This window comes from uncultured Roseobacter sp. (assembly GCF_947496515.1).
GTDB lineage: Bacteria > Pseudomonadota > Alphaproteobacteria > Rhodobacterales > Rhodobacteraceae > Roseobacter.
Window position 1 is genome coordinate 1 of record NZ_CANMDB010000011.1, and the last position, 57,671, is coordinate 57,671.

The window sequence follows — 57,671 nt, forward strand, 5'->3', positions numbered from 1 at the left end:
GAGCTTGAGTTGAACAAGGCCGCGCTCGAAGAAAAGCTGCAAAATCAGGGGCAACCACGCCGGTCGTTCGAGGAGGCGCTCGAACACACCCTGAAATTCCTCGCAAACCCCTGGAAAGCCTGGGAAAAAGGCAGCTTCGAACTACGCCGATCTATTCTCAAACTGGTGCTCACAGCCCCCCTTCACTACCACCGAAATGAGGGACCTCGAACACCAGAAATAGCGTTTCCGTTCAATGCCTTAGCGGAAAATTATGCTGAAAAATCAAATATGGTGCCCCCACACGGACTCGAACCGCGGACCTACTGATTACAAATCAGTTGCTCTACCAGCTGAGCTATAGGGGCACGACGCGTGATTTAGTGAGTTTGGAGGCGCCGCGCAAGAGGGGAAATGTGCCTGCGATTGGGTTTGAATACCGCGCACCGCCACGCTAGCGTGCGCCAATTAAACCCTATCCGGCGGAGCATCATGAAGCTGGTTTTCCACGCAGGCGCGCATCTTACCGAAGAAGACCGCCTTCTGAAATCGCTGTCGAACAACCGGGATGCCTTTGCGGAGCGTGGCGTGGATGTGCCAGACACCGATAGCTACCGGGAGCTGATCGGGCTGGCGATGCAGACGATGGAGGTCAGCGAACTGGCCGAGGATGCGCCCTTGGTGCTGCAGAATGCGATCCGCAACCTGCCGGAGGCGCGCCGCATGGTGCTGTCGGACGTGAATTTCATCGGCGGCGCCAGGATGATGGTCAAGCAGGGGGTGATCTACCCCGATGCAGAGGAGCGGTTGGCGGCGCTGATGCAGATGTTCCAGCCGGTGGATGCAGAGATTTTCATTGGCCTGCGTAACCCCGCGACATTTCTGCCGGCGGCGTACGCCCGCAGTCCCAGCGGTCAGGGCCGCGAGGTTCTGGGTAGAACGGAAGTCCGGCAGGTCCGCTGGTCAGAATTGATTGAGCGGATCCAGAAAGCGCTGCCAGATGTTGCCATCACGTTATGGTGCAACGAGGACGCCCCGCTGATCTGGCCTGCGCTGATCCGCACGATGGTGGGGCTGGGCGAGGAGGTTCCGATCACCGGTTCCTACGCGCTGCTGGAAGAGATCATGCAGCCTGAGGGTATTTCGCATTTTCGCGCGTATCTGGAGCAGAACCCCGATCTGGACGAGCTGCAGATCCGGCGCGCGAGCATGGCGTTTCTGGACCGTTACGCCGCGTCCGACGCCATCGAGGAAGAGATCGACATGCCGGGCTGGACCGACGCCCTGATCGAAGAGTTGAGCGGGATCTACGACCGGGATGTGCTGGCGCTGGCAGAAACACCGGGGGTGCGGGTGCTGCTGCCTTGAGCCGCGGCCGGATCGCTCAGAGGTGGACGGTTTCGCCGGTGCGGGCGGCTTCTTGCGCCGCCATGCCCATCCGCACGGCCCAGAGCCCGTCGTCAAAGCTGACCTCGGGGGCCTGCCTGGTGCCACGCACGACCTCCAGAAACCGCTGGTGCTGGTAAAAGGTGGAGCCATTGTGATCGCCTGCTTCCAGCAACGTCGGATCCACGGGGATCGGCTCTGACCGGGGGGCTTTGGGCGCGCGGGGGCTGATCTCCAGCAGCGGGGTCGGCGCGGGGCCGAGATCCGCGGGCCAGAAACGACCCGGGCCCGGCACGAATGCCTCGATCTTGCCCTGAGGCCCGAGGGCCGCGATCACCTCCTGATAGCGCGCACCTTCGGCGAACATGCACAGCTCCAGCATGGCGCGCGTGCCGCCCTCGAAGTCCACGATGACAAAGCCGTTGTCCAGGATGTCCGGTGCAGCACCGTCGTAGCGTTCATCCATGTGGTTCACGGATTGCGCGGCACTGGCCATGATCCGCAGTGGGCGCGTACCGATGATCAGCCGCATCAAGTCAAAGAAATGGCAGCATTTCTCGACGAAGGTGCCGCCGGTGCCCGCGTTGAACCGGTTCCAGTCACCGACTTTGGGCAGGAACGGAAAGCGATGCTCGCGGATGCTGAGCATACGGATGCCGCCGGTGACCTCTGCCGCCTGATCCAGCAGGGCGGCGATCGGCGGCATATAGCGGTACTCCATGGCGACCCAGATGGGCGCGGGATAGCTGGCGGCGATCTGTGTCAGCGGTGCGATGTCCGCAGGATCCGTCAGCAGGGGTTTCTCCATCAGCAGGGGCAGGGCGCGGGTTGCGGCAATCTCGGTCAGCTGCGCCGCGTGGCAGTGGTTTGGGCTGGAGACCACCAGACAGTCGAGCGCCGGATGCGCCAGCAACTCGGACACGGAGCCCACGAAGGCAGCACCCGGTGCGAGCGCCGCAGCGGCGGCGCGCATGCCCGCGTCAGGCTCGAGGATCACGGCGATCTCTGTCCCTGGCAGCAAGGCAATATTGCGAATATGCTCTTGCCCCATCATCCCGCAGCCGATCAGCCCGTAGCGCGTAGTCTTGGTCATCGTTCTTCCTTACCTCAACCGCTGGACGTAGACGGATTTTTCCGTATCGAACCATGTGCGGGAATATTCAACAGGGATCGGATCGGCGGCCCAGCTGAAGCGTTCGATATAACCGCAGGGGGTGCCGGGCGCGCCGAAATCCGCGGGCGTCCATCGGGGCAACCGGCCGATGCTCACGCGATCCTCGGCGCGGGTGATCCAGAAATTCAGGTGTTTGAAATAGGTCTGGTAGAGCGACTCGCTGATGCTCTGGGTGTCGAGCGCGCCCGCGCCCGCATCGAGCCAGATCTCCTCTACTGCGATTGGTACATCGTTGAGCGCCCTGCGGCGGCGGATGCGCGTGGCGGTTTGATGGGTCCCGAAGCTGGGCAGATCGGCGGGTTTGTCCATGGCCGTGACGCTCAGCACTTCTGCCGTGGGCAGGCCCCCGCCGTCGAGAAGCTCCAGCCGGAACATCGCGTAGACACCGGTCGGCTTTGAGGGTTGGCGCACGTAGTTGCCCGAGCCCTGAACGCGGGTCAGAAGACCCTGCCGGGTGAGCTCTGCCAGAGCTTTGCGCAGCGTGCCGATGGAGGTGCCCATGCGCGCGGCCATCTGCCTCTCCGGCGGCAGGCGTTCGCCGTCGAGCAACCTGCCTGCGTCGATGTCGCGGATGAGAAGCTCGCTCAACTGGATGTATTTCGGCAGCGCAGCGCTGCGGTCGGGTGGATGGGTCATGTGGCGCCCGGGCGTTACCCATGGGTAATTGATACACTATTGATCTATCATCTTGCGGGCGCTACACAAGGGCCAAACCGACATGCCGTCAAAAGGAAATCCATGACCGTCGTTCCCGTTACCTCCGCCGATCTCGACGCGGCTGAAATCTCCTGGTTTGCTGCGCTATGCTCGGATGACTACCAGTTCCTGGGCGTCCCTGACGGTGCGCTACGCTCAAGCTGGGCGCATTGCTCGGACATCGTGAAAACCGCCGAAGCGCAGGGCTTTCGCAACATCCTGTGCCCGTCGTCCTATCAGGTGGGGCAGGACACGCTGAGCTTTGTGGCGGGCTGTGCGCCCGTGACGGAAAAGATCAACCTGCTGGCCGCCGTGCGCTGCGGTGAGATGCAGCCCATCATGCTGGCGCGGACGCTGGCGACGCTGGATCACATGCTGGAGGGTCGGCTGACGGTGAACATCATCAGCTCCGACTTTCCGGGCGAAAAGGCCGAGAGCGGCTACCGCTACCAGCGCTCCCGCGAGGTGGTGGAGATCCTGAAACAGGCCTGGACCCGGGATGAGATCAACTACGAGGGCGAGGTCTACAATTTCACAGGGCTGACAACGGATCCCGCGAAACCCTATCAGACGGGCGGGCCGCTTTTGTATTTCGGGGGGTATTCGCCCGCGGCCCTCGACCTGTGTGCCGAGCATTGCGATGTCTACCTGATGTGGCCCGAGCCCAAGGAGCAGATCGCGGGCCGGATGCAGGCGGTGCACGAACGCGCTGCGGAAAAGGGCCGGACGCTCGATTACGGGCTGCGCGTCCATATGATCGTGCGCGACACCGAGGCCGAGGCCAAGGAATACGCGGACTACATCGTGTCCAAGCTGGACGACGAACACGGGCGCAAGATCCGCGAACGCGCGCTGGATGCGACCTCGCTCGGCGTGTCGCACCAGGCCAAGAACCGCGATGTGGCGGATGAGTTCGGCTATATCGAGCCGCATCTGTGGACGGGGGTGGGTCGTGCCCGGTCCGGCTGTGGTGCGGCGCTGGTGGGCTCCGCCGATCAGGTGTTGTCGGAGATCGAGGCCTACCAGAAAATGGGCATTCGCACCTTCATCTTCTCGGGTTACCCGCATGTGGACGAGGCCGAGCATTTCGGGCGGCTGGTGATGCCGCATCTCAAGACCTGCTCGCTGCCACATGCCTACGGACGCGTACCCGAACATGCGCCCGCAACGCCGCTTGCCGCCGGAGACCGCCGCTGATGGACCGCATAGACCTTTCCGATACGATGAGTTTCAGCCGCATCGTCTACGGCATGTGGCGGCTGGCCGAGGACAGCGATACCTCGCCCGCGCATGTGCGCGCCAAGATCGACGCCTGCCTTGCCCAGGGCATCACCACGATGGATCAGGCCGATATCTACGGTGGCTATGTGGCCGAAGAGTTGCTGGGGGCTGCGCTGAAGCAGAGCCCGGGCCTGCGGGATGAGCTGGAGATCGTGACCAAATGCGATATCGTCGCGCCCATCGGCAAATATGCCAAGGCGCGGGTCAAGCATTATGACACCTCCGCTGCGCATATCGAGGCCAGCGTCGAGGCCTCACTGAGTTACATGGGGATCGAGCAGATCGACCTGCTGCTCATCCACCGGCCAGACCCGCTGATGAACGCAGCGGAGACGGGCGCGGCGCTCGACGGTCTGATCGACAGCGGCAAGATCCGGGCGGCGGGCGTGTCGAATTTCCGCCCCTGGGACTGGGATCTGCTGCAATCGGCGATGCGGCACCGGCTGGTGACGAACCAGATCGAACTGAGCCTTGCGGCGCGCGACAGTTTCACCAACGGCGATCTGGCGCATCTACAGCAGCATGGCGTTCGCCCAATGGCCTGGTCACCTCTGGGGGGCGGCAGTCTGATGACGGAAGACAGCGCTCTGGGCCGACAGATTGCCGCCATTGCGACCGCTCAAGGTGTGGATCCGGCCGCCGTTGCCGTCGCCTGGTTGCTGGCGCATCCCGTGGGGATCCTGCCCGTCATGGGCACCAATACCCTGTCGCGGATTGCCAAGTTCTCGGACGCGCTATCTGTCGAGATGGATAGGCAGACTTGGTTCGAGCTTTTTGAGGCGGCGAACGGACAGGAGGTGCCATGATGGCAGATGGATCGCAGTACATGACACAGCTCACGAGCTTTGCACCCGGGCCCGACACGCAGCGCGAGTTTCGCACCGCTCTCGGCCAGTTCGCCACCGGCGTGACGGTGATCACCGCGGGCACGCCGCAGGGACCCATTGGCATGACGGCGAATTCCTTTTCCAGCATCTCCATGGATCCGCCGCTGGTGATGTGGAGCCCGGCCAAATCCTCGCGCCGCTACGCGCCTTTTGCCCAAGCCACGCATTTTGCCGTCCATGTGATGGGGATGGCGCAGGAGGGGATCGCCATGCGGTTTGCCAAGGCGGGCGATGCGTTTGACGGCCTCGACGTGACGCTGAACGCCCATGGCGTGCCGCTGCTGGACGGCTGTCTGGCGCGGTTCGAATGCAGCACGCACCGGATCGTGGATGCGGGGGATCACGCGATCATCCTGGGTCTCGTCGGCTGCGTGGCGCAGCGGTCGGGGGATCCGCTGGTTTTTTGCCAGGGCGCTTTCAGAGCGTTTGACAAAGAGGCCTAAAAGGCCAACGAATGAAGCGCGCGGGGAAAACCCGCACGCCGTGACCCGGAATACCCGGGCACAAGGGAGGAGGCTCCGTAATGGGAGCATTGCTGGCGGTCATGGTGCCGCTACGCCTGGTCAACGAGACCGCGCTCGCCATTGGGCGTGCCATTGGCATTGTTGCGGTTGCCGCCATGGTGTTGGCCATCCTGATCCAAGTTTTCTACCGCTATGTGCTCAACAGTGCGCTGCCCTGGCCCGATGAGGCCGCGCGCTTTTGCATGATGTGGATGACCGGCATGATGGCGCCGATTGCCTTTCGGCGCGGCGGCTTCGTGGCCATCGACACGCTGGTGCGGCTGCTGCCGGTGCGGATTGGCGCACTGCTGTCGCTGGCATTGCTGTTCGTGAGCCTCGGGGTGCTGGCTGTCGCGGTGCAGATCGGCTGGTCGGAAGTCACGGGGTTTGCGGGCCGCTTTGCGACAGCGTCGCTGTATTTGCCCACGGATCTGAGCTTTGAGAGCTGGTTCCGGGTGCCACGATCGTGGATGATGGCGTCGCTTCTCTACGGCATCATCGTGCTGATTTCGGTCAATATCGAGCTGATCCTGCGGTCCATCGTCAAGATGATGGGAGGCGCAGACCGCCTGCCGCCGATCACGCTCGAAGAGCAGTTGGGGGCGGAATAGATGCTGGTCTGGTTTCTGCCGCTGTTTCTGGTCTTTCTGATGATCGGCCTGCCGGTGTTCTTTGGTCTGCTCGCCGCCCCCGGTATCCTGTTGTGGCTGGCCGGGCAGGAGCGGGATATTACGCTGCTCTACCGCAATGTCTACAACGGGATGGACAGCTTTCCGCTGATGGCCATTCCGTTCTTCATGCTGGCCGGTGAGCTGATGAACCGCGGTGGCATCACCATGCGGCTGGTGGAATTCAGCCAGGCGATGATGGGGCATTTCCGCGGCGGGCTGGCGCATGTGAATATCCTGTCCTCGATGCTCTTTGCGGGGCTGTCGGGCTCGGCGGTGGCGGATACTTCTGCGCTTGGGTCTATGCTGATCCCGGCGATGGAAAAGCAGGGCTACACCCGGAAATTTGCCGCCGCGATCACCGCGGCCAGTTCGGTGATCGGGCCCATCATTCCGCCGTCGGGGATCATGATCATCTACGCCTATGTGATGGGCGAGAGTGTTGCCGCGCTCTTTCTGGCGGGGATCGTGCCGGGTGTGCTGGTGGGGGCGGGCCTGATGCTGATGGTCAAGCTGCAGGCGGACAAGTACGACTTTCCCGTCGCCACCAAGAAGCACACATGGGGCGAGCGGGGGCAGGCGAGCCTCAAGGCTTTCTTTCCGCTGATGACCCCGGTGATCATCCTCGGCGGCATCCTCGCAGGGGTCTTCACGCCCACAGAGGCCGCCGCGGTCGCGGTGGCCTATGCGCTGATCATCGGGCTTTTCGTGATGCGGACGCTGCGGATCGCTGACTTGCCGGATGTACTGAGCCGGGCGGGGATCACCTCTGCGGTGGTGCTTCTGCTGGTGGGGGCCGCGATGGCCTTCAAGACCGTGGTCAGCCTCAGCCACGCGCCCGAAGCCATGGCGGAATTCGTGCTGGCGCTGACCAGCAACCCGCTGATCCTGCTGTTCCTGATCAACCTGCTGCTTTTCGTGGTCGGCATGTTTCTCGACGCGGGACCCGCGATCATCATCCTGGGGCCTATTCTGGGGCCGATCTTTGTCAGCCTCGGGGTCGATCCGATCCACTTTGCCATCATCATGAGCGTGAACCTGACGGTGGGGCTGGCCACGCCGCCCATGGGGCTGGTGCTCTTCGTGGCCTCCTCCGTCTCGGGCGAGCGGGTGGAGACGATCTCCAAGGCCATTCTGCCGTTTCTGGCGGTCGAGATCGTGGTGATATTCCTGATCACCTATATCCCGGCCATTTCCATGACGATCCCGCGCCTGACGGGATTTGCAAACTAACCACACCACTTTTGCAAACTGACGAGACCATCCAATGGGAGGAAAGAAATGATACGTCAAACCCTGAAATCACTGACCGTGGCCGCGATGCTTGCGGGCACCGCGATGGCTGCCGCGGCGCAGGAATATACCCTGCGCGCCGCGGCGAATTCCAACGAGAACGATGAGGATTACGACGGGCTCGTGGTCTTCAAGAACTATGTGGAGGCGGCCTCCAACGGGGCCATCGAGGTGGAGCTCTTCATCGGCACGCAGCTCTGCGGTAACGGGGCGGAGTGTCTGCAGGGGGTCGCCGATGGCTCCATCGACATCTATATTTCCACTTCCGGCGGTGCCTCGGGCATCTTTCCTTACGTGCAGGTGCTGGACCTGCCCTATCTGATGGCCGATGACCGCATTGCGGAGCATGTGCTGTCGGGTGATTTCGTGCGCACCATGCGTCAGATGGCGCTGGAAGATTCGGGCGACGCGATCCGGCTGATGACCATCGGCAACACCGGCGGCTGGCGCAACTTTGCCAACACCAAGCGCCGGATTGCGGAGCCTTCGGATATGGAAGGGCTCAAGATCCGCACCGTGGTGGCGGACCTGCCGCAGGAGCTGGTGCGCGCGCTTGGCGCCTCGCCCACGCCGATCCCTTGGGCGGAGCTGTTTACCTCGTTCCAGACCGGTGTTGTCGAAGGCTCCAAGAACGGCATCACCGACATCATGGGCATGAAGTTCCCCGATGCGGGGCTGCAATATGTCACGCTGGACGGTCACGCCTACATGGGAGCGCTGTGGTGGATGAGCAACGAGACGTTCCAGTCCATGCCGGAGGACATGCGCCGCGTGGTGGTCGATGGGTTCTACGCGCTGCAGCAGGCAACCTTTGCCTCGCCCAAGCGCAAATCCATCGAAGCCTATGAGCAGTTCGTGGCCGATGGCGGTGACCTCTATGTGCCGACGCCTGAGCAGAAGGCGGCCTTCAAGGATGGCGCGGCTCCGGTGTTTGACTGGTTCAAGGCCAATGTGGCGCGCGGTGAGGAGATCTTTGACGCGCTGACCACAGCCGTGGCCGAGGCTGAAGCAGAGGTGAACGCGGCGCGGGATGCGGATTTGAACTGATCTTTGATCGGAGAAGTTGAGGGGCTGGGCCGGATGGTCCGGCCCCTTGCGTTTGGGATAAGGCATAGGGCAGCACCCGACCGCGGGTGGGGGTGAAGCCCCCGCCCGGGGGGGCGGTCGGGGGCTGCCCGGCCTATCAGCCGGGCGAGAAAGTTGGGCAAGTCTGTGCGGAAAGCTCGATTTGTTCAGGCTAGCTTGCCAGCGCTTTCGCGAGTGCATGATACGACGCCTTCGGCGTTCGCTTCAGCGTCTCGAAATCCACGTGGATCAGGCCAAAACGCTTCTCGTACCCGAGCGCCCATTCGTAATTGTCCATAAGCGACCAGAAGGTATAGCCCGCGAGCGGCACGCCGTCGGCAATGGCTTGCCGGGCAGCGGCCAGATGCGCGTCGAGGTAGTCGATGCGGGCCTGATCCGGCACATCGAGTGTATCGGGGTTGGCCATGCCGTTTTCCGTCACATAAAGCGGCAGGCCGCGGGTATAGGTCTCATGCACCCACGTGAGGAAATGGTGCAGGCCGTCGGGGTAGATTTCCCACCCCATCTGGGTCTTGGGCAGGGGGCCGGGCACCTCTTCATGTGCGGGCCACGGGCCGTCTGTGGGTGCGATGCGTTTGCAGGTGTAGTAGTTCAGCCCGACCCAGTCGAGCGGCTGGCCGATGAGGGCGAAGTCATCCTCCCACCCCTTGGGCATATGGGGGCCGAGGCCTTCCATCACGTCCTCCGGATAGGCCCCTTTGAAGAGCCCGCCCATGAAGAACCGGTTGTAATAGCCATCGTAGAGCCGCGCTGCGGCGGCGGCCTCTGGCGTGTCATCAACCGGATGGGCGTATTCGAAGTTGCAGACCGCACCGATGTTCTTGACACCGAGCGCGCGCATCGCCTGGACGGACCGCCCGTGGGCCGTCAGCACGTGGTGCATGGCATGCGCCGTTGCCCGGATGTCGCGCAGGCCCGGCGCCTGATGGCCCATGAAATGTGACAGCCAGCCCACGCACCAGGGCTCATTGACCGGTGCGGCGCTGAACACCCGGTCACCGATCCGTTCCATGACCACGGTGGTGAAATCGGCAAACCAGTGGGCGATGTCGGGGTTGCGCCAGCCGCCCAGATCGGCGAGCGGCACCGGCAGCTCCCAGTGATACAGCGTGACCATGGGGTTCAGCCCGCGTGCCAGCAACCCGTCCACCAGCCGGTCATAGAAATCGAGCCCGTCGGCGTTCGGCGTGCCGCGACCCTCCGGCAGCACGCGCGCCCAACTGGTCGAGAACCGGTAGGCATCGAGCCCCATGGCCTGCATCAGGTCGAGATCTTCTTCCCAGCGGTGATAGTGATCGCAGGCCACGGCACCATCCTCTGCCCGCACGACATTGCCGGGCGTGGCAGCGAAGGTATCCCAGTGGGTTGTGCCCGCGCCGCCAAAGCTGTGACCTTCGATCTGGTAGCTGGAGGTTGCCGCAGCGAATTGGAAACCGTTCGGGAAATCTGATCTTTTGAAGTGCATCTTGGTCCTCTTGGGAGACGGGCCGATCAGCGACCCTTTTGTGTCTTGAAGCGCCGCCGTAAGGGGCGTGGGCATTGGCGCGGTGGCTGAAACGAATTCCGTCTGTCGTTGCGACACGGATCTTGCCGTTGGTGGGTGGGTCGGCTCCTTGGGAACGGCGTGGGTGAAAGGCCGTCATATGCGTTTTGGGTATGTAACGACACATTCAGCCTGGGTCAGAGATGTAGCCCGAAGCCTACGGTGCCACCAAGGGGGCGTCAAAGGCCCATCGGAGTGCCAGTGAATGCTGCGCTGCAGCCTTTTGAAAGGTCATCGCATTTGCCAACCCTGAGTTGACAGGCAAGCACGTGTCAGCCACCTTCGGACCACCTCAAGCGCCGGACACGATTCTGATGCCTGAGCCAACAATTGCGAAAATGCCGACAAAGGCATGACCAAGGGAGGAACTCATGAAGGCACGTTTTTACGCGGGTGCTGCGGTGATTGGCCTGTGCGCCGGTATGGCTCAGGCCGATGGGCACCAGCCTTTCGCCGTGGGCGAAGGGCCGTTGAACTGGGACAGCTACAACGAATTTGCGGAAAAGTACGATCTGAGCGGCCAGACGGTGGAAATCACCGGGCCCTGGACCGGCGACGAAAAGGCGAAAGTGGATATCGCCTTCTCCTATTTTACCAGTGCGACCGGGGCGACCGTGAACTATTCCGGCTCTGACAGCTTCGAGCAGGACATCGTGATCTCCGCCCGCTCCGGCTCTGCGCCGAATATCGCCGTTTTCCCACAGCCCGGGCTTGCGGCGGATATGGCCAGCCAAGGGCTGCTGACGCCACTGGCCGAGGGGACGGCTGATTGGGTGCGCGAGAACTACGCGGCCGGTCAGTCCTGGGTCGATCTGGGCACCTACGCTGATCAGAACGGCGAAGACCAGATGTTCGGCATCTTTTACCGCGTCGATGTGAAGTCGCTGGTCTGGTATTCGCCCATCGCCTTTGACGAGTTGGGCTATGACATCCCCGAGACCATGGAAGAGCTCAAGGAACTGACCGACCTGATGGTCGAGGATGGCGAGACACCCTGGTGCATCGGTCTGGGATCCGGGGCGGCGACGGGCTGGCCCGCAACGGACTGGGTCGAAGAGATGATGCTGCGGACCCAGCCGCCCGAGGCGTATGATGCGTGGGTCGCCAATGAGATGAAGTTCGATGATCCCGCGGTTGTCGCGGCCATCGAGGAATTCGGGGCTTTCGCGCGGAATGACGACTATGTGGACGGCGGTGCCTCGGCTGTGGCCAACACCGATTTCCGCGACAGTCCCGCGGGTCTCTTTGCGATCCCGCCTGCGTGCTACATGCACCGTCAGGCGTCCTTCATCCCGGCCTTTTTCCCGGAAGATGTGGTGGTCGGCGAGGATGTGGATTTCTTCTACTTCCCGGCCTACGAGAGCAAGGATCTGGGCAAACCAGTGCTGGGCGCGGGCACCGTTCTGGCGATCACCGATCCGTCTGATGCGGCATCGGCGTTCATCGAGTGGATGAAAACGCCCATCGCGCATGAGCTGTGGATGGCCCAGGGCGGGTTCCTTACGGCGCATGCCGGGGTGAACACGGAGGCCTATCTCGATGACAATCTCAAGGCGCAGGGTGACATCCTGTTGAATGCCACGACCTTCCGCTTTGACGCATCGGACCTGATGCCGGGTGAGATCGGTGCCGGCGCCTTCTGGACCGGGATGGTGGAGTACGCCACCGGTGCCGACGCCGAAGAGGTTGCCAAGGGCATTCAGGATCGCTGGGACACGATCCAGTAAGCACCTAACCGATCATATCCCCCGGCGGCACACATCGCCGGGGGCACCGGCCACCACGCATCTTGGGAGGGAGTGTCATGTCGCCGCTGTTGCAAGGGGTTATCACGGTCATCGTCGGTGTCGGCGGATGTGTGGGATACTTCTTCTTATCCAACCTGATCCTCGACAAGGTCATTTTTCCACCGAAGGCCGATAACCCGGGGCGCAACATCAATCGCGCCAATCTGGTGCGGCCGTGGCTTTTCCTGTTTCCGGCGATGGCTGCTCTGGGGCTCTATCTTGTCTACCCGGTGGTGGGATCGTTCTGGCGGTCGCTTTTCAACCGCTCCGGCGATGAGTTCATCGGCTTCGGCAACTATACCACGATGTTCGCTGATCCCGGCTTTCAGACCGCCTTTGGCAACAACCTGCTCTGGGTGCTCTTTGTCCCTGCCGCTTCGACCTTCTTTGGCCTGCTGGTCGCACAGCTGACGGACCGGCTGAGCTGGGGGAACATTGCGAAATCGCTGATTTTCATGCCGATGGCGATCAGCTTTGTGGGCGCCTCGCTGATCTGGAAGTTCGTCTATGCGAATAACGCCGACATCGGGCTGATCAACGCCATCCGGGATTTCTTTGGCGCGGAAGAGCCGCTCGATGTGCTGCAGGTGCGGTTCTGGAACAACTTTTTCCTGATGTTCATCCTCGTGTGGATCCAGACCGGCTTTGCCATGGTGATCCTCTCTGCCGCCCTGCGCGGCATCCCCGAAGAGACCATCGAGGCGGCGATCATCGACGGGGCGAACCCGTTCCAGGTCTTTTTTAAGATCAAGGTGCCGCAGATCATGGGGACCATCGTCGTGGTCTGGACGACGATCACCATCCTGGTGCTTAAGGTCTTTGACATCGTCTACACCATGACGGGCGGCAACTTCGGCACCGATATCCTGCCAAGTTACATGATGAGTTACATGTTCCGCGACGACGGTCGCGCGACGGCGGTGGCCTTTGTCATCATGATCGTGGTGCTGCCGGTGATGATCTGGAACATACGCCAAGCACGCGCGGAGATGAAATAATGGACAATATTGCAGGGACAAAATCCTCTCTCAGCTGGGCGGTGAATCTGTCGGTGATCTTCCTCGTGGTGCTCTGGCTGGTTCCGACGCTGGGGCTGCTGGTCTCGTCTTTCCGGGATCGTGACCAGATCTCCGCCTCGGGCTGGTGGCTGTCGCCTTTCGCGGTTGAGCAGAACTTTCAGGCCAGCCTGCCTGCGGGTGAGGCGCGACGCGATGGCGATTTCTTCGTGATCGAGGGCAACCTCTTTTCGGGCGGGGAGGGGGAGATCCTGCGCTTTGGCGGCACCCGCTCCAATCCTACGGCCTTCGCACCGGGGGAGACGGGCGATCTGCGCCGCGACCGGTCGCTGACGGTTGAGGCCAACGGCGATTTCATCTACCGCACGCCGAGCGAGATCAGCCGCGATCCGAACGTTTATTACGCCACTGCGACGCCGCCCGATTTCTCGCTGGATAACTACCAGACGATCCTGTTTTCCAACAACATGGACGTGGCTTTCATCAACACGCTGACGGTCACGATCCCGGCGACGATCATTCCCATATTGATCGCGGCCTTTGCGGCCTATGCCTTGGCATGGATGGATTTTGCGGGCCGCGGGTTCCTGATCGCGATGGTGGTCGGGTTGCTTGTGGTGCCCTTGCAACTGGCGCTGGTGCCGCTCTTGCAGCTGCATAACAAGGTGGGGATCGGGCAGAGCTTTCTGGGGATCTGGATGGCGCATACCGGGTTCGGGCTGCCGCTGGCGATATATCTCTTGCGCAACTATATGGTCGGGTTGCCGCGTGACATCATCGAAAGCGCCAAGGTCGATGGCGCCACGGATTTTCAGGTCTTTACCAAGATCGTGTTGCCGCTCAGTTTTCCGGCTCTGGCCAGCTTTGCCATCTTTCAGTTCCTGTGGACGTGGAACGATCTGCTGGTGGCGAAGGTGTTCCTGCCGTCCAATTCCGAGTCCTGGGTGATGACCGTCAAGATTGCCGATGACCTTCTGGGCTCGCGCGGGGGCGACTGGGGCATTCTGGCCTCGGCGGCGTTCATCTCGATTGCGGTGCCGCTGATCGTGTTCTTTACCATGCAGCGGTATCTTGTGCGTGGTCTTCTGGCCGGGTCGGTCAAGTAAGCTTTTCAGGAATGAGATTGTCATGAACCAAATGGCACAGACCAAGGTCACGACCGACACGGACTGGTGGCGGGGCGGGGTCATCTATCAGATCTATCCGCGCAGTTTTCAGGACAGCAACGGCGACGGGATCGGCGATCTGTCAGGGATCATCCACCGGCTTCCCTATGTGGCGAGCCTTGGGGTGGACAGTATCTGGATCTCGCCCTTCTTCCGCTCGCCCATGCTGGATTTCGGCTACGATGTGTCGGATTACCGCGATGTGGATCCGATGTTCGGCACCTTGGGGGACTTTGAGGCGCTGATCGAACGGGCGCATGATCTGGGCCTCAAGGTGATGATCGACCTGGTGCTGAGCCATACCAGCACCGAGCATCGCTGGTTCAAGGAAAGCCGGTCCTCCCGCTACAATCCCAAGCATGACTGGTACGTATGGGCCGATGCCAAGCCTGACGGCTCGCCCCCCAACAACTGGCTGTCGATCTTCGGCGGCTCGGCCTGGCAGTGGGACGGGGAGCGGATGCAGTATTACCTGCACAACTTCCTGACCTCACAGCCGGATCTGAACTTTCACAACGAAGAGGTCCAGCACGAGCTTCTGGACATCACGCGCTATTGGCTGGACCGCGGGGTGGATGGCTTTCGCCTGGACACCGTGAATTTCTATTTCCATGACAAGGAATTGCGCGACAATCCCCCGCTGGCAGAAGCGGACCGCAACGACAATACCGCGCCGAAGGTGAACCCCTACAACTTTCAGGATCACCTCTACGACAAGACCCGGCCCGAGAATATCGCCTTTCTGAAACGCTTCCGGGCACTGCTGGACGAATACCCCGGGACGGCGGCGGTGGGAGAAGTGGGCGAAAGCCAGCGCGGCATGGAGGTGCAGGCGGACTACACCCGCGGCGATGACATGCTGCATATGTGCTATGATTTCGCGTTTCTGGCAAATGCCTTTCCCACCGGGCACCACGTGGCCGGCATCCTTGAGAAGTTTAACGAGATCGTCTCCGAAGGCTGGGCCTGCTGGGCGTATTCCAACCATGACGTGGTGCGCCACGCCACACGCTGGAACCTGAACGAGGACCAGCAGAAGCTTTTCGCCGGTCTGTTGATGAGCCTCAAGGGTTCTGTCTGTTTGTATCAGGGGGAAGAACTGGGGTTGACCGAGGCCTATGTGCCCTATGAGGATCTGCAGGATCCCTACGGCAAACAGTTCTGGCCCAAGTTCAAGGGCCGCGACGGTGCCCGCACGCCGTTTCCCTGGAACGACGAGACACAGCACGGCGGCTTTTCGGACGCCAAGCCCTGGCTGCCTATCGCTGTGGAGCATCTCCAGCGTGCGGTACGTTTTCAGGAAGACGCCCCAGGCTCGATGCTAAATTTCTACCGCGACATGCTGAGCTTTCGCAAAGCGCATCCCGTTTTGCTTAAGGGCGATATCGAGGTTTTGGCAGCTGACGACATGCAGATCAGCTTTCTAAGGCGGCATCAGGACCGCGAGATGTTCTGCATGTTCAACCTGTCGGACACGCCGATGGTGGTGCGCCTGCCGGAGGGGGACTGGCACATTGATCGCGGCGCGCCCTTTCAATTCAAAGAGACCGCAGCGGGCATTGATTTGCCGCCCTACCAGGCGCTTTTCGCATTGCCGACAGACCGGAAGACCTGAGGGAGGAGAGAAGAGATGGCCAACCTGAATTTGACGGATGTGGGCAAAGCCTACGGAGGCACGGTCGAGGTGCTGAAGGACATCAACCTCGATATTACCACCGGCGAGCTGATCGTCTTTGTGGGCCCGTCGGGCTGCGGCAAGTCCACGTTGCTGCGCATGATCGCGGGGCTGGAAAAGATCACTGCCGGAGAGCTGCTGATCGATGGGGACCGCATGAATGATGTGCCGCCCGCGCAGCGGGGGATTGCCATGGTGTTCCAGTCCTACGCGCTCTATCCGCATATGACGGTGCGGGACAACATGGCCTTTGCGCTGAAGCTGGCCAAGAAGTCCAACGATGAGATCGACGCGGCCGTGAATCGGGCCGCCAAGGTGCTGCAGCTGGACGAATACCTGGACCGGCTGCCCAAGGCGCTGTCGGGTGGGCAGCGTCAGCGGGTCGCCATCGGGCGCTCCATCGTGCGCGACCCCAAGGTCTATCTTTTTGACGAGCCGCTCTCGAACCTTGATGCGTCCTTGCGCGTCGCCACCCGGATCGAGATCGCGCAGCTGAAGGAGAGCATGCCCAATTCCACCATGATCTACGTGACCCATGATCAGGTGGAGGCGATGACACTGGCCAGCCGGATCGTGGTGCTGGCCAACAAGGGTATCGCTCAGGTCGGCACGCCGCTGGAGCTTTACGAGCGGCCCGAGAATGAGTTTGTGGCGCAGTTCATCGGCTCGCCCGCTATGAACCTGTTGGCAGGTGAGATCGTGGAGACGGGGGAGGTGACCCGCGTGGCCTGCCCTGAGGGGGCGGGAACCTTTGCGGCGAACATTCCCACACAACCGTCTGACAAGGGGCTCAAGGTCAATGTCGGCATCCGTCCCGAAGACATGATCGCCACCGATGGGGAAGACTATGCCTTTGCCCACGAGGTGTCGATCGTGGAAGCCTTGGGTGAGGTCACGCAGCTCTATTTCGAGGCGCCGAGCCCGGCAGCGGAGACCAACACCGTGATCGCAAAACTGGCCGGGATTCACACCGATATGCGTGGAAAGACGCTGCGTCTCACGGCTGATCCGGCCAAAGTACATCTGTTCTCGAACGGCAAATCACTGCTATACCGTTCCTGATCGGCTGGCCGCCGTGCGCGGTCAGCTACTATGTAACCAGTGCAGCTTTAGCATTTTACAGCGTATAACAATTGCGCCATGCGCCATGATTTAGGCGGACTGGCTGATTTACAGGTCGGCTTTGCTGGCATTAGATTGAAGCCCTGTAAGGGGTGAAAGGACATTTTCTTGGTAGCGAGTTTTAGCGCATTGCTTGTGTTGTTGTGCCTTCTCCAAGTGAAACACATGCTTGCGGATTACTTCCTGCAAACCCGGAGCATGCTGGATGGTCGTGCTGACTATCTGCACATGGGGCGTCTGGCGCATGTGGGCGTCCACGGGGCCGGATCGGCGATCGTTTTTCTGATCGTGGGCAGTTCACTGCTGTTCGTCTTCCCGCTCGTGCTGGCGGAAGGGATCGTCCACTATCATGTCGATTGGTGGAAAGGGCGGTATACCTCCGAGCAACAGCTGACCACGGCGGACGCGGCCTACTGGCGGGCTTCGGGCATTGATCAGGCGCTCCATCAGTTCACCTATATCGGCATGATCTGGCTCTGGGGCGTATACGGCGCTGCCGGGATCTGAAACGAGGCCCCTGCACCGCAGATCATGGAGCCTAAGGGCCTGCCCTTATTGCTATTTCGCCTGATTTCGATAACCTCACCCAGGGTGGAATAAAGACCTCTGGGCGGGGGCGTTGATGATTGACTTGAAACGGTTGCTGCGGTGTTTTTCCGCTGGCGTCGCCGTTATTGTAAGTGCCACATCCCTGTCGGCCGAGACGCTGGCGGAGGCCGTTCGTTTTGCCGTGACGACCAACCCGTTGATCAAATCCGCCGAAGCGGAAATGCGCGCCTCTGCCTTTGAGCTTTTGGAGTTGCGCGGCGAGTTTGAGCCCCGGGTGATCCTGTCGGGAGAGACCGGCTGGCAACGGGTCGACGACCCGAATTCACTTTCGGTTGCGGAGAACGACAGCACAAGGTCCCGCAGCCAACTGGCGGTCCGGGCGGAGCTTGTGCTTTTTGACGGGTTCCGCCGCGCCAATCAGGTTTATGCGAATGCAGCCCGGGTCGATGGCAGTATCTACCAGTTGCTTGATGCCTCCGAGACCATGGCGCTGAACGCCACCGAAGCCTACATCGACGTCCACCGGCACCGACAACTGCTTGCCGTGGCAGAGCGCAACGTGCGCACACACGAAGAGATTGGCGGGCAGGTCCGTGCATTGGTGGAGGGAGGACGGCTGCCGTTCTCGGATCAGCTGACCATTGACGATCGGATCCGCGTGGCGCGGCTGGCAGTTCTGGACGTGACCCGGTCCTTGCGGGATGCAAGTGCGCGGTACGAAAGGATTGTTGGTCGCCCCCCTTCCCCCTCGATGCAGGTTGCGGCGGCACAGGCCCCGCCGTCGCTTGCCCTGCTCAAAGAGCGCGCGGTGCAGAACAGCTACAGGGTGCAATTCGCCCGCACGCAGATTGATCAGAGCCGGTTTCAGACCGGGGTGACCCTGTCCAACAGGTACCCGGAGCTGACCCTGAACACCGGCGTCGTGCGCGATATCAATCGCAATGGCGTAGAGGGCAACCGGACCGATGAAACCATTGGGCTGGGCCTGCGGTGGACGCTCTATCAGGGTGGGCGGCAGGCCGAACGCCAGGCGCTGGCCGAGCGGGAGAGCCGCGCCCTGGCAGAGCAGGCCATCGCCGTGCGGGCGGTGCAGGAGCTGGCCGCGCGCAGTTGGAACCTCTACCGCAGCAACGCGGACCGTGCCCGGCAGCTCGACGATCAGCTGCGGATCAACCGGTTGATTGTGGAGGTCTACAACGACGAATTCCTGACCGCGAAACGCACGCTGCTGGATCTGCTGGAGGTGGAGCGCGCCCGTTTCAACGTAGAGTTCGAGGCGGTTGGCGCGCGCTCGGGACTGATGCTCAGCACCTACCGGGCCCTGGCCGCCCAAAGCCTGCTGGCAGGGCATTTCGGGTTGAAGAAGGCTGATCTTGCCTTACCGCCACAATTTCAGGACCGGGTAAGGGAAAACCCGCGTGCGATCTTCGACGTGACCATCGAGCCGATGGAATGACCTTGCAGGACCCGCCGTCGCCGGAACGGGCTGGACCGGATGATGATTTTGCGCTGGTCGCCTGGCTGGCCCGCGCGTTCGGGCAGCCCTTCGCCCCCGATGCTGTGCGCGCGCGGCTGCCGGAGAATGCGCCGGAGGACGATCCGCAAGTGCTGGCGCGGGCACTGGCCGCGGTCGGACTGCGGACAGAGCTTATCCGCCGTGATCTGGGCGCAGTGGATCCGGTGTCCCTGCCGTGCGTGGTCTGGCGGAGGAATCAGGGTCCGGTGATTGTCACGGGGCTCACCGATGGTGGCAGGACCGCGCAGATTGTTGACCCGAGACAGGGCGATACCGCCCGGCAACTCCCGGTCAAGACCCTGTGCAAGGATATTGGCAAGGAGATTCTGTTCGTCGCGCGCAGTATGGATCAGGCGGGCGGCATGATGACGCCGGAAACCGCGGCACAGGGGCCCCGCGCGGCGCATTGGTTCTGGGGTCCGGTCCGGTCGAACTGGGCCAACTGGGGCCAGATCCTGCTGGCCGCGCTCCTGCTCAATCTGATGTCACTGGCGCTGCCGCTGTTTGTCATGAACGTCTACGACAAGGTGATCCCCAACAACGCCTATGTCACGCTCTGGACGCTGGCCATCGGGGTGGGGATTGCGCTCGCGCTGGATCTCGCCTTGCGCACCCTCCGCGCCAACATGCTGGAAACCATCGGTCGGCGCGTGGATCTGAAGGTCGCCGCCACGCTTTTTCATCAGGCCATGAACGCGCAGTTGTTGCAGCGTCGCGGCGGGGCTGCCGGAATCGTCAGCACCATCCGCGATTTTGAGGTAGTGCGGGAGTTCTTTGCCTCTGCGACCTTTGTGGCGCTGATCGACGCGCTCTTTATTGGGATCTTCGTGGCCGCGCTCTTTTTCATTGTCGGGCCGATCGCCATGGTGCCGCTGCTCGCCGTGCCGCTGGTGCTGGTGATCGCGATTGCCGCGCAGATTCCGCTGGGGCGCAGTGCCGAAAGGGCGCAGCAGATGGCTACGAAACGCCATGTGGTGCTGGTGGAATCGCTGGGCGGGATCGAAAGCATCAAGAGCCTTGGCGCCGAGCCGCTGATGCAGCGGGAGTGGGAAACGGCGGTTGCAGCCTCTTCCGAGGTCCAGGGCCGGACCCGCTTTTGGTCGAACATCGCGACCAGCGGGACAATGCTGGTGCAGCAGGCTGTGTCGGTTCTGATCATCGTCTGGGGGGTGTTTCTGGTCGCCGATGGCGCGATCAGCCTCGGGGGGTTGATTGCAGCCAACATCCTCGCCGGTCGTGTGCTGGCACCGCTGGGCACGATCGCGCAGACGATCTTTCGGGCGCAATACGCGGTCAAATCGCTGGGCGCGCTCAACCGCTTCATGGCGTTGCCGGTGGAACATGGCGCGTCTGTGCGCAGCGATGCGCGGGTGGCGCGCGGCGCGGTGGAACTCCAACAGGTCAGCTTCACCTACCCCGACAGCCAACGCCCCGCGCTCAAGGATCTGAGCCTGCGGGTGGAGGCCGGGGAGTGCGTGGCATTGCTGGGTCGCGTGGGATCCGGCAAGACCACGACGGGCAAGCTGCTGACGGGGCTGATCCCTGTGGATCGCGGCACGGTGCTGATCGACGGTCTGGCGCAGGGGCAGTACGAGCCCGCCGAGCTGCGTCGCGGCATCGGGTATCTGCCGCAGACGCCCGAGCTTTTCACCGGGTCCTTGCGCGAGAACCTCGTGATCGGTGCTCAGTCCGCCAGCGAGGAGGAGATCAGCCGCGCGCTCTACTTCGCGGCCATGGACGATTTTCTGGCCGAGGCCCCGGGCGGGCTGGAGATGTTCATCGGGGAACGGGGCGACAGGCTTTCCGGCGGTCAAAAACAAGGCATCGCGCTTGCGCGGCTCCTGCTCAGGAGGCCGCGGCTCTTGTTTCTGGATGAGCCCACCAACGCCATGGACCAGCGTATGCAGGCGCAGATCATCACCCGGCTGCGCGATCTCAACGAGACTGGTGTGGGGTTGATCATCTGCACCCATCGCCAGTCGCTTGCGGCCATGGCGGACCGTCTGATCGTCATGGATCAGGGCCGTGCGGTTCTGGATGGTGATCGCGAAAGCGTGCTGGCGCAGCTGCGTGCCATGGGCGGTGCCGGCCAAGAGAGCGGGGGGTAGCGTATGTTCGGCAACCGCACCGAAGACACCTTTGTCAACGACATCGCGGCCGGTCGTACCGCGGTCCGGTCGGGGGGTGGTTGGCGGTTGCTGCTGGTCATCGCTGCGGGTCTGGGCGGGTTCATCTTCTGGGCGGCGACATACGAGATTGAGGAGACAGCGCGTGCGACAGGGCGGGTCATCCCGTCGCAACAGGTTCAGGTGGTGCAAAGCCTTGAGGGAGGGATCGTCCGGTCCATCGACGTGCGCGAAGGCGATATGGTGGCGCCCGGAGATCTCCTGATGCAAATCGACGACACCCGCTTTGACGCGGAACGCGGGGAGCTGCGCGAGCGGCAGGCCGCCATCGAGGCGGAAGCGGCGCGCCTGCGGGCCGAGGCGCAGTCCGCGGATGCGATGACCGTTGCCCCCGAGCTTGAGACACGCGCACCGCTGGCCGTTGCTGCGGAGCGCGAAGTTTTCCTCTCCCGGCGCGAGCAGTTGACCCGTGAGCTGGAGGTGTTGTCCGCCCAGCTGCAGCAGCGCCGCGGCGAGCTTATGGAGGTCAAGGCGGGGCGGGCGCGGACCGATGGGATCATCGCTCCCTTGCAGGAAGAAATCGCCCTGACGCAGGATATGTTTGACCGCGGGCTGGTCCCGCAGATCGAACTGCTGCGTCTGCAGTCCCGGCTGGCGGAGCTGACGGGCGACAGGGCGGTGAGCCTTGCCAGCGAACCGAGGCTGGCCGCGGCGATCACGGAGACGGAAAACCAGATGCGGACGGCGCGGTCGGCCTATGTGCTGTCCGCGCGCCAACGGTTGGCAGAGCTGCAACTGGATCTCGCGGTGATCGCCGAAGCCCTGCGCAGTGCGGAGGACAGGGTGTCGCGTGCGCGGTTGCGGGCACCGGTGCGCGGCACGATCAATCGCATCAATGCCACCACCCTTGGTGCGGTAGTCCAGCCCGGTGCGGCGCTGATCGAGATTGTGCCCAGCGACGACAGCCTGCTGATCGAGGCCGATCTTGGCCCGCGGGACATCGCCTTTGTGCGCACGGGCGAGCCTGCATCGGTCAAGATCTCGGCCTATGATTACCTCGTCTACGGCGCGCTGCAGGGTCAGGTCCAACGCATTGGGGCGGATACAATCACGCAAGAGGACGGTGTGGAATTCTTTCGGGTGATCGTGCGAACCGACAAGTCCTATCTGGGCAGTGATGCGGATCCACTGCCGATCACGCCGGGGATGATCGCGACTGTCGACATCCAGACAGGATCGCGCACGGTCCTGTCCTACCTCGCCAAACCGATCCTGCGGGCAAGGGCAGAGGCGTTGCGCGAACGGTAGCGCAGGTCGCTGTTCTGACAGGGGGGCTGGCGTGAGGTGGGCTGACTTAAGCGGTGATCCTGCGACGGCGACCACCGGTGCCGCCGGAGTGTCGCGTGACCACGGGCGGCGTACATAAAGAAATATCGGCAGCCTACGGAATGTTGCTGTCACGGTTGAAGACCAACGGCGCGTCGAACCACCTGGGCGTCGCGCTTCGACTGCCACATGATCAAAGGGCTCTGGCTCAAGGTGCGCAGTTGCGCAGCGGCACCCCCGCGGAGGGGGCGACCCCCGCTTGCGCTCACTTTCCGGTTGAGGCGAAAACGCCGTCCCAACCGGGGCCGGGAGGCTCGGCGCGCAGTTCGGACACCCGTCTTTCATAAAGTGCCAGCGTGTCATGCAGCCCGAGCTTCAGGCGATCGTAGAGCGTCTTGAGCCGGGGCAGAGCGGCTGCGGCCGCGTCCCAATCCTGCCTGCGGTAGGCTTTCAGCATGGCATCGGTTTCGATCATGGCCTCGTTGAAGAGCTTCGATTGCCGCAGCTCCTCGCCGCCCAATAGGGCAAAGATGCGTTCCGGCACCGCTTTGCCGACCACGCGGACCACATCAAGTTCCAGCACCGCGAGCTCATGCTGGACCAGCCGTGCGGTGTTCTGACCGAGAATGATGGCGGCGCCGTAGGTGCGCGATTGCCCTTCGAGGCGAGAGGCCACGTTGACCGGGTCGCCGAGCGCCGTGTAGTCGAACCGGGTGTCACTGCCCATGTTGCCCACCACGCAGCGGCCGGTGTTGATCCCGATGCCGACATCCATCCGCAGGACGCCCGACGCAGAGGTATGGTCCGCCGATGTCTCCGCCATCCGCTGGCGTTCGGTATTGAACGCCTCCACATCCGCGATCATCCGGAGCGCAGCCCGGCAGGCGGCATCGGCGTGCGCGGGGTGGTCCAGCGGCGCATTCCAGAAGGCCATCACGGCATCGCCCATGAACTTGTCGATGGTTCCTTTATGGGCAAGGATCGCCTGCGACAGGATGGTCAGGAAGCGGTTCATCAGATGGGTGAGCGCTTGCGGATCGTCGCGGAACTCCTCTGCAATGGCGGTGAAGCCGTGGACATCACTGAAGAGCAGCGTGAGTTCCCGCGATTCGCCCCCCAACGTCAGCGCATGCCGCTTCTCGCTCAGCCGGTCCACGAGGTCGGGCGAGACATACTGGCCAAAGGCGTGCCGGATCTCGCGCCGCTGGCGTTCCTCTCGCAGGTAATTGACCGTGGCGAGCAGAATCACCATGGCCGTCGTTGCAAACACCGGAAACGTCGGATCAAGCAGGAGGCGGTGCTGGGCAAACATCCAGTATGAGATGCTCACGTAACCGCCCAGCAGCACGACTGCCGAGCCAATCAGGACCCGTCCGGATGTCGCCGGTGCAAAGAGGATGACCAGCAGGCACAGAACGGCCGTCGTCACGAGTTCCACTGCGATCATGTGGTTGGGGCGCAGCAACTGGCTGCCGGTCATGATGTTTTCCAATACCTGCGCATGAATCTCGACCCCGGCCATGGCAACGCCCAGCGGCGTGGGTCGGAAATCTTCCAGCCCGATAGCGGAGGTGCCGACCAGCACCAGATGGCCGTTCAGTCTGCCGGCGGGCATGCGGTCGTTCAGAAGGTCGGTGGCTGAAACATAGCGCCCGGGCAGTGAGGGGGTGAGATACGGCCAGACCGTTCCATCCGATGCCGTCGGCACGAGCTGGCGCGCCAGCAATATACCTTCCACACCGGCGGCGTTGCTGCGCACCACGAACGGATCCCCGCCGCTGGCGATCCGCAAGACTTCCGGCGCGAGGCCCAGCCGGATCTGTCCCTGCACCTGCATGACGAGCGGCACGCGGCGGTAGATACCGTCCGTGTCGGGGCGTGTACTGAAAACACCGCGGCCGGTAGCGGCGGCCTCCACTGGCGGGACGTTCTGAACCGCATCGGGAAAACGCATCAGAAAACGCGACGGGTCCGGCCCGAGGAGCGCATGTGCGGCATCTGCCAACGGGCGCTTGTCGATGCGGTTACCCGCCTCGGTGCGCACACTGGCCTGACCGACCACAACCCGCGCGCGGGTCATGGCCTCCGCCAGCAGCGCATCCTGATCCGGGAGTTCGGTAAGACCGTCTGCCACGGCCGGAGGCACATCTGGGTTAGCGCCCAGGATCTCTGCGAGCGACATACGGTCGGGTTCGGGAAAGACAATGTCAAAACCGATGACGGTGGCGCCTGCGGCAGTGGCCCGGGTGACCAGATCGGCCAGACGGCTGCGGGGCCAGGGCCATTGGCCCAGTTCGTCGACGCTGCGGTCGTCGATGTCGATGATGCTGACCGGCAGTGCTGTCGGCGTCCGCGGCTTGGATTGATGGTATAGATCAAAGCTGGCGTTGCGCACCGAGGAGACGGGCAGCGGGTCACCGACCCTTATGGCGAGAACCAGGAGCAAGCCTATCAGTGCCATCACCCGCAGCCATCCAACCCACCTTGAAAACCACTGGCGCATTGCGCTACCTACCTGCGAAGCGAAGGGACCTGTCGCTCTGGGAGGTGATACAGGCCCTCCCGTCCTTGGGGATCATAGTGATCGAATCGTCAGATAAAACACCTACGCGTCGAATCGGATACCGCCAAACAGACTGTTGACCAGTAAAACCTCCCGCCAAAGGTGTCGTAACGGTACGTTTTTCCGGTCTTTTTCCACAAAAACGTGAGCTTGATCGCATACCGCCACCGCATTTTAGTTTAAGAATCATCTAATAGTATCGCTGAAGGACGACCCATCCCGTGTCGCTGTATTACGAGGCACAAACGGAAGACACCGATCACGTCGTAACCTTATGGGAAACGACACCGGGTACTGTCGTCGTGCCTGACAGCCATCTTCTCTTCAACGCCGAGTTTTTTCGCGTGGGTCCAGATCTCTATCTGGTCCACGATGGTGCCGCACGGTTCATGGTACCCGGGTACTTCGGACGCGCGGATCCTGCGGATCTCCAGGACGACGCTGGCGCGCTGTTGCGGGGACATCTGGTCGAGCGGTTGGCAGGGCCCGTCGCCCCGGGCCAATACGCGCAGGCCGGAGACCCTGCGCTCGTGGCCCTTCCGATCGGGCAGGTCGAGACGCTGCAAGGCGAGGTAACCGTGCAGCGGTTCGATGGCACGGTGGAGACGCTCGACGTCGGAGGCCAGATCTACGGCAACGATGTGCTCAGCACGGCGCAAGGCGGGTCGGTGTCGGTCACCTTTGAGGACGGGACGGTTTTCACCCTGGCGGCCTCCTCCCGCATGGTGATTGACGAGTTGATCTACGATCCGGATGCGACCGACAATTCCGGCAGTTTCAGTCTGATCCAGGGCAGCTTTGTCTTTATTGCCGGGCAGGTGGCCAAGACGGGTGGCATGGATGTCAGCACACCGTCCTCGACCATGGGTATTCGCGGCACCACCGTCATCGTTCGTCTGGAAACGGTTGATGGCGTGGACGTCACCGAGGTTTCGCTGACCACAGATCCCGATGGATCGCGCGGCCAGTTCGAATTGCTCGACAATGATGGCAACCTGCTCGCGCTGATCACGGATACCGACACCAAGTGGATCGTGTCAGGCGCGTCCGGTGAAAGCCGCGAGGTAGAACGCAGCCTGCTTGATGACGTGGAGGACAACCTGCTCATCGCGGAGGCCTTCGCGGCGTTCAACAGTGCTGCAGCGCGGACCGAGGCTGGCGAGCTGCCGACCGCACCACGGAGCGGACCTCGCGCGCCCGGCCCGACCACGGACCCGCAGGATCCCGGAGATCCCGCCACTGACGGCACGGACAATGGTCTGGACATCAGACCTGCTCCCGCGCCGCCTGTCGAGGCGCCGGAACCGGAGACGGAACCGGAGGACAGCCTCGAGCAGGTTGAAGTCCTGCCCCAGAGCCTCGACCCTGTGCCGACCATCACGATTACCGGGCTGGAGGACGCAGGCGAGGCAGAAGCCATCTTTGGTGACATTACCGGTATCGGCGGAGGTCCCGGGGCGGTTTTTGCGCTCCTCAGCCAGCCTGGCAACGGAAGTTTGACGCTCAGCTCTCTCGGCGGGGTCAGCTATACCCCGGATCCGGACTTCAACGGTGTAGACGGATTTGACGTTCTGATCACCGGGGCAAACGGTCAGACGACCGTGGGTCGGGTGGTGCTGCAGGTCCAGCCCGTCAATGACGCACCGGTCGCGGCTGAAAACAGCGTCACCATGCTGGAGGATACGGTGCTTTTGGGCAACGTCCTTGCCAGTGATGTGGATGGCGACGCGCTGAGATTTGCTGTAAACGATTTGCCCCGAAACGGGCAGGTAACGCTCGCGCCGGATGGCAGCTATACCTATCAGCCCGATCCTGATTTCGATGGCTCCGACAGCTTTTCAGTGGTGGTCAGTGACCCGTCGGGCGCGTCGGCCCCGGCGACGGTCACCATCTCGGTCACAGCCGTCAATGACGCGCCTGTCATCACTTCGGTGGTCAGTGACCGCCGCGCGTCCGTCGTCGAGGGGCCCGCGCCTGATCCCGTCGGGGGTCAGCTAAGCGCCGTGGATCCAGAGAACCAGGGCGCTGTGGTCTGGTCGGGGACCTCCATGGCGCTCTTTGGGACATTTGCCATCACGGCCGCCGGGGTTTGGACTTACCGGCTCGATGCGACGGCTGCCGACAGCATCGGTGAAGGCGAGAGCGTGATCGAGAGCTTCATCGCCGTGGCAACCGATACCGGAGGCGCTGCAACAACCGAACTGGTCGAGGTTACGATCACCGGAACCAACGATGCACCCGTGGTGGCCGCCAACACGGTCTTTGAGACCATGCGCAACGGGGCGCTGGACGGCCAGCTGATCGCCAGCGATGCGGACAGCGATGGCGCGCTGACATTTGCTGAGGCGGGTGCGCCGCAAAATGGCACCGTCGTCATCGCGGCAGATGGCAGCTTCCGCTACACGCCCGAGCCCGGGTTTGTCGGAGTGGACCGGTTTTCCTACACCGTGGTTGATGCGCAGGGTGCGGTATCTACCAGCCAGGTCACCCTGGCCGTCGAACTCGCGGGTACGGGGACCGGAGCGGACAGCGTGAGCATCGCGCTCAATGATGCGGCCACTTCTGACGCCGCGGCCAACACCATCGACATCGCGTTTGGTGCATCCGCTGCGCCGGTCGAGAACCTGTTTATCGCCATCGACAACTCTGTCAGCGCCACCGCGGCTGACTGGGCCGCGCAGCGCGTAGCAGTAGCAGAGGCGTTGCGGGATCTGGGCGCCCGTATGGAAGGCAACGCGGTTGATGTGCAGGTCGCGGCCTTCTCCAACCGGGTGATCACCACCGATGTCTTCGATCTGCAGGATCCGGAACTGGCCGATGCGATCCTCACCCTGCCGTTCCGGGCCAACCCGTCGAGGTGGGACCGCGTGTTCAACGAGGCGGGGGAGTTTTTTGCGGGCCAGCCGTCAGGCGAAGAAAACCAGATGATCTTTATCACCGGAGGAGGCGCGGCGAGCCGTGTCTGGCGTAGCGCGCTCGCGGATCTGACCGGTCAAGCGGAGACGTCGTTCGATCTCACCATTCAGGTCATCGGTGTCGGGAACGGTGTCGACCCGGCGGTGCTGCGCGAGATTGACCCCACGCCTACCTTGCTGGGGACAGGAGCAGATCTTGCGGATGCGGTGTCCGGTATCGTGCCGCGGCTTTTGTCATTGAACGTGGAATTGGTTGCCGATGGGGTGTCGCAGGGCAGTGTTGCCGATCTGAACGATGCTGTTCTGACCGGCGATGGCCTGGACTATCAGCTGTCGCTGGCCAGTGTCGAGAATATCGCCCGGCTGCTGGGAGCGGAGAACCGGATCACGGTCAGCGCGCAAGTTGATCTGGACGGCGACAGCACCACCGTCGAGACCGAGCTTTTGACGACCGATGTGCTCGGCAAGCACGCGGCGGCGCAGCTGACGACAGGCCAGGACGGGGCAGACCTGCTCTTTGGCAGTGATCTGGCGGACAGCATTTCGGGCGGGGCAGGCGACGATGTGATACTGGGCTTTGACGGCGGTGATATCCTCGACGGTGGTGCCGGTGATGATGTGGTGCTGGCGGGTGCGGGCGATGATATCCTGCGTGTCGCGGAGGTCGGGCGCGACGTGCTGGATGGCGGTGCAGGTCGCGACGTGCTCAAGGTTGAGATCGCAGGGGATCTGAACGCAGAGCTGATCCCCACGCTGGAACTGCGCGATATTGAAGCCATCGACATGGCAAACGATCAGGCCAACAGCCTGCGGATCACCCTGGCGGATGTGGTGGATCTCTCCTCCGAGAGCGATGCTGCGCTGGAAGAGCTGCTCGATGCGGCGCTGCCGGAGAGTGCTGTGATCTACGGTGACACTGTGGACAGCCTGACGCTTGTGAATACCGGCGATGGTGCCTTCCAGAAGGTCTCCGAACAGCCGGTCCAGGATGGCAATGGGACGACGCTGGATATCTATGCGTATATCGAGGGCGGTAACGTCCTGGCGACCCTCGGCGTCGATACGGACATCGAAGTGACCGTGCCCGTACCCGTGGCATAGCGGATGCTTGGTCACACGTTCGGCTACGTTGCCGGATAAGGTACGGTGATCTTTTGCGCTGAGGCAGGTCAGACCAAGCTACGACTTGAGAGGGTCGACTTTGGTGGTACCACTGAGACCCTTGGCGATGTTTCGAGCGGCGCGGAAAGGCCTTCGAAGGCCTTTCGCCAGCGGCGAGCGGCGTGCGATAGGCTGGTGGCTCGGGGCCTTTAAATAGCGCGATCCAGTGGACGTGCTGTGCATCAACAGCGATGAGATGACGGGCGAAAGGGCCTTGGCGCCGGGTTCTGACAGTGCGAAATTCTAGCTGACATAGCTAGTTTCATCCACATGAATGGAGCTATGAATTGTCTTTGTGCAATAATTTTCCGTACTTATCCGCCTCAAGCAGTTTCAGCGCTGACCGAAGCTGTCCATACCGGCTTAGCACCACGCGCCGGCCACAATTGTGCCCTCCAGAGCGCCCAGCCTTCAATCGAAAGACCCGATATCGGTATTCAAACGCCGGCCGTTTTTGCCAAATGCAAGCCTCCGGTTTGACGGGGGCGGACGGGTGCTGTGCAACAGTGCCTGTTGCGCGAGTTCTCTAGCGAGGGCTTGGCGACGGTGACCGGGTCGTTGATCTTCCTCTGACAGCGGCGCGTTGGGGGCATGTGCATCCACCCGCCTGACCTGCCCGCTGTGCGTCAACGGCTGGCATCAGGCCTCCGTCTCCGCCGTTTGCTTGCGCGCGATGGCATCGGCGAATGCGCGACCTTGGGATTCCCCCCACGCAGCAACGGAGTATTTGCCGACCATGCGGCGCAGTTCCTGCATGCGCTCGCGGCGCTCCTCCTCGGGCATTTCAAGAGCCTGCACGATGGCCTGATCCATGGACCGATGCGAGAAGGGGTTGGTGATCACGGCGGAGTTCAGCTCCACCGCCGCACCGGCGAACTCTGACAGTACCAGGACGCCGTCACCGTCCGTGCGCGCGGCCACGTATTCCTTGCACACGAGGTTCATCCCATCCACCAGCGGCGTGATCCACGCCACATCTGCCGCCAGATAGTACTTGATCAGATCGTCAAAGGGGATCGCGCGCGAGATCAGCGCGATGGGCTGCCACTGCAAGGTGCCAAAGCGGCCGTTGATCCGCCCGGCGGTTTCCTCGATCCCCGTCTGCGTGCGGGCATAGGCAGACATGTTACGATCGGCGCTGACAGAGACATGCATCAGCTTGACCTTGCCCCGCAGATCAGGGTTATCGGTCAGAACCCGCTCGAAGCTCTCCAGCTGATCCACGCCGCCCTTTGTGTAGTCTGTCCGACCCACCGACAGGATCAACCGGCAGTCGCCCAAAGCGGCCCGGATGTCTTTTGCATCTTTCTGAACCTGCGGGTCAGTGGCGCGCTCCTCGATGAACGCCACCGACACGCCCACGCTCGCGGAACTGACGGTGATCTGGCGCCCTTCGAAGGACAGCAGCGTCGGTGCCGATCGCTCGCTGAGTGCTGTGCCGTCGGAGATCAGTTCCGGCTCCACCGCGGCGCGTTCGATGACCTCCACATCAAAGAGGCTGCGCACCACGGAGACGAAGTTCGACGCGTAGCGTGGTATGTGGAAGCCGACAATGTCGCAATCGAGCAGGCTCTTGATGATCTCGCGTCGCCACGGCAGCACATTGAACATATCCGCCGCAGGAAACGGGGTGTGGTGAAAGAAGGAGATCGTGACGTCAGAGCGCAGCTGGCGCAGATAGCCCGGTACCAGCCACAGGTTGTAGTCGTGGATCCAGACCCGCGCGCCGGGTCCTGCCTCGCGCGCCGCAGCCTCGGCAAAGGCCCAGTTCACCTCGCGAAAGGTCGGCCAGTCCACCGGGTCGTAGTTGAACTTTTCCTTGAAGCTGTGGAGGATCGGCCAGAACGCCTCTTTGGAGGAGACATGGTAAAAGCTGCTGACCTGCTCTTTGGTCAGCGGCAGGCGCGATACGGTGTAGTCGCCGTGCGCGTCGCTGATTTCGACAACCTTTTCGAAGTCAGGGTGCGCGGGATCCTCGGCCAGTTTCCAGGCAATCCATGAGGCATGCTCTGCGGTGCCGAAAAAGCTCTTGAGTGTGGGAACGATGCCATTGGGGCTTTTGTTTTCGCGAAAGACCGTTTTGCCGTTTTCCTCAATCTCTTCATAGGGTTGCCGGTGGTAGACGATCACTAGATCAGAGGACATGGTTCAGACTTTCTCAGGCGAGGGGTGCAGATTGAAATGACCGATGGCCTCTGTGATCCCCGCCGCACCGATGCGTGTGGCGCGGTGGATCTGCGGCATCTGCGGCAGCGTTTGCAGCAACGGCGCTTCGGATCCGCCGACCGCGACGGCGGGCGTGCCTGCGACCAGCATCGACAGATCATTGAGCGTATCACCGGCGGCCAGCACCCGCGTCTCCGCGATGCCCAGATGCGACAGGAGCCGCAGCAGGGACGGACCCTTGCTGACGCCCTTGGGCAGGACGTCGAAGTAGCGGTTGTCCGAGATCAGCACATCAAACCCCATGCTCTCGATCCGGTCCGTCGTGGCAGGGTCAAAGGCGGCGGGGTCATAGTCATAGCTCACCCGGTACCGAAAGGCGGTAGGCTGCAGTGTCAGCCCCGCAGCACCATCGAGCGTGTTTTTGATCCGGTCATTTGCGCCGTTCCATTGACGGGCGATCTCCTCTTCCAGCGTCTCGATGGGGGTGATCTGCCGATCGGGCGAGACATGGGCGATGGTGGTTCCCACGTCGCCGATCACATATTCGGGCCAGGGCACGCCGCTGCTGCACAGTTCGTGGATAAACTCGGGATCGCGCCCGCTGACAAAGATCAGGCCAACGGTGTCGCGGTTCGCCTCGATCCAGTCATAGAGCGCGCGACGGTCTGCATCGCTGCCGCCCAGAAACGTGCCGTCGAGATCAGTGGCCAGGGTGAAATGGCGGTCGGACAAAGGGGGTGTCATGGTGTTTTTCCTGGTGTCTGGGGGGCACGGGCTTGCGCCGGATTACGAAGGGAGATGTCGAGCGTGCGGGGTTCGCCTTCGATCGGGCGGGTCCAAAGCTCGGCGAAGGCGCTGTGCAGCTCTGCGCCTCCGTGCAGAATAGCGTGCACCGTTTCGCAGATCGGCATGGTGACATTGACGCGCCTTGCCAGTGCGATGACGGATGCCGCGTTTGCTTCGCCCTCGACAACAACAGCACGCCCTTCGAAGCAGGCCTTGCGTGGGATGCCCTTGCCGAGCTGAACGCCAAGCGACATGTTCCGCGATGTCTGGCTGGAACAGGTCAAGGTCAGATCGCCCGCTCCGGACAGCCCTGTTACCGTCTCGCGACGACCGCCGAGCGCCTCTGCCAGCACCTTCATTTCGTCCATGCCGCGGGTGATGAGCGCAGCCCGGGTGTTTTCGGCAAAGCCAGCCCCCGTCATCATACCGCAGCCGATGGCGATGACATTCTTGATCGCGCCACCGATCTCCACCCCGATCAGATCGTCTGAAATGTAGGTCTTGAAGGAGGCCGTGCTCATCGACACGGCGAGCCGCGCGGCGGGGCTCTGGTGCGGGTTCAGCCGGTCCAGATGCCGGAACTCAAAGGCAACGGTGGCGGCCGTCGGATGGCCCAGGGCTGTCTCCCGCGCGAAGGTCGGGCCGGAGATGGTGCCGACGGGCATCTCGCCCAGCTCCTCAGCGGCGATCTGGGACATCAGAAAACCCGTTTCCGGCTCGATGCCCTTGGTACAGACGGCCACCGGGACGCCCGGGGGCAGGTAGGCTTTCATCTCTGCTGCCACCTTGCGTACTGCACTTGACGGCACCACCATGAGCACGGCATCCGCCCCCATCAGCGCCTCCGACAGCTGCCCCGTGGCGGTCAGTGCAGGTGGCAGCACCACGCCGGGCAGGTAGCGGGTGTTTTCGTTCTGGCTATTGATAGCCTCCACCGTGTCGGGGTCTCGTCCGTAGATGCGAACTTGCCGACCTGCGGTTGCTGCAACGCTGGCCAGCGCTGTACCCCAGGCGCCCGCACCGATAACGGCTATTCTGTCGTAGGGTTTGCTCGTGTCGGTCGCGCCATCAAAAGGTTTGGCTAGGGACATGCATTTTCTCCTGGGCGACAGCGCCTCTGTTGGTACGCAGACCGCCGGTCTTACAAAGTCGGATTTCCCTCAAAGACGTAACCGCATACGGCAAAGGTTCAACCCTGAGATGACCAGTGCACCTGTTTACGGTCTGCAGACCCGGCATTGGCAAGGTGGCTCATCCATCGCGACCTGATGGCTGATGTCCCTTGGCAAAAGAGGCTACGGCGATTTTCGGCGCCCGAGCCCTGTTGGCCAGATGGGTGTTTGCAGCGCTGGCCGATATCTTTCATACATAGAAAAAAAGCGGCGTATCCGCAGCTTCGCCCTATGTGAGGCAAAAGTGCAGGAGCCGGATCCGGGGGGATGATTTGACGATGGTAACACGGCGCATGTTGAGCGCAGGGTCGAGGCCGTTTCTGGCCATGGCCATGACACTTCTGACAATGGCGCCCGCGGCAGCGCTCGACGTGACCCTTACCGGTGATCTGGACGAAGACTTGCGCGCCAGCCTCGAAGGAGGGTCGCTGCTGATCGAGCAATCGACTGCTGAAACCGAGGTGACCCCTCAGGAGATCGTGGCCATCGCCCAGGCCGATTATCAGCGGCTGTTGGCGGTCCTGTATGATGCTGGTTACTACGGTGCGGTCATTGGCATCAGGCTGGACGGTCGCGAGGCGGCCTCGATCACCTCCGTCGCACCGCCCCGGTCGGTCTCGGCTGCGGTGGTCACCATCAGCCCGGGTAAGCAGTTTCGCTTTGGCCGTATTGAAGTCACACCGCTTGCAACGCAGACCGAGCTTCCTGATCAGTTCCAACCCGGTGAGACGGCGCAGCTGAGCCTGTTGCGCGATGCCGTGAGCGCTGCGACCACAGGCTGGCGCGCGCAAGGACACGCAAAAGCCGAGCTGCGCGACCAGCAGGTAACCGCACGGCACGCCGATGGGCGACTGGACGCGCGTCTGCGCATTGATCCCGGGCCGCGGCTGCGATTTGGCGATCTGACCATCGAAGGCAATTCCGACGTGCGGACCGCCCGTATCGCGGAAATTGCCGGCCTGCCGAAGGGCACGGTTTTCTCACCCGAAGAACTGGAGCGATCCGCGGCGCGGTTGCGGCGTACAGGCGCCTTTCGTTCTGTCGCCATGATCGAGGCGCGTGAGCCCGGTGCCGACGCAACGCTGGACATCACCGCGCGGGTCACCGAAGAGCGCCCCCGTCGCTTTGGTTTCGGGGGAGAGGTCTCTACCGTCGAGGGCGTATCGCTGAGCGCCTTCTGGATGCATCGCAATCTGCTGGGAGGTGCGGAGCGGCTGCGGTTCGATGCGGAGATCGCGGGCATCGGCGGCGACACCGGCGGGACCGACTTTCGTGTTGGTGCCCGCTTTGACCGTCCCGCGACCTTCAACGAGGACACCGGGCTCTACCTTCTGGCCGAGATCGAGCAGCAGGACGAGGTCAATTTCTTCTCGCGGCAGGCCACCATCGGGGCGGGGATCGAACGCATCGCATCGGACGAGCGCAAGTACCGCTTTGGTGTCGCACTGCGCCGGGCCAATACGCGCGATGCCTTTGGCGATAACCAGTATGCGCTTTTCATGGTGCCCGCGGGCGCGACCTTTGACTACCGGGACACGGCGCTTGATGCGCGGACGGGGTATTACTTCAATGCCGATGTCACTCCTTTTGCGGCCATCTCCGGCGCGGACAACGGGGTGCTGACCCAGCTTGATCTGCGCGCCTACCGGACCTTTGGCGAGACGCGGCCCACGACCATCGCGCTGCGGGGGCAGCTTGGCTCGCTCGTCGGACCGGCCCTGTCAGTGGCGCCCGCGGATTTCCTGTTTTATTCAGGCGGCACCGATACCGTGCGGGGACATGACTATCAGTCGCTCGGTGTGGAGCTGGCGGACGGTCAGCTGGTGGGGGGGCGCTCCTTCATAGGTCTGTCGGCCGAGCTTCGCATGCGCACATCCGGAAACCTTGGCTACGTGGGCTTTCTGGATGCAGGCTATATCGGCGAAGAGGTCTTCCCCGATGGCTCGGGCGAATGGCACAGCGGCGCGGGCGTCGGCCTGCGCTATGCGACGCCGATCGGCCCAATCCGGCTCGATCTTGCGGTGCCCACTTCCGGAGATGACAGCGGCTCCTCACTTCAGGTCTACATCGGCATAGGGCAGGCATTCTGATGCGCAAGATCCTCACCACACTCACCGTCTCGCTGGGTCTTGCCGCAGGGCTCATGCCCGCCGTCGCGCAGGACGAAGACGACGGGGGTTTTCTGACCCGCACCATCGAGGATGCGCTCTCGGGTGCCGGTCGCGAGGTCAACATTGTGGGCTTCGAAGGGGCGTTGAGCTCGCAGGCGTCCTTTGACCGGATGACCATTGCGGATGATGACGGGATATGGCTGACGCTGGAGGATGTGCAGCTCGACTGGAGCCGCCTTGCGTTGTTGCGCGGGCGGCTGGAGGTCGAACGGCTCAGCGCCGCGGTGCTCGATCTGCCGCGCCTGCCGGAGGCGGAGGAGACGGTCGAGATCCCCGATGCAGAGGCCACGCCTTTCGCCCTGCCGGATCTGCCGGTTTCCGTGAATGTAGCGCTTTTCGAAGTGACCCGCATCGTGCTGGGCGAGGACATACTTGGATCGGCGGCGGAACTGGGCGTGCAGGCCAACGCGCGGCTGGACGACGACGGTGCCTTTGTTGACCTCACGGCAAACCGCGTGGACGCAGCCGAGGGCAGCTATGTGGTCAAGGGCAGCTTTGCCCGCGAAACCGCAGAGATCTCGGTCGAGCTGCAACTGGACGAAGAAGCAGGCGGGCTGGTCGGACGCACGATCAACCTGCCGGGGCAACCGGCCATTGATCTGACGGTTCTGGGGGCAGGGCCGCTCGATGATTTTACTGCCGATATCACTCTGGCCACCGATGGCGCGGACCGCGTTGCCGGGCAGGTGGTGCTGAGCGCGCTGCCGGTCGAGACCGAGGGCGCCGCGCCCGACCGCCGCATCCGCGCGGATCTGGGGGGCGACATCACAGCATTGGTTGCCCCGGAGTCGCGCGATTTCTTTGGCACGGACGTCCGGATCGTCGCTGACGCGCTGCTGGCCGCCAGCGGCGCGGTCGATGTGCAGGATTTCAGCCTCGACGCAGAGGCGGTGGATCTGACGGGGGCGGTCCGCCTCAACAGCGATGGTTGGCCGGTGTTCATTGATGTGGACGGCCAGATCGCCCGGGCGGATCAGGCGCCGGTCGTGCTGCCCGGCGGCGGTACGGAAACGGCGGTGCGGTCGGTCACTTTGGATGTAAGCTACGATGCGGCGCAGGGGGATGTACTGCGGGCCGATCTGGATCTGCAGGAGCTGCGTCGTGAGGACGTGGAAGTGGCCCGCGCCCAGATCGTCCTGGACGGCACGTTGCGCGGTGAGCTTGGCACCGTCGGCCGGTTTCTGGGTGATCTGCAACTGACGACGCAAGGCGTTGCACTGACGGATCAGACCCTTGGCGCAGCGGTCGGATCCGACCTTCGGGCATCGGCGCAGATCGACTACACTGAAGCGGAGCCCATCAGGATCACCGGGCTTGCGCTCACAGGCGATGACTACGGTCTCGCGGGCGATCTTATCATCGACGGGCTGGCCGACGGCTTTCCGACCAGGCTGGACCTGGAGGTGACCGCCGAGGATCTGAGCCGCTTTGCCGGGCTCGCGGGCCAGGAACTGGCCGGAGCGGCAGCCTTGACCGTCGCGGGGGACATCACCCCGCTCAGCAGCATGTTCGATCTGCAGATCGACGGTACGACGGATGATCTCGCCATCGGGATCGAACAGGCCGATACGGTGCTCGCCGGTCAAACAACGCTCAGCCTCGGCGCGCAGCGGAGTGAAGCCGGAACCTTCGTGCGGGATCTGACCTTGAACAATGCCGCGGTGGATCTCTCCGGTGATGCCGCGCTGCGCACCGCCGACAGTCAGGTGAGCCTGCGCGCAGGCCTGCGCGATATCGCTCTCGTTTTGCCCGAGTACCAGGGGCCCGTCACGGTCGTGGTCGACGGCACCGAAGACGCCCTGGGCTGGACAGTCGATCTGGAGGCTGATGCGCCCTATGGCAGCCAGCTGAGCGTCGCCGGGCGCGCCACCGGCCCCCAAACCGACGTGCGCTTTGATCTCGCGGTGCCGCAGGTGCAATCTTTCGTGGAACAGGTGCAAGGCCCTCTCAACGCAACCGGCCGGGTCTGGCTGACCGGCGATGGCTACTCTGTCGATGTGGATGCCGCAGGTCCCTATGAAAGCTTGCTGAGCGTCGCAGGAGTAGCGACCGGGCCTGGCACCGATGTAACATTCACGCTGTTCATGCCAGAGGTGCAGGCGCTGTCGCCGAGCGTGCAGGGGCCGTTGAATGCCGAAGGTCGGGTCTGGCTGAGTGACGCGGGCTACAATGTCGATGTGGATGCGGGCGGCCCGTTCGGCAGCGCGGTCAGCGTGGCAGGGCTTGCAACCGGGCCCGAAGCTGCGGTGCAGTTCTCCGCGGCCCTGCCCGATCTCGGTGTCTTCGTGCCCCAGATCCGCGGGCCGTTCTCCATCGAAGGCGATGCTGACCGCGAAGGTACCGGCTGGCGGATTGATACCGTCGCGCAGGGGCCCGCCGGGACTGACGCGACAATCGCCGGACTGGTGGAGGAGAACGGAACGCTCGATCTAGACGTTGCGGGATCCCTGCCCCTTGGCCTCTCCGAGCCGTTCCTGTCGCCCCGCAGCCTGACAGGGCAGGCGCGGTTTGACCTTGCCGTGCAGGGCCCCCCCTCGCTGGAGGCGGTCTCGGGCCGGATCACGACCAATGGCGCGCGTTTTGCAGCGCCCAACCTGCGGCTGAGTCTCACCGATCTGGACGCAACCGTTGATATCAACGCAGGCCGTTTGCGCATCGACGCGGAGACCGAAACTGACAGCGGTGGGCGGATCACCGCAGCGGGCACGCTGGCGCTGTCCTCTCTCGCCGCCGATCTGCGCGTGGCGCTCAATCAGGTGGGCGTGGCGGATCCGCGCCTCTACTCCACGGTGCTGGACGGCAACATCACCGTCAACGGCCCGCTGACGGGGGGCGCACGGATCGCGGGCACTATTGACGTGGGCGAGACGCTGGTGACAGTCCCGTCATCGGGGCTCACCAGTATCGGTGAAATCCCCGATATCCGCCACGTAGGCGCGCCTGCCGCGGTCACAACGACCCGCCGCCGCGCCGATGTGATACCGGAGCCGCAGTCGGGCGGCGGTGGCACCGCGCGGCCCTATCCGCTGGCCCTCCAGATCAACGCGCCGCGCGCGATCTTTGTGCGGGGTCGGGGGATTGATGCTGAACTGGGCGGGGCCTTGCGGATCACCGGCACCACCAATCGTGTCATCTCCGCGGGTCAGTTCGATCTGGTGCGCGGACGTCTCGATATCCTCGGGCGCCGGTTCGACCTCGATGACGGGTCAATCCAGTTTCAGGGGGATCTGGTCCCCTACATCCGCTTTGTCACCTCCAGCCCGACGGAAAGCGGTTCCGCGGGCGTGATCCTCGAAGGCCCCGCAAACGCGCCCGATGTCTCCTTCGTTGCGACCCCGGATGCGCCGGAGGATCAGGTGCTGTCGCAACTGCTCTTTGGCCGTGACATCAGCGAAATCTCCGCGCTGCAGGCACTGCAACTGGCAAATGCGGTCGCCGTGCTCGCGGGACGACAGGGCAACGACCTGATCGGCAACCTGAGGCAGGGCTTCGGCCTCGATGATCTTGACGTGACCACGACAGAGGATGGCCAGGCTGCCGTCCGCGCAGGCAAATACATCAGCGAAAACGTCTATACGGATGTCACGGCCAGCAGCGGCGGGACGGAACTGTCGATCAACCTGGATGTGACCGAATCGCTCACCGCCCGTGGGTCCCTGGAGCAGGATGGCAATACGGCTCTGGGCATCTTCTTCGAGCGGGACTACTGACGCCAAACGCATCTCTCAGAGGTATCGGCAACCAAAAGAACCGCAGTCCGCCTCTGTCCGTCTCGGACGCTCGCGATCTGAGCCGCCCAGCGTTCCCGGACATCCGGTGGAATATCGGCTCCGCCAGCCATGCTGCTGTCAGAAAAAGACCCACTGTCTCAGCGCGGATGCGCGCAAGGGCAGTGGGCTTTCGACACCGCCGACCCAATCCTTTCTGACACCCCCCCCCCACCACAAAGCTACGACCGCCTAACTCGCGCCACCCTGCTCTTTCATCTTGCCAAATAAACTCAAATCGCACCCGCGGCACCCGCACACCGCCGGTGGCAGGGCGCAACCCGAACCATTCAACCCTTGTTCATGCGGTTGTCGATCAGATCCTCCACAACTTCCGGATCCGCAAGTGTGGAGGTATCGCCAAGCGCGCCGAAATCATCCTCTGCGATCTTGCGCAGGATGCGCCGCATAATCTTGCCAGAGCGCGTCTTTGGCAGGCCCGGCGCCCATTGGATCAGATCGGGCGAGGCAATGGGGCCAATCTCCGACCTCACCCAGCCACGCAGCTCCTTGCGCAACGCCTCGGTGGGGGTCTGCCCGTTCATCAAGGTGACATAGCAATAGATCCCCTGACCCTTGACCGGATGTGGATAGCCCACGACAGCGGCTTCGGCCACAGCGGCATGGGCTACCAGTGCACTTTCCACTTCCGCCGTGCCCATCCGGTGCCCGGAGACGTTGATCACGTCGTCCACACGCCCCGTGATCCAGTAATCGCCATCCGCATCGCGGCGGCAGCCATCCCCGGTAAAGTAATATCCGGCGTAGTCGCTGAAATAGGTCTTTTCAAACCGCGCGTGATCTCCCCAGACCGTGCGCATCTGACCGGGCCAGCTGCCCGCGATACACAAAACCCCCTCGACCCCGTTGCCCTCGATGATCTCGCCCGAGGCTGGCTCCAGCACCACAGGCTCAATGCCAAAGAAAGGCTTCATCGCTGCCCCCGGTTTCGTCGCATGGGCGCCGGGCAGGGGCGTCATCAGATGCCCGCCCGTCTCGGTCTGCCACCATGTGTCCACGATGGGGCAGCGACCCTTGCCGACGACGTCGTTGTACCAGGTCCAGGCCTCCGGATTGATGGGTTCGCCCACCGTGCCAAGTACCCGGAGGTTGCTGAGATCGGCACCTTCGACAAAGCTGTTGCCTTGCCCCATCAGTGCGCGGATAGCTGTGGGAGCCGTATAGAACTGGGTCACTTTGTGCTTTTCGCAGACCTGCCAAAAGCGGCTGGCATCGGGGTAAGTGGGCACACCCTCGAACATGATCGTGGTCGCGCCATTGGCCAGCGGCCCGTAGACGATGTAGCTGTGCCCGGTGACCCAGCCCACATCCGCCGTGCACCAGAAGACATCGCCCTCGTGGTAGTCAAAGGTGATCTCATGGGTCATGGCAGCATAGACCAGATAGCCGCCGGAAGTATGGACCACCCCCTTCGGCTGACCCGTCGATCCGGAGGTATAAAGAATGAACAGCGGATCCTCCGCCGCCATCTCTTCGGGCGGGCAATCGTCGCTGACCGTCTCAGCCGCCTCGTGCAGCCAGGTGTCCAACCCATCGCGAAAGGCCACCTGCTGGCCGGTGCGGCGCACGATCAGGCATTTCACGTCATCGGTGTCATGCAAGAGCGCCTGATTGACGTTGTCCTTGAGGTTGGTCACACGCCCACCCCGCGGTGCGCCATCGGCGGTGATCACCAGCTTGGCGTCGCAGCCGTTGACCCGCGCGCCGAGTGCGTCGGGGGAGAAGCCTGCGAAAACGATGGAATGAATGGCGCCGATCCGCGCGCAGGCCAGCATGGCATAAGCCGCCTCGGGGATCATGGGCAGGTAGATCACGACCCGATCGCCTTTGCCGATCCCGAGGGACTTCAGCACATTCGCCATGCGACACACCTCGCGGTGCAGATCGCGGTAGGTGATGTGCTGCGCGCCATCGGCGGGGTCGTCCGGCTCCCAGATGATGGCGGTCTGGTCGCCGCGCGTCTCCAGATGCCGGTCGATGCAGTTGGCAGCAACGTTCAGCGTACCATCCCCGAACCAGCGGATCGCTACCTGGCCCAGGGTAAAGTCCACGTCGCTCACCTCGGTGAAGGGCTTGATCCAGTCAATCCGGCCGGCCTCATTACGCCAAAAGCCATCGCTATCAGCCATCGAGGCGGCGTACATCTGATCGTATGTTCCGGCATCCACATGGGCGCTGGCGGCCATCTTTTCGGATGGCGGATGGGTTTTCCCGGCTGGTGCGGTCTCGGTCATGATGGCTCCTCCCACGGATCTTGGTCTTCTTTTCGGCGAGCTTAGCGTATCTCCCTGCGTGATCAATCGGCCTTTGGTGCCGGGTCCCGGGCCCGCTCCGCGCGCGGACCTAACACTTGCGGTTTACCGCGGCGCGCGGTCGTTTGCCTGACAGAGCCTTTGCAGGCATCGTTTACCGGGGTGGCTTTGAGGGCTTGGCAGTCACCGCCGCCTTGGGTAGCCTCGCGCCAAGTGCGTCCACAGTGAGGCGTGCAAAATGGGAGAAATCATATGAAGAAGTATCTGTCCGGCGCCGCCGTTGCGGCGATCAGCTTTGCCTTCGTGTCCGAAGCCGCAGCCACCGAGTGGAACGTGTCCGTCTGGGGCAAGCGCCGCGCCTTCACCGAACACGTGGAAAAACTGGCCGAGCTTGTGTCCGAGAAGACGGACGGCGAATTCACCATGAACGTCAGCTACGGCGGGCTCAGCAAGAACCGCGAAAACCTCGACGGCATCTCCATCGGCGCCTTTGAGATGGCGCAGTTCTGTGCGGGCTACCACCCCGACAAGAACCGCGTGATCACCGTGCTGGAACTGCCATTCCTCGGCGTGGAAAACCTGGAGCAGGAGGTGGCCGTGTCTGCCGCCGTCTACGCGCATCCTGCCGCCACGGAAGAGATGGCGCAGTGGAATGCCAAGCTGCTGATGACCTCGCCCATGCCGCAGTACAACATCGTCGGCACAGGTGAGCCGCGTGACGAGCTTTCCGAGTTCGACGGCATGCGCGTGCGCGCCACGGGCGGTCTGGGCGAGGCGTTCAAGGCCGTGGGTGGTGTGCCCACCTCCGTCACCGCGACCGAAGCCTATCAGGCGATGGAGGGCGGTGTCGTGGACACGGTCGCCTTTGCTCAGCACGCACATCTGAGTTTTGGCACGATCAACCAGGCGGATTGGTGGACGGCCAACCTCAACCCCGGCACGGTAAACTGTCCGGTGGTGGTCAACATCGACGCCTACGAGTCGCTCTCTGATGCGCATCGCGAGGCGCTGGACAGCTCCGTCTCCGAGGCCATTGATCACTATCTGGCAAATTACGCCGAGCTGCTGGACCGCTGGGACGCGGTGCTCGAAGAGAAGGGCGTGCAGAAGGTCGAGATCGCACCAGAAACCATCGAAGAGTTCCGCGCGGCGGCCGCTGTGCCCGCACGCGATGCGTGGATCGAGAGCATGGAAGCGCAGGGCCTGCCGGGTCAGGAGCTCTATGATCTGGTGGTCAGCACGCTCGAAGAGGCCAAGGGCGGCAGCTGATCCCACCCGGTCGGGGCCGCGCGTGATCGCGGCCCCTGACATTTCCCTGTTTTCAGATCAGAAGGGGGCAGAGCGATGGCAGGATCTGCAGCCGTGCTCGAAGATTCCAGCGTGCTCAGCCGCCTGGACCGTGCGTTGTTGCCGGTCGAACGCCTGTGTGCCCTGCTCAGCGGGATCGCCATTTTCTCGCTAATGTTCCTCGCGGTCTACTCGGTGACGGGGCGCAAGTTCTTTGGCTCGCCCCTGGCGGGCTATGTGGATTACATCGAGGCGGCCATGCCGATCATCGCGATCATGGGCATCTCCTACGTGCAGCGCGACGGCACTCACGTCCGGATGGATATGCTGGTCAGCGCGCTGCGCGGCCGTGTGCTGTGGTTTTTCGAACTGGTCTCCGTCTTGCTGATCCTGGTGCTGATCGCAGCGCTGACCTGGGGGGCTTGGGATCATTTCGATCGCTCCTTTGACTGTGCGCGCCCCCTCTGCAGTCGCGACAGCTCCATCGACATCGGGCTGCCGATCTGGCCGTCGAAACTGGTCGTACCCATTGCCTTCGGGGTGCTGTGCCTGCGGCTCATGCTGCAGGCCTGGGGCTACGGTCGGGCTCTCGTGCTGGGGCTGGAGAACCCTGTCGCAGTGCCTCTGAACCTCTCCGTCGCCGAACAGGCGCGGCTGGAAGCCGAAGCGCTGGACGGGGCTGATTGATGGAACCTATTGAAATCGGCCTGTGGGTCAGCGCGGGCCTGTTGGTCTTTGTCGTTCTGGGCATGCGGGTGGCCTTCGCCGCGGGGCTTGCGGGCTTTGTTGGTCTCGTCTGGCTGCGTTGGAACGGGTTCGATTATGACCCAGAGCGGTTCTGGAAAGCGGTCGAGATCAGCGTCAAGGTTGCGGGGCTGACACCGCATTCAAAGGTATCCGCACAGGTGCTCAGCCTGATCCCTGTCTTTATCCTGATCGGCTATCTGGCCTACTACGCCAAGCTGACCACGGCGCTCTTTACCGCCGCCAAACGCTGGATTGCGTGGGTGCCGGGCGGGCTTGCCGTGTCCACCGTATTCGCCACCGCAGGCTTTGCCGCAGTCTCGGGCGCGTCTGTCGCTACGGCAGCAGTATTTGCGCGCATCGCCATCCCGGAGATGCTCAAGATCGGCTATAACAAGCAGTTCGCCGCGGGTGTGGTGGCCGCGGGCGGCACGCTGGCCTCGCTGATCCCGCCGTCGGCCATCCTGGTGATCTACGCCATCATCGTGGAGCAGGACGTGGGCAAACTGCTGCTGGCGGGCTTCCTGCCGGGCATGTTCTCTGCCGTGGTCTACGCCGCACTGATCATCGGCATCGCGGTGATCTTCAAGACCGTCGGCCCGCCCGTGGGCGGGTTCACCTGGCGCGAGCGGTTCGAGGCGCTGCCGCCCGCGCTGCCCATTTTGGCGGTGGTCGTGATCATCATCTTCTTTGTCTATAACCCTTTTGGCGATGCCTGGGGCACACCGACCGAAGGCGGCGCCATCGGGGCCTTCATCATCTTTGTCATGGCTCTGCTGCGGGGCATGCGCTGGCCGCAGCTCAAAAGCGCGCTGCTGGATACGGCGAAGCTGACTGTGATGATCTTTTCGATCATCTGGGGCGTGCTGATCTACGTGCGGTTCTTGGGATTTGCCGAGCTTCCGGATGCTTTTGCAGCCTGGATCACCGGGCTGGAGATGTCGCCCATGCTGATCCTCGTGTGCATCCTGCTGGCCTACGCCGTGCTGGGCATGTTCATGGATGCCATCGGAATGCTGCTCCTGACGCTGCCGGTGGTCTACCCGGCGGTTATGGCGCTCAACGGGGGCGAGTTTGTCAGCGCGGCGGACAGCGCGTTCGGCATGTCCGGGCCGATGTGCGCGATCTGGTTCGGCATTCTGGTGGTGAAGATGGCGGAGTTCTGCCTGATCACACCGCCGATCGGCCTGAACTGCTTTGTGGTGGCTGGCGTGCGCGATGACCTGACCGTGCAAGACGTCTTCAAGGGGGTCACACCCTTCTTCATCGCCGACGGGGTGACAATTGCCCTGCTGGTGGCCTTCCCGGGCATCGTGCTGTTTCTGCCGTCTCTTGCGGGTTAGTAGGGCAAGCCCACGTAGTTCTCGGCCAGGGCTTTCTGCGCGGCATCGCTATCGCGCAAAAAGGCGAGTTCCGCCTGCTGGATGCGCAGATCGAAGGCCGATTGATCGGGATAGCGGTGCATGAGCGAGGAGAACCACCAGCTAAAGCGCTCCGCTTTCCAGACCCGGGCCAGCGCCCGTTCCGAATAGTGATTCAGCCCCTCCGAGGCGCCGTCCAGATAGTGCTGGCACAGACCGTCAAACAGGTAGTGAACATCCGAGGCGGCGGTGTTCAGCCCCTTGGCGCCCGTAGGCGGCACGATGTGGGCCGCGTCTCCGCAGAGAAACAGCCGCCCCCACTGCATCGGTTCGGTCACGAAGGACCGGAGGGGTGCGATGGATTTCTCCACCGAAGGGCCGGTGACAAGCGTGTCGGCCTGCTCGGCGGGGATGCGGCGGCGCAGCTCGTGCCAGAAGGCGGTATCGGTCCAGTCTTCGGGCTTATCGGCCATGCTGCACTGGATGTAATAGCGTGACAGCTGGGGGTTGCGCATCGAACACAGGGCAAAGCCGCGCGATGAATTGGCGTAGATGAGCTCGTCGTTGACAGGAGGGGTTTCGCTCAGCACGCCGAGCCAGCCGAAGGGATAGACCTTTTCGTATTCCTGCCGTACCTCCGCAGGGATCGAGCGGCGGCTGACCCCGTGAAATCCGTCACACCCAGCGATGAAATCGCAATCGATGCGCTGGTCGCTGCCACCGTGCTGAAAGGTGACGAACGGGGCGTCCCGGTCGGCATCGTGGATCTCCACCGCGTCCACCTCATGCAGGATCTTTGCGCCAGCAGCGTCCCGCGCCGCATAAAGGTCGCGGGTCACTTCGGTCTGTCCATAGAGCATGACGGATTGGCCGGTATGTTTGGCGAAATCGACCCGAAACAGCGTGTCACCCTGCGCGATCAGCGTGCCCGTGTGGGGGATGCCCTCTGTCCGCATGCGCGCGTCCACGCCCGCGCGGGTCATCAGATCGACCATCCCCCGCTCCAGCACACCCGCTCGGATCCGGCTGAGGACATAGGCGCGGGTCTGGCGTTCCAGCACCACGCTGTCGATCCCTTTTGTGTAGAGCAATTGTGACAGCAGCAGGCCCGATGGCCCGCCACCGACAATCACGACCTGCGTTCGCATAGGGTCCCCCGGTTTGGCGCCCGCAGGATAGGAGATGCGCTGATTTTGGCAATGGAGGCGGGTGCGGATTATTGAGCGTGACTGATACGATCAGTGCGTCTCCAATCAGTGTTGGCGTCGCGAATACTAGTTCCAACTGTGCAGAATGCCTGAAAAACGCTCCGCCTCAATATGCTTATCGGAAATCTGATAAGTCAGGGTGGCGCTGACCTACTCAATGAAAATATTTCAATATCAATAAGTTGATATATTCCTGCGGCAAAGAGCACGATGGTCTGCGCTGTTGACTCAGGGAGGATACACCAACTCTCATAATAATTGGGTGAAACACGATGCGGGGGTAAGAGTGGATATCCAAGGCGCTTCGACGGCAGGCCACTGCAGCAGTGCTGTAGGCATTTCGCAGTGAGCACCGCCGCGGTCCATGCTGATCTGATCCTTCAGGGTGGCAAGGTGTGGCGTGGGCTCGGGCTGGGCTGCGCAGAGGCCATTGCGTTCTGGGGCGGCAAGGTGCTGGCGACCGGAACCGATATTGAGATTGCCGGGCTGATCGGGCCTGATACCCGGGTCGAGGTTCTGGACGGTCGCTTGGTCGTGCCGGGGCTGAACGACGCGCATATGCATCTGATCCCTTACGGCACGGCCATGGCCGAGGTCGATCTGAGACCAGCGGCGGCGCCGACGCTGGATGCCCTGCTGGCGGCTGTGCGGGAGCGGGCAGCGCACCTTGGCCCCGGAGACTGGGTGATCGGGCGCGGGTATGATCACTTCAAGCTGGACTTGGGGCGCCATCCCTACCGAGAAGAGTTGGATACTGCGGCCCCGGAAAACCCTGTCTACATCGTGCGGACGGATGGGCATCTGGCGGTCGCCAATTCGCGCGCGCTGACACTTGCAGGCATTGACGAAGAGACGCCGTCGCCGCCCGGCGGGCTGATCGAACGGCAAAACGGCAAGCTGACCGGTCTGGTGGCCGAGACGGGGCGCGAGCCCCTGATGCAGGTCTTGCCTGCGGCATCGGTCGAGGATCTGGTCGGCAGTATCGAGCGCGGTGGTGCGGATCTTTTGTCCCGCGGTATCACATCGTGCATGGAGGCGGCGGTGGGCATCCGCGACGGCTGGACCGAGATGCTGGCCTACCAGATGGCGCACCGCACGGGGCGCCTGCCCCTGCGGGTCTATGCGACGCTCATGGGCGACAAGACCCGGTCCATCCTGCCGAACTGCATAGAGGCGGGGATGATCTCGGGCGGCGGGGACGACATGTTTCGGATCGGCCCGGTGAAGATCTTTACCGATGGCTCGGCCGGGGGGCGGACAGCGGCCATGACCCGGCCCTATCTGGGCGGCGATACGGAGGATCTGGGCCTGCTCTGCCTTGAGGACGCCGAGGTCCGCGAGATGGTGCTGGACGGGCACCGGCGCGGGTTCCGCTTTGCCATTCACGCCATCGGGGATGCGGCCATTGATCAGGTACTGGATGCGCTCGAGGCGGCACTGATCGACACGCCAGACCCGGGACGACGCCACCGGATCGAGCATTGCGGCTGGCTGCGCCCGGATCAGATGGCGCGGATGGCGTCGGCGCATATCCTGCCCGCGCCGCAGCCCGCGTTTCTCTATTATTTCGGCGATCTCTACCTGACGCTGCTGGAGGCCGAGCGGGTCGCGGCGAGCCACCCCATGCGGGACTGGATCGAGGCGGGGCTGCACCCGAGCGCCAGCACCGATTGTCCGGTGGTGGAGATCGACCCGCTGGCGAACCTCTACACGATGGTGACGCGCAAGACCGAACGGGGCACGGAGATTGGCGCGGATCAGGCGCTGAGCATCGAAGAAGCGCTCGATGCCTATACCCGTGCCTCGGCCTACGCTGCGCATGAAGAAGACATCAAGGGGTGTCTGGTTGCGGGGCAGCTGGGCGATGCGGCGGTTTTCGACACGGATTTTCTGACCTGTGCGCCCGAAGACATCCTGTCGGCGCGCTGTGATCTGACGGTGCTGGGTGGTCGCGTGGTGTTCGAGGCGACGGGGGCGGCCGGATGATAGACCAGATCCTGAGACGGCTGCTGATTTCCATTCCGGTGCTGTTCGGCGTGCTCTTTCTGGGCTTCGGGTTGCTGGTGCTGGTGCCGGGCGATCCGGCCATCGTGATGGCGGGACCTACGGCCACGCCAGAGATTGTAGCCGCGATCCGGACGGAGATGGGGCTGGATGATCCGGTGCTGGTACAGTTCGGCACCTACCTCGGTCGGGTGCTGCAGGGGGATCTGGGCCGCTCGCTGATTTCCAACAAGACGGTGATTTCGGAGCTGGGGGCCGCCATTGGACCTACGGCGGAGCTGATGTTCGCGTGCCTCATCTGGTCGGTGCCGCTGGGGATCGGGCTGGGCACGCTGGCCGCCGTCAGCCGCGGCTCGATCATTGACCGGGCGATCATGGCCATCTCCGTGGCGGGTGTGTCGCTGCCGATCTTCTTTATCTGTCTGATGATGATCCAGTATCTGGGCGTGCAATGGCGGCTTTTGCCCTTCATCGGTCGGGGCGGGCCGCTCTGGACGCTGGAGGGGATCCGCCACATCGCGCTGCCCGCCTTGTCACTGGGGGCAATCTTTATCGGACCGGTGGCGCGGATGACACGGTCTTCGGTGCTGGAGGTGCTGAAGCTCGATCATGTGCGCACGGCGCGCGCCAAGGGTCTGTCGGAGACGCGGGTGATCCTGCGCCACGGGCTGCGCAACGCGCTCATTCCAGTAGTGACGCTGATCGGGCTGCAGGTGGGCTATCTGCTGGGCGGGGCCGTGGTCACGGAAAGCATCTTCTCCTTTCCGGGCATCGGGCGGTTGGCGGTGGGAGCGATCCTGTCGTCGGATTTTCCCTTGGCGCAGGGGACCATTCTGGTGCTGGCGCTTGGGTTTATCCTGATCAACATGATCGTGGACATTCTTTACTCGCTCCTCGATCCGCGGGTGCAGACATGACTGCCGGGGCCCTGCTTGCGACTGCGCCTGCGGCGACACCCGCCCGCCCGGCCATCTTTGCCGCGGAGACGTCATGAGCATTGCGGATCCCGAAGTGCTGGATGCGCCGGCGCCGGTTTTGCCTTGGTGGCAACGGTTGCTGCGGGATCCTGCGGCGCTGGCGGCGGCATTGGTATTGCTGGTTGTGGGGATCTGCGCGGTGGCGGCGCCCGTGATTGCGCCCCACGATCCTTTTGCCAGCTCGCGTGCCATCATGCAGCCACCGGTCTGGGCGGAGCGGGGCGACTGGCTCTATCCGCTGGGCACGGACGGGCAGGGGCGCGACATGCTCTCGCGGCTTTTCTACGGCACGCGGCTGACGCTGATCATCGGGCTTGTCTCAGTTGGGGTGGGCGGCGCGTTCGGGTCACTGATGGGATTGCTCGCAGCTTTTCAGCCAAGGCTGGACCCATGGGTCATGCGCTTTGTGGATGTGATGCTGTCTTTCCCGGCGATCCTGCTGGGGCTGGCGCTGGTCGCTGTCATGGGACCGGGGGCCGTCCCGGTCGTGGTGGCGCTGGCCGTGGCGACGGTGCCGGACTGCGCGCGGATCGCACGATCCATCGCGGTGTCGGTGATGAAGCAGGACTACATGGAGGCGGGCAGGGCGCTCGGGGTGTCCAGCATGACCCTTTTCACGCGGTACCTGCTGGCCAACTGCATCTCGTCGATCATGATCTTCATCTCACTGCGGTTCGGGCAGATCATCCTCATCGGGGCGGCGCTGTCCTTTCTGGGGTTAGGCGCCCGCCCGCCAACGGCCGAGCTGGGGATGATGGCCGCACAGGGCCGCGACTTCCTGCTCTTTGCGCCGCATATCGCCATTATCCCGTCGGTGCTGATCTTCGTGATCGTGCTGGCGGCCAACGTGCTGGGGGACGCGCTGCGCGATGTGCTCGACCCACGGTTACGCTCTTGAAACGGGAACAGGGAAAGGAACTGCCATGAAACGACTATTGATGAGTTCGGCGTTGCTGCTGGTCGGAGGGATCGCACAGGCCGCGGAGATCACGATCCTGCGCGAAGTGGACAGCAACAATTACGATCCGCACAAGACCACCTCGCGGGCTGCCTCCGAGGTCCTGTTCATGATGGGCGACACGCTAGTGAGCCTCGCGCCTGACATGCAGACCATCGACACGGGCGTTGCAGAAAGCTGGAGCGTGTCAGAGGATGGCACGACCTATACGTTCAATCTGCGCCAGGATGTGCAGTTCTGCGACGGCAAGCCGATGACGGCGGCGGATGTGGTCTATTCGATCAACCGCTGGGTGGACCCCGAGACGAAATCGCCCGTGGCGTGGCGCGCAGGCGAGGTAGATAGCGTGACCGCACTCGATGACTACACGGTCGAGTACAAGCTCACGGCGCCTTTCTCGGAGTTGCTCTATCAGCTCACCCAGAGCTTCGGCACAATCATCGATCAGGCCAACGTGGAAGCCCTCGGCGATGATTTCGGAGTGACGGGGTTCAATGGCACGGGCCCCTTCTGCTGGGAAAGCTGGGCGCCGCGGGACCAGATGGTGATCACCAGACACGACGAATACGCCTGGGGTGCGGGCTTTCATGCCAATACCGGACCTGCGTCCATGGACCGGATTACCTGGCAGATCGTACCCGAGGAGAACACCCGCACCGTTGGTGTCATCACCGGTCAGACGCAGGTGACCCAATATGTGCCCTACATCGCGCTGGAGCAGCTCAAGGCCTCGCCCGGGGTTGAGGTGGTGCAGTCGGATCTGGCCTTCTGGACCTATTATATGGGCTTCAAGATCGACAAGGAGACAGTGTCTGACCCCGCTGTGCGTCGGGCCATCAATCTGGCGGTCGATCAGGCGGCGATGTCCGAGGATCTCTTCTTTGGCGTGGTGCAGCCTGCCTATTCCTACGTGAGCCAGGAGGCGCTCGACTGGAATGCGGGCCTCGATGACAAGCTGCTGAAGTTCGATCCGGCGCAGGCCAATGCCATCCTGGATGAGGCAGGCTGGGAAATGGGGGACGATGGTGTGCGGGGCAAGGACGGTGTGCGGCTGGCACCGACAGCCTATGTCTTTGCGGGCTCAACCTGGGGCAAGATCTCCGAAGCGGTGCAGGCCTACCTGCGCGAGATCGGCGTGGACATGCAGATCCAGGCGTTTGACGCGACGGTGGCCTGGGGCAAGCTCGCCACGCAGGAATTCGATATGTATGGGATGTCGTTTCCCTACGTCTCGTCGGGCGATGCGCTGAACCTCTATTTCCGGTCACAGAACGCGCCCAGCCCGAACCGGATGAACTGGATCGACGACAAGACCGATGCACTGCTGCTGGCCGGGGCCACGTCGGTCACCGACGAGGGGCGCGCGGAAGCCTACGGCGAAGTGCTGGAGATGGTGCATGATGCCGCCGTGTGGCTGCCGCTCTACCACGAGCCGATGGTGATCGCCCAGTCCACCGATCTGGAGACCGTGGTGCCGCATAATATCTACGGTGCCGGGCTCTATAAGGGCTTGGATCTCAAGTACAAAGAGTAAGCCACCGACCAAGACCGGGGGCTCGATAAGCTGGCCCCCGGACCTGACCTGAAAGGACCGTTATGGCTGTCACCGTTATCCGAAATGTCGCCTGGATCGTGGCCTATGACCCGCAGACCGGCAGCCACCGGTATCTGCGCGACGGGGATGTGGCGTTTGAGGGCGACAGCATCTTGCAGGTGGGTGGCACCTATGAGGGACCGGTGGAGACCGAGATTGACGGGCGCAATCGTCTGGTGTCGCCGGGGCTGGTGAATATCCACTCCCACCCGTCCAGCGAGGCGATGAACAAGGGAATGCTCGACGAGTTGGGCAGCCCGCGACTGGGGATGTCCTCGCTCTATGAATTCATGCCGCTGTTCCGCCCCGATGATGAGGGGCGGAGGGCTTGCGTCGAGGTGACCTATTCGGAGCTGCTGCTGTCCGGCGTCACCACGCTGGTGGATCTGTCGGTGGCCTGGGACGGCTGGGTGGAGACCTTTGCGGCCTCTGGGCTGCGCGGTGTGGTCTCGCCCATGTACCGCTCGGCGCGGTGGTACACCGACAACGGCCATGTGGTGAATTATGACTGGGAAGGTGACGGCGGGCGCGCCGCGATGGAGGAGGCGGTGGGCGTGATCGACGCCGCCATCGCCCATCCGTCGGGGCGGCTGTCCGGCATGGTGTCGCCCAGTCAGATCGACACCTGCACGCCGGAGCTGATCGCTGACAGCTTTGCGCTGGCGCAGGAGCGTGGGTTGCCCTTCCAGATCCATGCCGCGCAGTCGGTGGTGGAATTTCACGAGATCACGCGCCGCCATGGGGTGACCCCGTTGGAGTGGCTGGACAGCCTGGACGTCCTGAAGCCGGGCGCGATCATCGGGCACGGGATCTTTCTCAACGATTATGGCCATGTCTTCTGGCCCCAGGCGGCGGATTTCGAGCTGCTGCAAGGCTCGGGCGCTGCGGTGGCCCACTGTCCGACCGTTTTTCAGCGTCGCGGCATCACGATGAACACCGTGGGGCGCTATATCCGCGGCGGGATCCCGGTGGGCATCGGAACGGACACCTACCCTCACAACATGCTCGAAGAGCTGCGCAACGCGCTCTACCTCAGCCGTGTGACGGCGAAGGATCCCTACGATCTGCGAACCTCCGACATTTTTGATGCGGCGACCCTGGGTGGCGCGCGGATCCTCGGGCGGGATGACATCGGGCGGCTGACCCCGGGGGCCAAGGCGGATCTGTTTCTTGCCGATATCACCGATCCGGCGATGATGCCACTCCGCGATCCGCTGCGCTCCTTGATCTATGTGGCGGCTGAACGGGCGGTGCGGGATGTCTTTGTGGACGGGCGTGCAGTGGTCACCGATGGCAAGGTCGCGGCCTTTGATCTGCCCGACGCGCTGGCCCGGTTGGAAGCGGCGCAGCGGCGCGCTGAGGTAGCTTTCCAGGCGCTCGACTTCGCCGAAAGGCGCCACGATGAAGCCTCTCCCTACGTATATAGCGCGCCATGAACGACGCGGCCCCCTTGCTGGAGGTACGGCATCTGCAGGTGGATTTCCACGTGGGCGGCACGGTGCAGCGCGCGGTGCAGGGGGTGTCGTTTTCCGTCGCGCGGGGCCGGACGCTGGGCGTCGTGGGCGAATCCGGGTGCGGGAAATCAGTGACGTCGCTGTCGATCATGCGGCTGGTGCCGCAACCACCAGGACAGTACGCGGGCGGTCAGATCCTCTTTGACGGTGACGACTTGCTGAGCCTGCCGGAGCGCAGGATGCGCGATTTGCGCGGCGGGCGCATCGGCATGATCTTTCAGGAACCGATGACCTCGCTCAACCCCGTTTACACCTGCGGCGCACAGATCGTGGAAAGCCTGTCCGTGCATTCGGGTCTCAAGGGCAAGGCCGCGCGGGAGCGCGCGATTGAACTGCTGGATCTCGTGGGGCTGCCCTCGCCCGCCTCCCGCGTCGATGACTACCCGCACCAGCTCTCCGGTGGTCAGCGACAGCGGGTGATGATCGCACTGGCCTTGTGCAATGATCCCGATCTGCTGATCGCGGATGAGCCAACCACCGCGCTCGATGTGACGATCCAGGCACAGATCCTCGATCTGATGGGGAACCTGCGCGAACGCACGGGGGCTGCTGTGATGCTCGTCACTCATGATCTTGGGGTGGTCGCGCAGACCTGCGACGACGTGGTGGTGATGTATGCGGGCCGCGTGGTGGAACAGGCGCCGACAGCGGCGCTTTTTGCCGATCCGCAGCATCCCTATACGGTCGGGCTGATGGCTGCTGTCCCGCGCATCGACGCCGCCGCCGGGCGGCTGGCGACCATTCCGGGGTCGGTCCCGCCGCCGTGGATCGAGGCCAAGGGCTGCCGCTTTGCCTCGCGCTGCCCGCTGGCGGACACGCGGTGCCGGGCGGAGAGCCCACCGCTGCGCGATCTCTCCGCCGGGCACCACGTCGCCTGCTGGAAAGCGCCGATCGAGGCCGCCGCATGAGCCAGATGCTCGAAGTCCGCAACCTGACCAAGCATTTTCCCGTGCGCCGTGGCGTGCTGCGCCGGGTCATCGGCAAGGTGCAGGCCGTCAACGACGTCAGCTTTGACGTCGCCAAGGGGGAGACGCTTGCCATCGTCGGCGAATCCGGGTGCGGCAAATCTACCATTGGGCGGGCGCTGTTGCGGCTGACCCCGCCCACCGCCGGCAGCGTGCGGCTGAACGGAGAGTATGTGCTGACCCTTCCCACAGCAGAGATGCGCAAGATCCGGCGGCAGATGCAGATCATCTTTCAGGACCCCTATGCCTCGCTCAATCCGCGGATGACCGTGGCCGATACGCTGGCCGAGCCGTTGCTGCTGCACGGGCTGGCTACGCCTGCTGATGTACAGGACAAGCTGGCAGCGCTGCTGGAGACCTGCGGTCTGCAACCCTGGCACGCCGGGCGCTATCCGCATGAGTTCTCGGGCGGTCAGCGGCAGCGCGTGGGCATCGCGCGCGCGCTGGCGACCCGGCCCCAGCTGATCGTCTGTGACGAGCCGGTCTCGGCGCTCGATGTCTCCGTGCAGGCGCAGATCGTCAATCTGTTGTGCGATCTGCAGCAGGAATTCGGGATCGGCTATGTCTTTATCAGCCATGATTTGGCAGTGGTGCGGCACATGGCGCGGCGGGTGGCGGTCGTCTATCTGGGTCGCATTGTGGAGGAAGCGCCGGTCGCGACACTCTTTGCCACGCCACGGCATCCCTACACGCGGTCCCTGATCGCCGCGGCACCGCGGCCCGATCCGCGGCAGAAAACCGCGCGCGCGCCTGTGCAGGGGGATCTGCCGTCGGCGCTGGCGCCGCCGCCCGGCTGCGCGTTTCACCCGCGATGTCCCATGGCAGAGGCGCGGTGCCGGACCGAACGCCCGGAGTTGCGCCTTTTGGGTGACACCAAAGTGGCCTGTCATTTTGCGGATGAAACCCCGGTGGCGTCGACGCAAAGTGACAGTGCGGCCTCAGACCTGTTGCAGCAAAGGCTGGCGGTGTTGGAGGCCGCGCGCGCAACGAAATGCCACGAGAAGGAACCTGCATGAGCCAAGATCTGAGCCCGCCCAAAGAGATGAACGGGGCCGAATCCGTCGTCCGCAGCCTGCATGGCGCCGGCGTGGAGGTCTGTTTTGCAAACCCCGGCACATCAGAGATGCAGTTTGTCGATGCGCTTGACCGCACGGGGCTGATGCGCTGCGTGCTGGGGCTGTTCGAGGGGGTTGTGACGGGGGCGGCGGATGGCTACGCGCGGATGGCGGGCAAACCGGCGGTGACTCTGCTGCATCTGGCGCCGGGCCTGGCCAATGGCGGGGCCAACATGCACAACGCCCGGAAGGGGCGCTCGCCAATGGTCAACCTTGTGGGCGATCACGCGGTCCGGCACCGCGGCTATGACGCACCGCTGACCGCGGATGTGGAAGGTGCGGCGCGCCCCTTCTCCGACTGGGTGCGGACGGCCAGCAGTGCCGAAGGCTTTGCAGCGGATGCCATGGATGCCCTCGCTGCCGCGCAATCCTACCCCAACAAGGTGGCTACGCTGATCGCGCCAGCGGATCTCGGCTGGGACCCGGGCGGCGTGGTCGCGCCGCCGCCCATGGCCGCGACGCCGGTACCGCCTGTGCCCGAAGATGTACGTAAAGCAGCCGAGATGCTCGGGCCGGAGACGGTACTGCTGGTGAGCGGCAGTGTCCTGGCCGATCCGCAGGCGGTGGCCAGGCTGCACGGGATTGCCGCACAAACGGGCGCCCGGGTGCTCGCGCCCACGTCCAACCGCCGGTTTGACCGGGGTGCCGGGCGCGCGGGCATCGCCAAGGTGCCTTATCCGATTAACCTGGCACTTGAGACGCTGGCGCCTTTCACCCGCGCCGTGCTGATCGAGACGGTGCCGCCTGTGGCTTTCTTTGCGTATCCCGGACGCCCCAGCCTCTTGCTGCCCGAAGGCTGCGAGGTGCTCAACCTTGCGGGCACCGATGGCGATGGACCCGCCGCAGTGGCTGCACTGGCCACCGAGCTTGGGGCTACCCCTCACGTGCCCGAAGCGACCCTGCCGCCTGTGCCACAGCCCGGCCCGATCCGGCACGAGACCATCGCGGCGGCCATCGCCCATGCGCTGCCGGAGACTGCAATCGTGGTCGATGAAAGCATCACCGGCGGGCGCGACGTGTGGGGGGCCACGCAAGGCGCGGCGCCGCATAGCTGGATCTCGCTCACCGGCGGCGCCATCGGGGACGGCATTCCGCTGGCGCTCGGCGCTGCGGTGGCCTGCCCCGAGAGGCCGGTGCTGACCCTGCAGGCAGACGGCTCCGCCATGTACACCATTCAGGGGCTGTGGAGCCAGGCGCGTGAAGGGGCCAATGTCACCACGCTGATCTTTGCCAACCGCACCTACGAGATCCTTAAGACGGAGCTCTTCGCCGTGGGGGCCAACCCCGGGCGCTCCGCGCTCGATATGCTGGATCTCGACCGACCCAATATCGACTTTACCGCGCTGGCCAAGGGCATGGGCGTGCCTGCGGTGCGCGTGGAATGCGTGGCCGAATTGCAGCGCGCGCTGAGTGCGGCCATGGCCGAACCCGGACCCATGCTGATCGAGGCACTGATGTAGCTGCGCCAACCCGGAATTTAAAACCAAGAAACCAACCAACACGGAGAGACTGATGAGAAAGACACCCCTACTGACCGCCGCCCTGTTCTGCACCGCCACCGCCGCTTTTGCGCAGGACAAGACCTATACCGTCGCGCTTGACGGAACCTTTGCGCCCCATGCCATGCCCTCCCTGTCGGGCGGTGTCGAAGGGTTCAACGTGGATCTGGCCAATGAAATTGGCGAGCGGCTGGGGGCCAAGATGGACATCGTCGCGACCCAGTGGTCCGGCATCCTGCCGGGGCTCGCGGCGGGGACCTATGATTTCGTTGTAGCACCCACGACCATCACCGAAGAACGGGCCGAAAACATCCTCTTTTCCGAAGGCTACCTGAACACCGATTTCGGGTTTGTGGTGAAGGAAGGCAGCGAGGAGATCACGGAGCTTGCCCAGCTCGATGGCAAGGTGATCGCAGTCAACAAGGGCTCCGTCTATGACAGCTGGGCCACGGATCTGGCAGAAGAGATCGGCTGGACGGTGGAGAGCTACGGCACCAATGCCGATGCCGTACAGGCCGTCATCTCGGGCCGTGCCCATGCCAATGTGGCAGGCAGCACGGCGTCGGCCTGGGCCGCGAAACAAAGCCCGCAACTGGCGTTGAGCTATGTCCATTCGACGGGTCTGGTCTGGGGCATGCCTTTCCGCACCGGTGACGAAGAGTTGCGCGCATCGGTCGAGAGCATCATCGAAT

40 protein-coding genes and 1 tRNA gene (1 of these 41 running past the window's edge) are annotated in these 57,671 nt (G+C 63.2%); 31 read left to right on the forward strand and 10 right to left on the reverse strand.

Annotated elements, in window-relative coordinates:
• Window positions 1-271: 271 nt before the first annotated feature.
• Window positions 272-347: transfer RNA gene (locus tag Q1A53_RS17445), tRNA-Thr, on the reverse strand.
• A 124-nt stretch (window positions 348-471) separates the two neighbouring features.
• Between Q1A53_RS17445 and Q1A53_RS17450 the strand changes: the two genes are divergently transcribed.
• Window positions 472-1,347, forward strand: a complete 876-nt coding sequence (locus Q1A53_RS17450; RefSeq protein ID WP_299968928.1) for a hypothetical protein — start codon at window positions 472-474, stop codon at window positions 1,345-1,347.
• A gap of 16 nt (window positions 1,348-1,363) precedes the next feature.
• Here the strand turns inward: Q1A53_RS17450 and Q1A53_RS17455 are convergent, their stop codons facing one another.
• Together Q1A53_RS17455 and Q1A53_RS17460 are read right to left on the reverse strand one after the other, a co-directional pair.
• Window positions 1,364-2,458 carry a Gfo/Idh/MocA family oxidoreductase gene (locus Q1A53_RS17455; RefSeq protein WP_299968929.1) on the reverse strand — a complete coding sequence of 365 codons (1,095 nt, stop codon included), beginning with the start codon at window positions 2,456-2,458 and terminating at the stop codon, window positions 1,364-1,366.
• A gap of 9 nt (window positions 2,459-2,467) precedes the next feature.
• A complete protein-coding gene (locus tag Q1A53_RS17460; RefSeq protein ID WP_299968930.1) occupies window positions 2,468-3,175 on the reverse strand; it encodes a GntR family transcriptional regulator in 708 nt (235 codons plus the stop codon).
• A gap of 102 nt (window positions 3,176-3,277) precedes the next feature.
• On the opposite strand from Q1A53_RS17460, the gene Q1A53_RS17465 reads away from it, so the two are divergent.
• The 6 genes from Q1A53_RS17465 (at window position 3,278) to dctP (Q1A53_RS17490) (ending at window position 8,914) form a co-directional block, all read left to right on the forward strand.
• Window positions 3,278-4,432, forward strand: a complete 1,155-nt coding sequence (locus Q1A53_RS17465; protein WP_299968931.1) for an LLM class flavin-dependent oxidoreductase — start codon at window positions 3,278-3,280, stop codon at window positions 4,430-4,432.
• Complete coding sequence (locus Q1A53_RS17470) at window positions 4,432-5,322, forward strand: aldo/keto reductase family oxidoreductase (protein WP_299968932.1); 891 nt, start codon at window positions 4,432-4,434, stop codon at window positions 5,320-5,322. Before Q1A53_RS17465 ends, Q1A53_RS17470 begins: the two co-directional genes overlap by 1 nt.
• Before the next feature lie 20 nt (window positions 5,323-5,342).
• Window positions 5,343-5,846 carry a flavin reductase family protein gene (locus Q1A53_RS17475; protein ID WP_299968933.1) on the forward strand — a complete coding sequence of 168 codons (504 nt, stop codon included), beginning with the start codon at window positions 5,343-5,345 and terminating at the stop codon, window positions 5,844-5,846.
• Window positions 5,847-5,926: 80 nt separating this feature from the next.
• Window positions 5,927-6,517 (forward strand): TRAP transporter small permease subunit, encoded by a 591-nt coding sequence (locus Q1A53_RS17480; RefSeq protein WP_299968934.1) that lies wholly within the window; start codon window positions 5,927-5,929, stop codon window positions 6,515-6,517.
• Entirely contained in the window at window positions 6,518-7,807 is a 1,290-nt protein-coding gene (locus tag Q1A53_RS17485) for a TRAP transporter large permease (protein ID WP_299968935.1), read from the forward strand.
• Between the two features lie 48 nt (window positions 7,808-7,855).
• Window positions 7,856-8,914, forward strand: a complete 1,059-nt coding sequence (gene dctP / locus Q1A53_RS17490) for a TRAP transporter substrate-binding protein DctP (protein WP_299968936.1) — start codon at window positions 7,856-7,858, stop codon at window positions 8,912-8,914.
• A 190-nt stretch (window positions 8,915-9,104) separates the two neighbouring features.
• Here dctP (Q1A53_RS17490) and Q1A53_RS17495 read toward each other — a convergent pair whose 3' ends face one another.
• On the reverse strand, window positions 9,105-10,418 hold the full coding sequence (locus tag Q1A53_RS17495) for a GH1 family beta-glucosidase (RefSeq protein WP_299968937.1): 1,314 nt from the start codon (window positions 10,416-10,418) through the stop codon (window positions 9,105-9,107).
• Window positions 10,419-10,867: 449 nt separating this feature from the next.
• Between Q1A53_RS17495 and Q1A53_RS17500 the strand changes: the two genes are divergently transcribed.
• From Q1A53_RS17500 to Q1A53_RS17540, 9 genes are all read left to right on the forward strand, one after another.
• The gene (locus tag Q1A53_RS17500) at window positions 10,868-12,223 is read left to right on the forward strand and encodes an ABC transporter substrate-binding protein (RefSeq protein WP_299968938.1); all 1,356 of its coding nucleotides are present in this window, start codon (window positions 10,868-10,870) and stop codon (window positions 12,221-12,223) included.
• 77 nt (window positions 12,224-12,300) lie between these two features.
• Window positions 12,301-13,281 carry a sugar ABC transporter permease gene (locus Q1A53_RS17505; RefSeq protein WP_299968939.1) on the forward strand — a complete coding sequence of 327 codons (981 nt, stop codon included), beginning with the start codon at window positions 12,301-12,303 and terminating at the stop codon, window positions 13,279-13,281.
• A complete protein-coding gene (locus Q1A53_RS17510) occupies window positions 13,281-14,405 on the forward strand; it encodes a carbohydrate ABC transporter permease (protein ID WP_299968940.1) in 1,125 nt (374 codons plus the stop codon). The genes Q1A53_RS17505 and Q1A53_RS17510 overlap by 1 nt, the downstream gene beginning before the upstream one ends.
• Window positions 14,406-14,427: 22 nt before the next feature.
• Window positions 14,428-16,080, forward strand: a complete 1,653-nt coding sequence (locus tag Q1A53_RS17515) for an alpha-glucosidase (protein WP_299968941.1) — start codon at window positions 14,428-14,430, stop codon at window positions 16,078-16,080.
• A gap of 15 nt (window positions 16,081-16,095) precedes the next feature.
• Window positions 16,096-17,202, forward strand: a complete 1,107-nt coding sequence (gene ugpC / locus Q1A53_RS17520) for a sn-glycerol-3-phosphate ABC transporter ATP-binding protein UgpC (RefSeq protein ID WP_299968942.1) — start codon at window positions 16,096-16,098, stop codon at window positions 17,200-17,202.
• A gap of 195 nt (window positions 17,203-17,397) precedes the next feature.
• Window positions 17,398-17,769, forward strand: coding sequence for a DUF3307 domain-containing protein (locus Q1A53_RS17525; RefSeq protein WP_366872894.1), 372 nt, complete (start codon window positions 17,398-17,400; stop codon window positions 17,767-17,769).
• Between the two features lie 115 nt (window positions 17,770-17,884).
• Entirely contained in the window at window positions 17,885-19,267 is a 1,383-nt protein-coding gene (locus Q1A53_RS17530) for a TolC family protein (protein WP_299968944.1), read from the forward strand.
• Window positions 19,264-21,435 (forward strand): type I secretion system permease/ATPase, encoded by a 2,172-nt coding sequence (locus Q1A53_RS17535; protein ID WP_299968945.1) that lies wholly within the window; start codon window positions 19,264-19,266, stop codon window positions 21,433-21,435. Before Q1A53_RS17530 ends, Q1A53_RS17535 begins: the two co-directional genes overlap by 4 nt.
• 3 nt (window positions 21,436-21,438) lie before the next feature.
• A complete protein-coding gene (locus Q1A53_RS17540) occupies window positions 21,439-22,761 on the forward strand; it encodes an HlyD family type I secretion periplasmic adaptor subunit (RefSeq protein WP_299968946.1) in 1,323 nt (440 codons plus the stop codon).
• A gap of 283 nt (window positions 22,762-23,044) precedes the next feature.
• Here the strand turns inward: Q1A53_RS17540 and Q1A53_RS17545 are convergent, their stop codons facing one another.
• Window positions 23,045-25,240, reverse strand: a complete 2,196-nt coding sequence (locus Q1A53_RS17545; protein WP_299968947.1) for an adenylate/guanylate cyclase domain-containing protein — start codon at window positions 25,238-25,240, stop codon at window positions 23,045-23,047.
• A 323-nt stretch (window positions 25,241-25,563) separates the two neighbouring features.
• Here Q1A53_RS17545 and Q1A53_RS17550 point away from each other — a divergent pair, with 323 nt between their 5' ends.
• Window positions 25,564-29,358: an Ig-like domain-containing protein gene (locus tag Q1A53_RS17550; protein WP_299968948.1), complete on the forward strand. Its 3,795-nt coding sequence runs from the start codon at window positions 25,564-25,566 to the stop codon at window positions 29,356-29,358.
• A 699-nt stretch (window positions 29,359-30,057) separates the two neighbouring features.
• On the opposite strand, the gene ggpS is transcribed toward Q1A53_RS17550, so the two are convergent.
• The 3 genes from ggpS to Q1A53_RS17565 are packed head-to-tail and all read right to left on the reverse strand — an operon-like array spanning window position 30,058 to window position 33,461.
• Complete coding sequence (gene ggpS / locus Q1A53_RS17555; RefSeq protein ID WP_299968949.1) at window positions 30,058-31,563, reverse strand: glucosylglycerol-phosphate synthase; 1,506 nt, start codon at window positions 31,561-31,563, stop codon at window positions 30,058-30,060.
• 3 nt (window positions 31,564-31,566) lie between these two features.
• The gene (locus Q1A53_RS17560) at window positions 31,567-32,328 is read right to left on the reverse strand and encodes an HAD-IIB family hydrolase (RefSeq protein ID WP_299968950.1); all 762 of its coding nucleotides are present in this window, start codon (window positions 32,326-32,328) and stop codon (window positions 31,567-31,569) included.
• Window positions 32,325-33,461, reverse strand: coding sequence for an NAD(P)H-dependent glycerol-3-phosphate dehydrogenase (locus Q1A53_RS17565; RefSeq protein WP_299968951.1), 1,137 nt, complete (start codon window positions 33,459-33,461; stop codon window positions 32,325-32,327). The genes Q1A53_RS17560 and Q1A53_RS17565 overlap by 4 nt, the downstream gene beginning before the upstream one ends.
• A 413-nt stretch (window positions 33,462-33,874) precedes the next feature.
• Here Q1A53_RS17565 and Q1A53_RS17570 point away from each other — a divergent pair, with 413 nt between their 5' ends.
• Entirely contained in the window at window positions 33,875-35,632 is a 1,758-nt protein-coding gene (locus Q1A53_RS17570) for a BamA/TamA family outer membrane protein (RefSeq protein WP_299968952.1), read from the forward strand.
• A complete protein-coding gene (locus Q1A53_RS17575; protein WP_299968953.1) occupies window positions 35,632-39,423 on the forward strand; it encodes a translocation/assembly module TamB domain-containing protein in 3,792 nt (1,263 codons plus the stop codon). Before Q1A53_RS17570 ends, Q1A53_RS17575 begins: the two co-directional genes overlap by 1 nt.
• A gap of 347 nt (window positions 39,424-39,770) precedes the next feature.
• On the opposite strand, the gene acs is transcribed toward Q1A53_RS17575, so the two are convergent.
• A complete protein-coding gene (acs, locus tag Q1A53_RS17580) occupies window positions 39,771-41,735 on the reverse strand; it encodes an acetate--CoA ligase (protein ID WP_299968954.1) in 1,965 nt (654 codons plus the stop codon).
• A gap of 270 nt (window positions 41,736-42,005) precedes the next feature.
• Between acs and dctP (Q1A53_RS17585) the strand changes: the two genes are divergently transcribed.
• The 3 genes from dctP (Q1A53_RS17585) to Q1A53_RS17595 all read left to right on the forward strand — a co-directional run bounded on the left by dctP (Q1A53_RS17585) (window position 42,006) and on the right by Q1A53_RS17595 (window position 45,127).
• Window positions 42,006-43,022, forward strand: coding sequence for a TRAP transporter substrate-binding protein DctP (dctP, locus tag Q1A53_RS17585; protein WP_299968955.1), 1,017 nt, complete (start codon window positions 42,006-42,008; stop codon window positions 43,020-43,022).
• Between the two features lie 75 nt (window positions 43,023-43,097).
• Window positions 43,098-43,727 (forward strand): TRAP transporter small permease, encoded by a 630-nt coding sequence (locus Q1A53_RS17590; RefSeq protein ID WP_299968956.1) that lies wholly within the window; start codon window positions 43,098-43,100, stop codon window positions 43,725-43,727.
• Window positions 43,727-45,127, forward strand: a complete 1,401-nt coding sequence (locus tag Q1A53_RS17595; RefSeq protein WP_299968957.1) for a TRAP transporter large permease — start codon at window positions 43,727-43,729, stop codon at window positions 45,125-45,127. The genes Q1A53_RS17590 and Q1A53_RS17595 overlap by 1 nt, the downstream gene beginning before the upstream one ends.
• Here the strand turns inward: Q1A53_RS17595 and pobA are convergent.
• Complete coding sequence (gene pobA / locus Q1A53_RS17600; RefSeq protein WP_299968958.1) at window positions 45,124-46,293, reverse strand: 4-hydroxybenzoate 3-monooxygenase; 1,170 nt, start codon at window positions 46,291-46,293, stop codon at window positions 45,124-45,126. The genes Q1A53_RS17595 and pobA overlap by 4 nt on opposite strands.
• Before the next feature lie 405 nt (window positions 46,294-46,698).
• Between pobA and Q1A53_RS17605 the strand changes: the two genes are divergently transcribed.
• The 9 genes from Q1A53_RS17605 to Q1A53_RS17645 form a co-directional block, all read left to right on the forward strand.
• Window positions 46,699-48,339 carry an amidohydrolase gene (locus Q1A53_RS17605; RefSeq protein WP_299968959.1) on the forward strand — a complete coding sequence of 547 codons (1,641 nt, stop codon included), beginning with the start codon at window positions 46,699-46,701 and terminating at the stop codon, window positions 48,337-48,339.
• Window positions 48,336-49,274: an ABC transporter permease gene (locus Q1A53_RS17610; protein WP_299968960.1), complete on the forward strand. Its 939-nt coding sequence runs from the start codon at window positions 48,336-48,338 to the stop codon at window positions 49,272-49,274. Before Q1A53_RS17605 ends, Q1A53_RS17610 begins: the two co-directional genes overlap by 4 nt.
• 73 nt (window positions 49,275-49,347) lie before the next feature.
• Window positions 49,348-50,232 (forward strand): ABC transporter permease, encoded by an 885-nt coding sequence (locus Q1A53_RS17615; protein WP_299968961.1) that lies wholly within the window; start codon window positions 49,348-49,350, stop codon window positions 50,230-50,232.
• Between the two features lie 25 nt (window positions 50,233-50,257).
• On the forward strand, window positions 50,258-51,826 hold the full coding sequence (locus Q1A53_RS17620) for an ABC transporter substrate-binding protein (RefSeq protein ID WP_299968962.1): 1,569 nt from the start codon (window positions 50,258-50,260) through the stop codon (window positions 51,824-51,826).
• 62 nt (window positions 51,827-51,888) lie between these two features.
• Window positions 51,889-53,322, forward strand: coding sequence for an amidohydrolase family protein (locus Q1A53_RS17625; RefSeq protein WP_299968963.1), 1,434 nt, complete (start codon window positions 51,889-51,891; stop codon window positions 53,320-53,322).
• Window positions 53,319-54,308, forward strand: a complete 990-nt coding sequence (locus Q1A53_RS17630; protein WP_299968964.1) for an ABC transporter ATP-binding protein — start codon at window positions 53,319-53,321, stop codon at window positions 54,306-54,308. The genes Q1A53_RS17625 and Q1A53_RS17630 overlap by 4 nt, the downstream gene beginning before the upstream one ends.
• The gene (locus Q1A53_RS17635) at window positions 54,305-55,381 is read left to right on the forward strand and encodes a dipeptide ABC transporter ATP-binding protein (RefSeq protein WP_299968965.1); all 1,077 of its coding nucleotides are present in this window, start codon (window positions 54,305-54,307) and stop codon (window positions 55,379-55,381) included. Before Q1A53_RS17630 ends, Q1A53_RS17635 begins: the two co-directional genes overlap by 4 nt.
• Complete coding sequence (locus Q1A53_RS17640) at window positions 55,378-56,940, forward strand: acetolactate synthase large subunit (protein WP_299968966.1); 1,563 nt, start codon at window positions 55,378-55,380, stop codon at window positions 56,938-56,940. The genes Q1A53_RS17635 and Q1A53_RS17640 overlap by 4 nt, the downstream gene beginning before the upstream one ends.
• A 52-nt stretch (window positions 56,941-56,992) precedes the next feature.
• A protein-coding gene (locus Q1A53_RS17645; protein WP_299968967.1) for a transporter substrate-binding domain-containing protein crosses the window boundary here: on the forward strand, window positions 56,993-57,671 show its 5' portion. It continues 155 nt past the right edge of the window; 679 of the gene's 834 nt are visible here — the first part of the coding sequence; it begins with the start codon at window positions 56,993-56,995; the stop codon falls past the right edge of the window.

Excerpts from the sequence above, each read along its gene's own strand:
- Q1A53_RS17450 (WP_299968928.1), top strand. The coding sequence starts at position 472 with ATGAAGCTGGTTTTCCACGCAGGCGCGCATCTTACCGAAGAAGACCGC.
- Q1A53_RS17455 (WP_299968929.1), bottom strand. The coding sequence starts at position 2,458 with ATGACCAAGACTACGCGCTACGGGCTGATCGGCTGCGGGATGATGGGG.
- Q1A53_RS17460 (WP_299968930.1), bottom strand. The coding sequence starts at position 3,175 with ATGACCCATCCACCCGACCGCAGCGCTGCGCTGCCGAAATACATCCAG.
- Q1A53_RS17465 (WP_299968931.1), top strand. The coding sequence starts at position 3,278 with ATGACCGTCGTTCCCGTTACCTCCGCCGATCTCGACGCGGCTGAAATC.
- Q1A53_RS17470 (WP_299968932.1), top strand. The coding sequence starts at position 4,432 with ATGGACCGCATAGACCTTTCCGATACGATGAGTTTCAGCCGCATCGTC.
- Q1A53_RS17475 (WP_299968933.1), top strand. The coding sequence starts at position 5,343 with ATGACACAGCTCACGAGCTTTGCACCCGGGCCCGACACGCAGCGCGAG.
- Q1A53_RS17480 (WP_299968934.1), top strand. The coding sequence starts at position 5,927 with ATGGGAGCATTGCTGGCGGTCATGGTGCCGCTACGCCTGGTCAACGAG.
- Q1A53_RS17485 (WP_299968935.1), top strand. The coding sequence starts at position 6,518 with ATGCTGGTCTGGTTTCTGCCGCTGTTTCTGGTCTTTCTGATGATCGGC.
- dctP (WP_299968936.1), top strand. The coding sequence starts at position 7,856 with ATGATACGTCAAACCCTGAAATCACTGACCGTGGCCGCGATGCTTGCG.
- Q1A53_RS17495 (WP_299968937.1), bottom strand. The coding sequence starts at position 10,418 with ATGCACTTCAAAAGATCAGATTTCCCGAACGGTTTCCAATTCGCTGCG.
- Q1A53_RS17500 (WP_299968938.1), top strand. The coding sequence starts at position 10,868 with ATGAAGGCACGTTTTTACGCGGGTGCTGCGGTGATTGGCCTGTGCGCC.
- Q1A53_RS17505 (WP_299968939.1), top strand. The coding sequence starts at position 12,301 with ATGTCGCCGCTGTTGCAAGGGGTTATCACGGTCATCGTCGGTGTCGGC.
- Q1A53_RS17510 (WP_299968940.1), top strand. The coding sequence starts at position 13,281 with ATGGACAATATTGCAGGGACAAAATCCTCTCTCAGCTGGGCGGTGAAT.
- Q1A53_RS17515 (WP_299968941.1), top strand. The coding sequence starts at position 14,428 with ATGAACCAAATGGCACAGACCAAGGTCACGACCGACACGGACTGGTGG.
- ugpC (WP_299968942.1), top strand. The coding sequence starts at position 16,096 with ATGGCCAACCTGAATTTGACGGATGTGGGCAAAGCCTACGGAGGCACG.
- Q1A53_RS17530 (WP_299968944.1), top strand. The coding sequence starts at position 17,885 with ATGATTGACTTGAAACGGTTGCTGCGGTGTTTTTCCGCTGGCGTCGCC.
- Q1A53_RS17535 (WP_299968945.1), top strand. The coding sequence starts at position 19,264 with ATGACCTTGCAGGACCCGCCGTCGCCGGAACGGGCTGGACCGGATGAT.
- Q1A53_RS17540 (WP_299968946.1), top strand. The coding sequence starts at position 21,439 with ATGTTCGGCAACCGCACCGAAGACACCTTTGTCAACGACATCGCGGCC.
- Q1A53_RS17545 (WP_299968947.1), bottom strand. The coding sequence starts at position 25,240 with ATGGCACTGATAGGCTTGCTCCTGGTTCTCGCCATAAGGGTCGGTGAC.
- ggpS (WP_299968949.1), bottom strand. The coding sequence starts at position 31,563 with ATGTCCTCTGATCTAGTGATCGTCTACCACCGGCAACCCTATGAAGAG.
- Q1A53_RS17560 (WP_299968950.1), bottom strand. The coding sequence starts at position 32,328 with ATGACACCCCCTTTGTCCGACCGCCATTTCACCCTGGCCACTGATCTC.
- Q1A53_RS17565 (WP_299968951.1), bottom strand. The coding sequence starts at position 33,461 with ATGTCCCTAGCCAAACCTTTTGATGGCGCGACCGACACGAGCAAACCC.
- Q1A53_RS17570 (WP_299968952.1), top strand. The coding sequence starts at position 33,875 with ATGACACTTCTGACAATGGCGCCCGCGGCAGCGCTCGACGTGACCCTT.
- Q1A53_RS17575 (WP_299968953.1), top strand. The coding sequence starts at position 35,632 with ATGCGCAAGATCCTCACCACACTCACCGTCTCGCTGGGTCTTGCCGCA.
- acs (WP_299968954.1), bottom strand. The coding sequence starts at position 41,735 with ATGACCGAGACCGCACCAGCCGGGAAAACCCATCCGCCATCCGAAAAG.
- dctP (WP_299968955.1), top strand. The coding sequence starts at position 42,006 with ATGAAGAAGTATCTGTCCGGCGCCGCCGTTGCGGCGATCAGCTTTGCC.
- Q1A53_RS17590 (WP_299968956.1), top strand. The coding sequence starts at position 43,098 with ATGGCAGGATCTGCAGCCGTGCTCGAAGATTCCAGCGTGCTCAGCCGC.
- Q1A53_RS17595 (WP_299968957.1), top strand. The coding sequence starts at position 43,727 with ATGGAACCTATTGAAATCGGCCTGTGGGTCAGCGCGGGCCTGTTGGTC.
- pobA (WP_299968958.1), bottom strand. The coding sequence starts at position 46,293 with ATGCGAACGCAGGTCGTGATTGTCGGTGGCGGGCCATCGGGCCTGCTG.
- Q1A53_RS17610 (WP_299968960.1), top strand. The coding sequence starts at position 48,336 with ATGATAGACCAGATCCTGAGACGGCTGCTGATTTCCATTCCGGTGCTG.
- Q1A53_RS17615 (WP_299968961.1), top strand. The coding sequence starts at position 49,348 with ATGAGCATTGCGGATCCCGAAGTGCTGGATGCGCCGGCGCCGGTTTTG.
- Q1A53_RS17620 (WP_299968962.1), top strand. The coding sequence starts at position 50,258 with ATGAAACGACTATTGATGAGTTCGGCGTTGCTGCTGGTCGGAGGGATC.
- Q1A53_RS17625 (WP_299968963.1), top strand. The coding sequence starts at position 51,889 with ATGGCTGTCACCGTTATCCGAAATGTCGCCTGGATCGTGGCCTATGAC.
- Q1A53_RS17630 (WP_299968964.1), top strand. The coding sequence starts at position 53,319 with ATGAACGACGCGGCCCCCTTGCTGGAGGTACGGCATCTGCAGGTGGAT.
- Q1A53_RS17635 (WP_299968965.1), top strand. The coding sequence starts at position 54,305 with ATGAGCCAGATGCTCGAAGTCCGCAACCTGACCAAGCATTTTCCCGTG.
- Q1A53_RS17640 (WP_299968966.1), top strand. The coding sequence starts at position 55,378 with ATGAGCCAAGATCTGAGCCCGCCCAAAGAGATGAACGGGGCCGAATCC.